Here is a 57,671-nt window from a genome sequence, read left to right on the forward strand (position 1 = left end):
GGTCGCGGCAAGCCGCGGCGAGGACGAGGCGGGCTTCGGCGTCGATCTGCTGGCGGGGGCGAGCGACGCCGATGCCAGCGATGTGCTGCACGTCGCCGGCCTGACACTGACCGGCGGCGACGCTTCCGGCGTCACCGTCGGCGGCGACAGCCTGGCGGTCGACCCGGGCGCCTACGATCATCTCGCCGTCGGCGAGACCGCCGTCATCACCTACAGCTACGACATCGTCGACGGCCACGGCGGCGCCGTCGCCCAGACCGCCACCATCACCATCACCGGCGCCAACGACGCCCCGGCCGTGTCGGCGGCGGTCGCGGCAAGCCGCGGCGAGGACGAGGCGGGCTTCGCCGTCGATCTGCTGGCGGGGGCGAGCGACGCCGATGCCAGCGACGTGCTGCACGTCGCCGGCCTGACGCTGACCGGCGGCGACGCTTCCGGCGTCACCGTCGACGGCGACAGCCTGTCGGTCGACCCGGGCGCCTATGATTATCTCGCCGTCGGCGAGACCGCCGTCATCACCTACAGCTACGACATCGTCGACGGCCACGGCGGCGCCGTCGCCCAGACCGCCACCATCACCATCACCGGCGCCAACGACGCCCCGGCCGTGTCGGCGGCGGTCGCGGCAAGCCGCGGCGAGGACGAGGCGGGCTTCGCCGTCGATCTGCTGGCGGGGGCGAGCGACGCCGATGCCAGCGACGTGCTGCACGTCGCCGGCCTGACGCTGACCGGCGGCGACGCTTCCGGCGTCACCGTCGGCGGCGGCCTGTCGGTCGACCCGGGCGCCTACGATTATCTCGCCGTCGGCGAGACCGCCGTCGTCACCTACAGCTACGACATCGTCGACGGCCACGGCGGCGCCGTCGCCCAGACCGCCACCATCACCATCACCGGCGCCAACGACCATCCGATGAACACGGTTCCAGGGGCGCAGACGGTCGGTTCCAACACCGCGACCGCAATCACCGGTATCGCCGTGGCCGATGTGGACAGCACGAATGTGACCACGACCCTCTCCGTGTCCAGTGGCAAACTGACGGTCGGAACGGGAAGCGGTCTCACGGTCAACAACAACGGTACGAACACCGTGACGATCAGCGGGACGCTCGCGCAGGTCAATGCCGCGCTGGCTACGCTGAGTTATCTCAGCAACACGAACTACAGCGGCGCCGATGTATTGACCGTAGTAACGTCGGACGGCTTGGCAAGCGATACGGATATGGTGGCGATCACGGCCAATCCGCCTGCCAATGTAGCACCGGCGGCATCCAATGATGTCATCGTCATATCAACAGGAACGTCCGTTTTCCTCTCAGCCGCTTGGTTGCTCAACAACGACACGGACACCGACGGAGACGCACTTTCGATTTCAGCGTCGAGCATCATCGGCTCGCTGCCGAGCGGTTGGACGATCACGCCGGTGACTGCCGGCGGGGTTATCACCGGGTTCAATGTCAGCACGGGCAATGTCAACCAAGCTGCTATTCTGTCGTATACGGTAGACGATGGACAGGGACACTTGTCGACCGCTCAGTTCACGATCCGGACACCCTCCACGCCGTCCAACAACGTGGAAAACGAAATCGACCTAGCCTCCCTGAACTACAACTACTCGTACATCGATGGAAAGGCTCAGGGTGATGAACTCAAGGCTAACCTGACACTTACCGGGACGCAGGGAAACGACGTATTCGTCGGCGGTAGCGGCGAAGACTTCCTTGATGCCGGCGCCGGCAACAACATTCTCACCGGGGGAGGCGGCTTCGACACGTTTGTCTTCCGGAATTTCGCAGGAACAACAAATCACGTCACCGACTTCAATTCCGGCGGGAACTCGACGTTTGTTGATAGGTTGCAATTCGAAATCGGGACTGGGGCCAACGAGTTCTCGGTGGGCGACAACGATTCGGCCATCATCTTTAAGATGGGGGGTGACGCCGCAATCAACGTCGCCGGCACGGAAATTGCTGTGAAGACGGATGCCAGCGTCACCAACGCGACGGTCCAGAGCACGATCGACAGCTACACCAACATTACGACCGGTGCCCTGTTCGTATTTCACAATACGACCCTGGGCCACGCCGCGGTTTACTACGACTCTAAGCCGAGCGCGGCCGGCGGCGCAGTGCTGGTCGCAGAACTTGACAGCATAGGCACCCTCGGCAACTTCAACGCCAGTGATTTTCTATTGATCTGACTTGGTCGAATGAAGATGGGTTGCTGACCTAATCCGCTCCAGGCGGCAATCGCCGAACTTCGGCGCCTGGCCTCTTCAGCTTTTCGAGGGAGCCTCGCCCCCGCGCTGTTTCACGGTCGCGGCATAATCGGCGAACGCCTGAACGAACCCGCGCAGCCGCTCGCGGGTTTCTTCGTCGGCCAATTGGCCCTCGCTGTCGAAAAGCGCGCGTGCCTTCGGCACCATCAGCCGCTTGCCCGACCAAAGCTCGGCGCCGAGCGTTCGTAGCACGGCGAGCCAGGCGTTCTGGCTGAGAATGGTCCCGAAGCTCCCCGGCGTTGCGCCGGCGAGCGCGAACGGCCGGCCGCCGAACACTTTGCGAATGTCGGCAGGGGGGCGGCTCAGCCAGTCGATGGCATTCTTGAAAACGCCGGGCACGGAGTTGTTGTATTCCGGCGTGAAGAGAATGACGCCGTCCGCCGCGATGATCTGCTGTTTCAGTGCCTCCGCCGGAGCCGGCACGCCGCTTTCGGCCTCCACGTCGCCGTCATAGAGCGGAATTCCATGCAGGGTCGCGGTCTCGAACTCGACCCCCTCGGGCGCTACCGCTTTCGCCGCGGTAAGCAGTCCGGTGTTAAAGGACGCCTTGCGCAGGCTCCCCGATATGCCGAGAAGTTTCGTCATCGATAAAGGACATCCTCCGGTTCGCGTGGGCCGCGGAACTTCCAGTAGTGAAACTAGGGGAATGAAAACGAAAGGAAAGCCAAGACGTAGCTGCTTCCGGCTCATGCATGGCGACGAGAAAAAAACGACCGCCAGTACCTATTCCAGCGGCTTCAGCCTCGCCTCGATCTGCGCCCGCTTCGGCTCCAGGAAGGGCGGCAGCGACAGGGTTTCGCCGAGCGACTCCAACGGCTCGTCGACGGCAAAGCCCGGTCCGTCCGTGGCGATCTCGAACAGGATGCCGTTCGGCTCGCGGAAATAGAGCGAGCGGAAGTAGAAACGCTCCACCTCGCCGCTCGACGGCAGATGAAAGGCCTTCAGCCTCTCCGTCCACTGGTGCAGCCTGTCGATGTCCGGCGCGCGGAAGGCGACGTGGTGGACGGCGCCTGCTCCCTGCCGGGCGATCGGCAGCCCCGGCTGGACCGCGACATGCAGTTCCGCCGCCGGCCCGCCCTCGCCCATCGAGAAGACATGCACCTCGCCGTTCCCGTCCGGCGAAGCATAGTGACGCACCTCGCGCATATTCATGACATGGGTGAGCACCAGCGCCGTATTGGTGATATCCGGCACGCTGATCGTGATCGGCGCAAGACCCCTGATCTGGTGCTCGGCCGGGACCGGGCTCCTTTCCCAGGGATGCGACGGTGCAAGCCCACCATCGTCCACGAGACGGAAGCGCTGCCCCTCGCCGTCCTCGAAATCGAGAGAGGTGCGGCCGTCGATTTCGCTGATCTCGCCCGAGGCCACATTCAGTTCGTCAAAGCGCCGCTTCCACCATTCCACGCTTTCGGCACCGGCGACGCGAAGCCCGGTCCGCGAGATGCTGTGCGTTCCGCGCCCCTCCGGCCCGACCGGCCAGTCGAAGAAGGTCAGGTCCGTGCCGGGCGTCGCCTTCCCGTCGGCATAGAACAGATGATAGGCAGTCGTGTCGTCCTGGTTGACGGTCTTCTTGACGAGCCGCAGCCCCAGCGTCTTGGTATAGAAGCGCAGGTTCTCCGGCGCATTCGCGGTAATAGCCGTTAGATGGTGGATTCCGGTCAGTTGCAAGCTCATGATTGCCTCCTGGGGCTTTCGGTTGAGCTGGATATCGGTCTGGCCAAGCGTAACACAAGGGAGATGGCGCGAACGGATTGTCCCCTGACAGCGAACGATCGAAATCAGACTCGTCTGAGGTCCTTGAGGTACGTATTCTCGCCGCGCGAAATGGCAAAGGCCGCAGGATCGATTTCGGCGAAAATCAGCGTTTCATCGGAGGAATTGGCTTTAGCCATGACCTGTCCGTCCGGAGACGCGACACAGGAAAGACCGGCGAAGGAGAACATGGCGTCCGAGCCGCAATGATTGACATAGGCGACGAACACCTGGTTCTCGAAGGCTCGTGTCCGGATCATGTGGTCGGTGATGAACGTACCAGACCAGCCGGCCGGGAGCGCCGTCGGCACCAGCACGGCATCGGCGCCGGCGGATGCGAGCCGGCGGACATTTTCCGGAAACTCGACATCGTAGCAGATCAGCATGCCGCAGGTGACGCCCCGATGCTCGAAAAGGCGCGTCGACGGTTCCGCCGGCGTGAACAGCGAGCGTTCGTAGTCGCCATAGAGATGCGATTTCCGATAGATCGTCGGCTCGACATCGGCGACCACATGGACAGCGCTGTTGTAGACGGCTGCGCCTTCGCGTTCTGCAAAGCCGGCGATGATGGCGATGCCGGCGTCGCGCGAGATCCGCTGCAATGCTTGCAGGGTTCCCCCCTTGGCCGGCTCAGCCAGTGCCAGGATGTCTTCGCCCGCGCCGTAGCCGGTGATCCCGAGTTCCGGCGTCACCAGCAATGTCGCCCCCTTGGCCGCAGCCTCGGCGGCCGCGCCTTCGACACGGGCGAGGTTGGCGGCGATGTCGCCGCCGACGCTCTTCATCTGCAGGGCCGCGAGCTTCATCATTTTTGATCGGATGCCATGGCGCCGAGCAGCTTCGGCAGGTCGCCGAAGCGGGCGACGAGACCGAAGATGACCGCCGCCGTCGAAACGAAGAGAACCGTCACCGAGGCCATGGTCGGCGTGTAGCCATAGCGGAGCGCGTTGAAGATCTTGATCGGCAGCGTCTCCATCGTGAAGCCGACGGTCATGTAGGCGACGATATATTCGTTGAGCGACAGCACGAAGGCGAAGGCGTAGCCCGAGACGATATAGGGCAGGATCAGCGGCAGCACGACGGTGCGGAAGATGGTGCGCTCGTCGGCGCCCATCGTCGCGGCGGCCTCCACCAGCGAGCGATCGATCGAGGTGAAGCCGAGCGACAGCGTCACCAGCGGCAGGGTCACGAAGAAGATCGCGTGGCTGACGACCGCCGTCCAGGGCTGGCCGTAAAAGCCGGCGGTTGCCCAGAAGGTCAAAAGGCCGAGCGCCGTAATCACCGGCGGCAGCGTGAAGGGGGCGACGCCGAGGAGCTGGAAGATATTCGCCCAGGGCGCCACCCGCCGCCACAGGAACCAGGCGAGCGGCAGCGCGATCGCCACGGCGAGCGCTGCCGAGAGCAGCGCAAGCGTCACGGAGGCGAAAAGCGCGTTTCTCCATTCGGGATTGAGGAAGATTTCGCCGTACCAGGAGGTCGAAAAACCTTCCGGCGGAAAGGCGAGCGTCTGCTTCTGATTGACCGAGACGCCGGCGACCACGATCAGCGGGAGCGCGAGGAAAAGGCCGATCAGGAAGAAGTAGAGTTTCTGGTAAACGGAGGTCATGCAGCCTCTCCCTTGCGTCCGGCGATCACGGTGAGCGCCACCAGTCCGAGCGTCACCAGCACCAGAAAAACAGCCATCGCGGCGGCGAACGGCATGTTGGACTGGTAGATCGCCTGGTCGGTAATCAGCACCGAAAGCGTCCAGTGCTGCGGCCGGCCGAGAAGCTGCGGCAGCAGATAGGAGCCGAGCGCGAAGATGAACACCATGATCAGCGTAGCCACGATGGTGTTCCTAAGCGCCGGCACGACGACGGTGAAGAACGCCTTGGGCGGTGATGCGCCAAGCGTGCGTGCCGCCTCGGTGAGCGTCGGGTCAAGCCGGACGAGCGCCGGGAACAGGACCAGCACGGTATAGGGGAAGGCCTGGTAGACCATGCCGGTCAGCACCGCCGCGAAACTCGGCGTCAGGGCCTTCGCCTCGCTCATCAAGCCAAGCGCGACAAGGATGTTGGTAATGCCGGCGGTGCGCGAGAAGAGCGTCGACCAGGCAAAGCCGATGATCACCTCGGAGAGCGAGAGGATCGAGAGCAGCGCCACCAGCCAGACAATCTGCACGCGGCGTGCCATGCGCGTCAGCAGATAGGTGAACGGCAGCGCCAGCACCACGCAGCAGATGGCGACGGCGATCGCCATCATGAGCGAGAAGCCGAGCACGCCACCGAAGAAGGCCGAGAGGAAGCGCTCGTAGTTGTCGAACACGAAGGCCGGCGTATAGAAGCCGCCCTGCTGGCGCTGGAAGAAACTGACGGCGATCATCGTGCCGAAGGGCACGACGAAGAAGATGGTGAGCATCGCCGCGGGGAAGAGGAGCGGCGAGTAGTCGCCGAAGGTCTGGGGCGGTTCGCGTCTCATTTCCTGAGCACCACGCAGACATCTGGGGTGAGGGCGATGCCGACCTGCTGGCCGACGCTGACCTCCGGCCGCTCCCGAGGCGTCGAAACGGCGACGATCTGGCGGTCTCCAGCCTCGACGAAGGTCTCGATCGTGCCGCCGAGGTCGCGCACGAAGGTAACGGTGCCGGTCAGCGCGCCGGCGCCGGGCGCGGTCAGGTGAACGTCTTCCGGCCGGATCGAGATCGTCGCCTTGGCCGCCCCGGGCGGCAGTTGCAGGCCCGGAACCGGCTGGCCGAGCACGGTGACATGGTTGCGGGTATCCGATTCCACCTCGATCAGATTGGTCTGGCCGATAAAGTCGGCCACGAAGCTGTCGGCGGGGCGCCGGTAGATCTCGATAGGCGAGGCCGCCTGGCGGATTTCGCCGCCGCTCATGACGACGACCGTATCGGCCATGGTCATCGCCTCGCGCTGGTCATGGGTCACGACGATCGTGGTGATGCCGAGCTTCTGCTGCAATTGCCGGAGTTCCACCTGCATGGCCTCGCGCAGCTTGGCGTCGAGTGCGGAAAGCGGTTCATCGAGCAGGAAGAGCTTCGGCGAGATCGCCAGCGCCCGGGCGATCGCAACGCGCTGACGCTGGCCGCCGGAAAGCTTGGAGACCGGCCGGTCCGCATAGCCGGAAAGATGGATCATCGACAGCAGTTCCTCGACCCGCTTCTTCTGGTCCTCCTTCGGTGCGCCGCGAATGCGCAGGGAATAGGCGATGTTCTCGCCGACCGTCAGATGTGGAAAGAGCGCCAGCGACTGGAACACCATGCCGAGATTGCGCTTGTGCGTCGGCACCCGCGTAATGTCCTCTCCGTCGAGCCGGATGGCCCCGGAAGTCGGCAGGTCGAGGCCGGCGATCATCCGCAGGAGGGTTGTCTTGCCGCAGCCCGACGGACCGAGCATGCAGACGAAGGTGCCGTGCGGCACCGTGAGGTCGACGTCGTTGACGGCCTTGAAGGCTCCGAATTCCTTGACGACGTTCTGAAGGGCAAGTCCCGACATATGTTCCCCGCTTTGGCGCCTCATGCGCAAATGCTGCAATGCCAGCACCTATCGAGGCGCGACGGTGGCGGCAGCATTCGAGTTTGGACATAGGTTATCCCTAAACCGCCCGCGGTTTAAGGGATTATGCACTGAGCCATGCCGCCGTTGTGAGTGCGACAGCGGCCTTGACCCAGTTGTAGGCGCACGGCGCTGCAGTCCGCCCCGTTGACCGGGGCGGACTGCACGCGACCGTCAACCGACGATAAGCTCCGTCCACTTCTGGTTCAGCCAATCCGACTTCGTCTGGTAGAGGTCGTAGCGCGGGACGATTGGCTCGATATCGGACGACACTGCGGCAAACTCCTTTTCCGTCAGATCGGTCGACTCGCGCTTGACCGTTGGCGAGGTGCCGACCTTGCGCGACAGCGTCGCCTGGATCGCCGGCTGGCACATGTAGTCGATGAAGATATGTGCTTCCTCGGACTTCTGCGAGGCGCGCGACAGCGCCCAGCAACCGGAATCCTGGATGCCGCCCTCCTTCGGGAAGGTCGAGCGAACCGGATGACCGTCGGCGGCGGCAAGCCCGGTGACGTCGTGGTAGTACTGGCCCATCGGAATTTCGCCCGACTTCAGCGCCTGCTCGAACTGCGCCTCGTCGCGGTACCAGAGGCGAACATTCGGCTTCACTTCGGCGAGCTTCTCGAAGGCCTTCAGGATCCCCTCCTCCGTGTCGAGCGCATTGGTGCCGCCCATGTGGGTCTTGGCGGTCACTTCGAGCAGGAAGGAGTTGGAGACCAGCGCCAGCAAGCCGAGCTTGTCGGCGTTCGCCGGATCCCAGAGGGCCGTCCAGGAGGTCGGGGCTTCCTTATAGACGTTGGTGTTGGTGACGAGCGTGATGTACCAGGATACGGCACCGACACCGGCGACGCGGCCGTCCGGATATTTGTTGACGAAGCGGTCGAGAAGGTCAGACGCATGCTTGATCTTCGCCATGTCGATCGGCGTCCAGAGCTCGGTCGCCTGACCCTTGAGCATCGCAACCTGCGACATCATCGAAACGTCAGCCGGCGCCTGTCCGGCACGGGCCGCCTGCTCGAGCTGGACCAGCCAGGCCTCGCCGGTCGGCTCGGCGACCGACTCGACCGCAATCCCCGTCGCCTTGGTGAATTCCGGGAAGATGTTCTTGTCGAAGGAGTCCTTGAAGTAGCCGCCATAGACGCCGACCTTCAGCGACTTGTCCTGGGCTCTCAGCACCGCGGGCATCGCCAGCATCGATGCACCGGCAAGCCCCGCTCCCAGCAGCGTGCGGCGCTTGATGGAATTAATGTTCATTGCATGTCTCCTTTGTTTTGGCGGCTACGCCGCGTTCCCTGTTGTCGTTAATTCCCTGGATCTTCTAAGTCTCAATGTGCTGGCGCTCGTCGCTCGAGCAGCCGCGCGTATTGCGTCAAGGGATAGCAGAGCACGAAGAAAATCGCGGCGACCAGCCCATAGACGGTGAACGGTTCGAAGGTTGCATTATTGATCGCATTGGCTGTCCTGAGAAGCTCCTCGAAGCCGATGATCGAGGTCAGCGCCGTGCTCTTGATGAGCTGCACCAGGAACCCGACCACCGGCGGACGCGTGATCGCAAAGGCCTGCGGCAGAATGACGAGACGCAACTCCTGGAGATAGTGCAGGCCAAGGCTGGCGCCGGCATCCCATTGCCCCCGCGGCAGCGCTTCCACGCCTCCCCGCCAGATTTCCGCCAGGTAGGCGCTGGCATAGAACGTGAGCCCAAGTGCTGCCGCCGTCCACGGTTCAATGCGGAATCCGAGCATCGGCAGGCCGAAGAACATCAGGAAGAGCTGCATCAGCAGCGGCGTCCCCTGGAAAAGCGCGATATAGCCCGCACCGAAGCGGCGCAACCACGGGCGCTTCGCTATGCGCGCAAAGAGGATCAACAGGCCGACCGCAGCGCCGCCGGCGAAGGCGACCATCGAAAGAAGAAGCGTCCAGCGCGTTGCGAAAAGCAGATTGCGCAAAATATCCCAGAAGGTGAATTCGATCACGACACGCCCGCCCCCAAGACACGCCGGCCGCCGGCGACGAAGAACCGCCTGATCGCCATCGACAGGCCGAGATAGATCATGGTGACGACGAGATAGGTCTCGAAGGACCGGAACGTCCGTGCCTGCAGCAGGTCGGCCTCATGCGCGAGCTCGCGCACCGCGATCTGCGAAACGACTGCCGATTCCAGCATCATGATGACGACCTGGCTGGTCAGTGCCGGGAAGATTACCTTGAGTGCCTGGGGCAGGATGACCTTGATGAAAACCTGCGGCGCCCTCAAGCCGAGTGCGAGAGCCGCCTCGCTCTGCCCCTTCGGCACGGCATCGAGACCCGCGCCGACGATTTCGGTCGTGTAGGCGGCCATGTTCAGGGTCATTGCAAGGATCGCCGCGACGATCGGGTCGAGGCGGATGCCTATCGTGGGCAGGCCGAAGAAAATGAAGAAGAGTTGGACCAGAAACGGGGTGTTGCGGACCACCTCTACATAAACCGCAACTGCTTTGCTCAGCAGGTCATAGCGGCTGCGGCGTGCGGCCGCCAAGAGAATGCTGATCAGAATGCCGAGCACCGTCGTGCAGGCAATCAGCAGCAAGGTCATGGCAGCACCGTGAGCGATCGCGCCCGCGGCGTCGTGAAGCCATCTAAAGTCGAGGCTGTAGCCCATCGTCGCAACCCTTCCAGGACAGCCTGCGGAAAAGGCTTTCCGCAGGCTGCACGTGCCCATTGAGCCGCTTAGTCCTTGAGGTTGTCGGGGTTGAGCGGCGTCTTCAACCATGCCTGCGAGCTTTCGTTCAGCTTGCCGTCCGCCACCATCTTGGCGACGGTGTCGTTGACCGATTGCTTCAGGCGTTCCTCGTTCTTGTTGAGACCGATATGCGACGGTGACGTCAGCAGCTGGAATTTCTGTTCCGGCTTCAGCGCCTCCTGGCGTGCCAGCACCTGTGCGCCGACGTCGTTGCCGACCACCATCAGCTGCGTCTGGCCGGAGATGAAAGCCTGGATCACGGCATTGTAGTTGTCGAAGCGCTGAATGCTGGCAGAGGCCGGTGCTGCTTCGGTGAGCGACGTATCCTCGAGCGTGCCGCGATTGACGGCGATCGTCTTGTCGGCGAGATCGTCCTTGCCGGCGACCTTGAGTTCGGCCGGACCAATGACGGCGATGTAATAGGGTGCATAGGCGGCCGCGAAGTCGATAACTTCCGCACGCTCCTTCGAATAGCCGACGCTCATCAGAATATCGACGCGCTTGTCGTTGAGATAGGGAATGCGGTTCTGGCCGGTAACGCTGACGAGATTTAGCTTCACTCCGAGCCCTTCGGCGATCTGCTGCGCGACGTCGATATCATAGCCCTTGATGCTCATGTCGGCGCTGGCCGATGAGAAAGGCGGGAAATCCGAGAAGATGCCGACATTGATCTGGCCGGCAGCCTTGATGTCGTCGACCGCGTCGGCGCGAGCGATTCCTGTCGCCGCGCCAATCATCAATGCGGCGGTAAACATTGCTTTCAGCTTCGCATGGATAGTCATTGTCGTTCCCCTGTTCGTTTTTGGCTGTGTCAGCATCGCCCGGCGGCCACCTCCAGTCCGGCAGCCGGGCTATCTTTCAAGGCGTCATGTTCCGGTAATCGCCGGACTGAAGACCATGAGACTCAGAATCTCGAAGAGCACCTGGGCGCCGGCATGGGCCGTATTGGTCGTCGCATCATATTGCGGGGCAACCTCCACCACGTCGCCGCCGACGAGATTGATGCCCTTCAGACCGCGGATCAGCTCCAGCACCTCGCGAGTCGTCAGTCCGCCGACTTCCGGGGTTCCGGTGCCCGGCGCGAAGCTCGGGTCGAGGCTGTCGATGTCGAAGGAAAGATAGGTCGGACCGTCGCCGACGATCTCCTTCGCCTTCTCGATGATCGCGGGAATGCCGAGGCCGCTGACCTCTTCCGCATGGATCACCGTCATGCCGGACTCGTAGGAGAATTCCCACAGATATTCGGCCGAACCGCGAATGCCGATCTGGACGACGCGGGTCGGGTCGAGCACGCCGTCGAGCACGGCGTTGCGGAAGGGGCCGCCGTGATGGAATTTGGTGAGATCAAACGCGCCGCCGGTGTCGCAATGGGCATCGATATGGATCATGCCGACCGGCCGCTTCTTGCCGACTGCCTTGAGGATCGGATAGGTCATCGAGTGGTCGCCGCCGACCGAGAGCGGCACGACGCCGGCGTCGACGATCTGGTTGAGGCGCTTCTCGATGTCCTCGTGGCAGAGTTCCAGCCGGTAACGGCTGCTGAAGGGAACGTCGCCGATATCGGCAACCCGGAGATCGTGTACCGGCGCGCAGCCGAGCACATGGTTATAGGGCCCGATCCGCTCGATGGCGCGCAGCGCGCGCGGTCCGAAACGGGAGCCCGGACGGTTGGTGACGCCGAGATCCATCGGGATGCCGACGATCGCCACCTGCAGGTTGCCGAAGTCCGGTTGGTCGGCATCGACCGGCATGTAGGGCGCGGTCAGGAAGGTGGGAATGCCGGAATAGGGCGCGAGCCGCGTGCCGCTTTTCGTGAAGATCTTGTCCGCGACCTTGCGGAAAGTCGGGTCGAAGAGTTCTCCGCCATGGCTTTCGCCATATTTCGCCTTCAACTCGCCGAGCTTCTTCTCGTCCCAGGCCATGTGCCGGAGCCTCCATGTCTGTTGCCGGGGAATGAAGGGTCGCGAAGCGGATCGCAACCGAAGGTATCGCCGGCAAGACCGGCTCGATCATGTTCCCCAGGCATTTTGCCCTTGTTGAACCTATTAGGTAACAAAACCTCTGGAAAATCAATTGACATTGTTATAGCGTTTCGTGTGAGAAAAACTCACACTATTGAAGTCCTCCGGAGCCCCGCGTGTCGAGCCGCCTGCCCCCGTTGAATCCGTTGCGCGCCTTTGAGGCGACTGCCCGGCGCGGCTCCGTTTCCGCGGCAGCGCGCGAGCTCAACGTCACCCACGGGGCGATCAGCCATCAGATCCGCGCGCTCGAACTTTCCTTCAACGCGGCCCTTTTCGAGCGCGGCGGCAAGCGGCTGAGGCTGACCCCGCAAGGGGCGCTGCTGCTGCCGGCCGTCACCCATGCCTTCGCGGAGATCGCCGCCGCCACGGCGGCGATGACCCGGCCCGCCACGAGCGGCGAGCTCAGGATCACCTGCGTGCCGGCGCTGCTCTCCTTCTGGATGATCCCGCGCCTGCATCAGTTCACCGAGCAGTTCCCCGACGTGCAACTGACGCTGGTCGCCTCCAATGACGAGGCGCATCTCCACTCGCCCGACGTCGATGTCTGCCTTCTCTATGGCGACGGCAACTGGGGAGACTGCTGGGCGAGGCTCTGGAGCCGGCTGGAGCTGTTTCCGGTGGTCAGCCCGACGCTCCTCAACATGCGGCCGCTGCGTTCGATCCGGGATCTGCGCGACCATGTGATGCTGCACGGCGACGACGGCCGCGAATGGAACACCTGGCTCGCCGCCGCCGACGCGGCGGACCTCCAGCGCGGCCGGCAGCACTTCATGAGCGACGCGCGGCTGTCGACGGAGGGCGCTCTTCACAACCAGGGCGTGGCGCTCGGCGATACGATCACCGCCGGCAGCCTGATCGCCCGCGGCGAGTTGATCGCGCCCTTCGATCTGACGGTGCCGGCCAACGACGCCTTTTTCGTCGCCTGCCGCAACGAGGTGCGTGCCGCACCGATCGTCCGCGTCTTCATCGACTGGCTGTTTGCGGCACTCGAGAGCGACCCGATGCCGGAGCTTCAGACGTCCGCGCGCACGATCATCCGGTCCCGCATGTCCAAGCAGGAAGATCCCAAATCGGCAGCGGAGGGCTTCCGGCCGGTTTCGTCACCCGGCAGCCGGCGCGTGGAAAGCCCGCAAAAACGCAAGATCAAGTCATAGAGCGGGCGCCGCCAGCTCCGCTCGTCAAATACAGGACACGCTCGATGCCTCATTTCAACCCGCTCGTCGCAAAGCTCTCGCCGCCGCCGGTCCCCTCGGTGCTTGCCTGGGCACAGGCCTATGACGGGGCAAAGGGCCCGCTGATCGACCTCTCGCAGGCGGTCCCCGGCTATCCGGCGCATCCGGACATGCTCAGATGGCTTGGCGAGGCGGCGGCGGCGCCCGTCTATACCGGCTACGGCCCGATCGAGGGCGAGCCTGAACTGCGCAGCGCCTATGCCGACCAGGTGGCTACACTCTACGGCGCCCCGATTGCCGCCGGCAACGTCCACATCACCTCCGGCTGCAACCAGGCCTTCATCTGTGCCGCCATGGCCATCGCAAGCGCAGGCGATACGGTGCTGATGACCAATCCCTATTATTTCAACCAGGAAACGACCCTGGCGATGCTCGGCATCAATGTCGAGCTCGCCCCATGCGATGCCGGCGCCGGCTTCCTGCCCGAGGTCGATACCATCGCCTCGGCGCTCCGGCCTGGCGTTCGCGCGCTCGCCCTCGTCTCGCCGAACAATCCGACCGGCGCCGTCTACCCGGCGGACCTGCTCCAGCGCATCTACGAAGTCTGCCGGGCCAACGGCGCCTGGCTCATCCTCGACGAGACCTACCGCGACTTCCTGCCCGATGCCGCGGTCGCCCCGCATCGCCTGCTCCAGACCGAGGGCTGGCAGGACGGCTTCATCGGCCTCTACAGCTTCTCCAAGTCCTTCTGCATCCCCGGGCACCGGCTCGGCGCGATCACCGCCGGTCCGGCAGTCGTCGAGCAGATGACCAAGATCATGGACAACCTGCAGATCTGCGCGCCGCGCTCGGCCCAGGCCGCTGTCGCCAAGGCGATCCCGGCACTCGCCGACTGGCGGCTCGCCAATCGCGCCGAGATCGCCGCCCGCGCCAACGCGCTGAAGGACGTCATGAGCCGCCTGCCGCAATGGAAGCTGCAGGCCATCGGCGCCTATTTCGCCTATGTCCGCCACCCCTTCCGCGACATCGACTCGCAATTCGTCGCCGAGAAGCTGGCAAAGCTTGCCGGCATCGTCTGCCTGCCGGGCGATTATTTCGGCGAGGGCCAGGAAAGCTATCTGCGCTTTGCCTTCGCCAATGCAGATGTGCCGACGATTATGAAACTGGAAGAGCGGCTCTCGGGATTCGCACTGCCGGGTATCTGAGTAGTGCCAGCTTTAACGGTGGAAATCGGAAAACGGGTGTCGATGCCCCCTCTGTCCTGCCGGGCAGAGGGGTGTTCCCCGTTGGCACCGTCGCTCAGGCCGCGTCCGGCAGATGCACCGTCTTCACCTCGAGAAAGTCCTCGAGGCCGAAAGTACCACCCTCGCGGCCGTTGCCCGACTGCTTGTAGCCGCCGAACGGGCTCCCGTAGCGATGCGGTCCCCCATTGATATGCACCATGCCGGCGCGGAGCCGTGCGGCGACCCGTTCGGCCCGCTCCGGATCGCCCGTCTGCACATAGGCGGCGAGGCCGTAACTCGTGTCGTTGGCGATCGCGATCGCTTCCTCCTCCGTATCGAAGGGAATGATCGAAAGCACCGGCCCGAAGACTTCTTCGCGCGCAATCCGCATCGAATTGTCGACGTCGGCGAAGATCGTCGGCTTGACGAAATACCCGGTCTCGAAGCCTTCCGGCTTGCCGGGACCGCCGACGACGAGGCGCGCGCCCTCGCCGACACCCGCCTCGATCAGCGCCTGCACCCGCTCGTACTGGATGTGGCTGACCAGCGGGCCGATATGCGAACCTTCCTTGGCGGGATCGCCAACTTCCGCCTCCCTGCCGATGCGCCGGGCGATCGCCACCACGTCGTTGTAGGCGCTGCGCTCGACCAGCATCCGCGTCGGCGCGTCGCAGGACTGGCCGGAATTGTTGAAGCATTCGAGGACGCCGGCGGTCACCCGCGCCTCGAGATCGGCATCGGCGAAGACGATGTTCGGCGACTTGCCGCCGAGTTCCAGCGTGACGCGCTTCACCGTATCTGCAGCGTCCTTGCTGACGGCGATGCCGGCGCGTGTCGAACCGGTGAAGGACATCATGTCGATGTCCTTGTGCTTGGAAAGTGCGGCACCGGCGTGAAGGCCGTCGCCATTGACGAGGTTGAAGACGCCCGCCGGGAAGCCCGCCTCGTCGATCATCTCCGCATAGAGCAAGGCGTTGAGCGGCGTGAACTCGCTCGGCTTCAACACGCAGGTGCAACCGGTCGCCAATGCCGGCACCACCTTGAGTGCAATCTGGTTGATCGGCCAGTTCCACGGCGTGATCAGCCCGCACACCCCGATCGGCTCGCGCATCAGCGTGTCGCCGTTCGGAAGTTTTTCACGCAATTTCAGGCGTTTCAGGGCATCGATATAGCCCTGCAGATGCCCGACGCCGACATCGGCCTGCTGCTCACGGCTCATCGTTTTCGGCGCACCAAGCTCCGCGGTGATCGTATCGGCCATCTCGTCGTAGCGGCGCTTATAGATCGCCAGCAGCTTTTCGAGAAGCGCCAGCCGCTCCTCCAGGCCGGTCCGGCTATAGCTTTGGAAGGCCTTTTTGGCGGCCGCGACGGCCCGGTCGATGTCGACTGCGGTGCCGAGGGAGATGACCGCGATCGGCTTTTCGGTGGCAGGATTGAGCACATAGAGATCGTTCTGTGCTGCTGGTTCGACCCATTCGCCGTTGATGTAGAACTTGCGTTTGTCGAGCATGCGCTGCCTCCTTCCCGTCAAAGTCTCTTGTTTCCCGCAGACCGGCATCGGATCGTCACCCAGCGCGGTCAGCGCGCGATAAGCGCGGAGCGACTTCCAATGCCTTGGCGACGACGTTTACCGGACAGGAGTCCGAGTCGTTCGCGGCATCGATTTGCGTAGCGAGGCACGCTACGACGCAAACAATGCACCTCGCAAGGTCTACGATGTCGCGGGCTTGCCCCGAACGATGAGACGGAAGACGACGGCCAGTTCACGCACTGCCGACGACAAGAAGTTCCGGAAAAAGTGCGTCGATGGAGCTCAGATGGCGCCGATGACGACGGCCGAGAGGAAGCTGAAAGCTGCCACGATGGCGATCGAGTGCGGAATAAGGTTGACCGGCAGACGCCTGGTCGGCTGCGCCACATGGAGTGCATAGCGGGAGTGGGTCATCGCCTTTGTCGCGTTCATTCTTCTCTCCGCTGTTGGTGTTCGCCTATATTCCTGTTCTCCTATATTCTCGATTAAGTTTGTAGATATTATTTTCTGCGGATCGCTCAAGGTGTGAATAATCCGTTTCCCGTCTTGGCGATCAGTGCCGCTCGCGGTCGCGTTCCTGCAGATGGCGCGACCAGGTCTCGCTGAACCACGGGGTCAGCAGCGAAACGTCGGCGGCGTGATGAGAACGACTGAGCCGGCTGTCGACCTCGACGGAGGTCCAGACGGTGAAGTGGGTCAGCTGATGCTTGCCGAAGGTCTGCATCAGCGGGATGTCCGCGGCATCCCGGCCGCGAGCCACCGGAATGCGGCCAGCCCGTCGCGCATTGTTCTTGGCATCGAACGTGTACCAGCGGTCGCCGAGATATACCTCGAACCAGGCGTTGAAATCCATCGGCGCCGGACTGTCGGGGACGCCGATGTCGGCCATGTAACCATGAACGTATCGGGCCGGCATGTTCATGCAACGGCAGAGGGCAACGGCCAGATGCGCGTAGTCGCGGCTGACCCCCAGCCGGTCCTCGTGTGCTTCGAGCGCCGTGCGCATCGCCTGCGCATAGCCGTAGCTGAATACCAGCCGGTCATGCACATAGTCCGAGATCGCCTGCACCCGTTGCCAGCCTGCCGGAACGTCGCCGAAGAGCCGCCAGGCAAGCCCGCTCAGCCGATCGGTCTCGCAATAGCGGCTGGCGCAAAGATAGGGCAGCAGAGAGGGAGGCAGCTTTTCCACCGGCACCGCCTCGGCCAGAGGATCCGAGGCGTCCAGCCGCCCGTCGTCGCTGATGACCGCGTCGTAGCCGAGCCTGGTTTCACCCTCAGGCAGAACCATGCGCAGGCAAATGTTGTGGTGGGGGTCGGTGATTTCCTCCATCGGAATGAGCGGCGAAGCGACCGGACCACGCTCCGTTACGACGGCGTTCCGCCGTTCCTTCGCGACGGACAGAAACGTCATCATCGGCGTCGCATTCGGGCAATCGATGCCAATCTCATAACCGAAGCGGATGAACATGCTCGACCCTCCCCCACTGCGATATTCCTGACACTTGCGCTCCGCGCCTGGAGCGCTGGCGGCGGCCAGGTTAGAACCCGTTCGACGCTCGATGCCGATGCCTGTTGTTATGAAAAAACTCTGCACTCCTCCGGCGCACATGTCGGCAGGCGGCCTACCCGGGGCCGAGATACTAACGCATCATCGCAGTGAGCGGAATCGACGTGGGATGGAACCCTGCACCCACCGCAACCGACTCCGCAGAACTACCAGCCAACCATGTCCTTGAAGGAATACCACCAGGAGCCAATCGTCGAATATTGCGCCCGGAACATCCGCCCGCCGGGGAAAGGATACCAGGGCAGCTTCTCGAACATGTCGAAGCGCGACTGATCGCCGTCGATCGCCTCCGCCAGCGTTCGGCCGAAGAGATGCGAGCCGGTGACCCCGTGACCGCTATAGCCGTGGGCGAAATAGGTGTTGGAGCCGATGCGGCCCATCTGCGGCACCCGCGTGAAGGAAAGCGCGAAATTGCCGCTCCAGGCATAGTCGATCGTCACGCCCTTCAAACGCGGGAAGACCTTCTCCAGATTGGGCCGAAGCTTCGCCACCACATCGGCCGGATCGGTGCCGCCATAGACGGTGCCGCCGCCAAAGATCATCCGCTTGTCGGCCGACAGCCGGAAATAATCGAGAATGTAGCGCACGTCCTCCACGCACATATCGCTCGGGATCAGCATATCGGCGAGTTCCTCGCCGAGCGGGGCCGTGGTGATCATCTGGGTCGAGACCGGCATGACGCGCGAGACGAGCTCAGGCACCGCGTCGCCGAGGTAGGCATTGCCGCAGAGCACGACGATGCGGGCGGAGACTTCCCCCTCGCGGGTGTAGACGGTCGGCCGCGCCGCTCTGTGGTCGACGCGGGTCACCGGCGACATCTCGTAGATTACGCCGCCGAGGCTCTCGAAGGCGCGTGCCTCGCCAAGCACCAGATTGAGCGGATGCATATGGCCGCCGCTGATGTCGAGCATGCCGCCGCAATAGGCTTCGGAATTGACGAGCTTGCGCAGCGCCTCCCGGTCGAGCAGCAGGTGGTCGTCCATGCCGTATCTGCGCCAGAGCGCCTGCTTGGCTTCCAGCTCCTTCATATGCGCGCCGGTGTAGGCGGCATAGATGTTGCCGGATTTCAGGTCGCAATCGATCCGATATTGGCTGACGAGCCGACGGATGATGCGCCCGCCCTCCTGGACAAGGCCGCCGATGAAGCGCGCCGCATCTTCGCCGTAGCGATTCTGGATCGTCGACAGGCTGGCGTTGAGGCCATTGACGATCTGGCCGCCATTGCGTCCCGAAGCGCCCCAACCCACCTGAGCGCCCTCCACCACCGCAACTTTGTAGCCTTTCTCGGCGAGATGAATGGCCGTCGACAAACCCGTGTAACCAGCGCCGACGACGCAGATGTCGGTTTCAACGTGCCCCTCGAGCTTGACCGGCGTGCGGAGAATGTTGCGGGAGGCAGCGTAATAGCTCGTCGGATAGCGCCCGTCGCCGGCATAGGAGTTCGTGACGCCTGCCATCATTCTTCCCCAGCTATGGCCCTGATGACGGGAAGGCATATCGCAAATCTCGCCCCTTGACCATGCGATCCACCCTCTGCATATTGCTCAGATGTCAGACCAATTTTGGGAATGCGGATGCCCGAGCCGGAGAAAGCGACGCTTCTGCCCCTGCCCCCGGTGGATCGGGTGCAGCAGGTGATTTCCGCTCTTGCCGACTATGTCCAACGCTCCGGATTGAAGCCCGGCGACCGGCTTCCGGCCGAACGGGAACTGATGGCGGCGCTCGCCGTCGGCCGATCCACGGTTCGCGAGGTCATCAGCCATTTCCAGGCGCTCGGCGTCGTCGAGGCGCGCAAGGGCAGCGGCACCTATCTGTTGCGTGCCATTTCCGGCGCCACCATCCACATGCCGCTCACCCTCGATACCCGTCACCTTCGCGACGCGCTCCTCCAGACGCTGGAAGTTCGTCGCGGCATCGAGGTCGAGGCAGGCATGGTCGCCGCCCGCCGCCGCACCGATGCCGATCTCATCAACATCGAAACGAAGCTCGACGAAATGGAGCGCGTTCATCTTGCCAAGGGCACTTCCGGCCCGGAGGACCTCGCCTTCCACCTGGCGATCTACGATGCGACCCACAACCCGCTCTTCCGGCAATTGCTCGAGCAGATGCGCGAGGCCTTCGAGCGCTTCTGGGAAAAGCCTTTCGACCGACCCGATTTCGCGCGACGGTCCTTTCCCTTTCACCGCACGCTCTTCGACGCGATCGCGTCGCAGGATCCGGAGGCCGCCCGGGAAGAAACACTGAAAATCCTCGCGATCGTCGAGGAAGACATCAAGGAAATGTCCAAATGAATGACGGCTTCGATCCGTTCGACAGAGCCTCGCTGATTGCCGCCCATGACGAGGCCCATGCCTTCGACGCCGTCGTTCCGCCGATCGTCCAGACCTCACTCTTCACCTTCAAGGACTATGACGAGATGATCGCCTCCTACCGGGGCGAACGCGTCCGGCCGATCTACACCCGCGGCCTCAATCCGACCGTCCGGCTGTTCGAGGAGATGCTGGCGAAACTGGAAGGCGCCGAGGACGCGATCGGCTTTGCCAGCGGCATGTCGGCGATCTCCTCCACCGTGCTTACCTTCGTCGAGCCGGGCGACCGCATCGTGGCGGTGAAGCATGTATATCCCGATGCTTTCCGGCTCTTCGGCACCCATCTGAAGCGCATGCGCATCGAGGTCACCTATGTCGACGGACGCGACGAGGAGGCGGTTGCCAAGGCACTTCCCGGCGCCAAGCTCTTCTACATGGAAAGCCCGACCAGCTGGGTCATGGATACCCATGACGTGGCAGCGCTGGCCGCGGTTGCCAAGGCGCAAGGGATCGTCACCGTCATCGACAACAGCTGGGCGAGCCCGGTGTTCCAGCAGCCGATTTCGCTCGGCGTCGATCTGGTCATCCACTCGGCCTCGAAATATTTGAGCGGCCACAGCGACGTCGTCGCCGGTGTCGTCGCCGGCTCCAGTGATCTGGTCGGCCGCATCCGCTCCGAAGCCTATCCCTACCTCGGCGGCAAGCTCTCCCCCTTCGATGCCTGGCTGCTGATCCGGGGCCTGCGCACCCTGCCGATCCGGATGAAGGCGCATGAGCGCTCGGCGCTCGCCGTCGCCCGGCGCCTGCAGGAGCATCCGCTGGTCGAAACCGTCTGCCATCCGGGCCTCGGCAATCACCTGCCGCCGGGCCTTTTCGGGACGTCCGGCCTCTTCTCCTTCATCTTTCGCGAGGGCGTCGACGTGCGCCGCTTCGCCGATCACCTGCAGCTCTTCAAGCTCGGCGTCTCCTGGGGTGGCCACGAAAGCCTTATCGTCCCGGGCGAGGTCGTGCTGGCGCAGAAAGCCCAACCCAATTCCGCGGCCGCCTTCGGCATTTCTCCGCGGTCGGTACGGCTCCATGTCGGCCTGGAGGGAACGGAGGCCCTCTGGAGCGATCTCGAAGCGGCGCTCGACGCCGCTTCGTCAGGCTGACGACGAGCGGGATGGGAAAGCGTGAGCGGTTTCCCACTCCCGCCCTTAGGAAACTCAATCAACGCCAACAAAAAAGGGAACAAAAATGAGGAAACTGATCACAGCCACCCTGCTCGCCACGCTGATGGCCGGCAGCGCGCTTGCCGATACCAAGTTGAAGCTGGTCGAGGTCATCACCAGCCCCGAGCGCACCGAAACGCTGAAATCGATCGTCGCCAAGTTCGAGGCGGCGAATCCCGGCACCACCGTCGAGATCATCTCGTTGCCCTGGGGCGAGGCCTTCCAGAAATTCGCCACCATGGTCTCGGCCGGCGAAATCCCGGACGTGATGGAAATGCCCGATACCTGGCTGTCGCTCTACGCCAATAACGGTATGCTCGAGAGCCTGGAACCCTACCTCGCCAAGTGGGAGCACACGCCCGGCCTCACCGAGCGCGCCCTGGAACTCGGCCGCGACGTCAACGACACCGCCTATATGCTGCCCTACGGCTTTTATCTCCGGGCGATGTTCTACAACAAGAAACTGCTCTCGGAGGCAGGTGTCGCCGAACCGCCGAAGACGATGGACGATTTCGTGAAGGCGTCCGAGGCGGTCGCGAAGCTGCCGGGCAAATCCGGCTACTGCCTGCGCGGCGGTCCGGGCGGGCTCAATGGCTGGGTGATGTTCGGCGCCACCATGGCCGGCGACAACACGTTCTTCAAGGAGGACGGTACCTCGACGATGAACAGCGAAGGCTGGGTCAAGGGTCTCACCTGGGTCATCGACCTCTACAAGAAGGGTCTGGCGCCGAAGGACAGCGTCAACTGGGGCTTCAACGAAATCGTCGCCGGCTTCTATAGCGGCACCTGCGCCTTTCTCGACCAGGATCCGGACGCGCTGATCGCCATTGCGCAGCGCATGAAGCCCGAGGATTTTGGCGTCACCACCATGCCGAAGGGACCGAGCGGCAAGGCCTTCGCCACGATCGGCTTCGCCGGCTGGTCGATGCTTTCGGCAAGCCAGAACAAGGACCTTTCCTGGAAGCTGATCGAAACGCTCGAAGGCCCGGAAGGCAATATCGAGTGGAACAAGCGCACCGGCGCGCTGCCGGTCCACAAGTCGGCTGAGAAGGACCCCTTCTATGCGAGCCCGCAGTTCAAGGGCTGGTTCGACGAACTGGCCGACAAAGACGTCGTCCTGACCGTCATGCCGACCTACCTCGAGGAATTCGCCTTCTTCAAGGATTCGCTCGCGATCAAGACGAGCCAGGAAGCACTGCTCGGCGACATCACGCCGGAGGAACTCGCCAATCAATGGGCGGACTACCTGACCAAGGCGCAGCAGAAGTACCTGGCGAACAAGAAGTAAGTCGGCAGAAGGGCGGCAGGTGATCTGCCGCCCTTTGTCACGATGAGAGAGGCCCGACCCACGGGGCGGCCAGGAGGAACTCGGATCGATGGATTATGCCGTACGCCAGCAGGGCCTCTCCGCAGACCGCCGGCCGCTGACGAAGCGCATCGCGGACGCATCGGCGCCCTATCTCTATAGCGCGCCGGCGCTGATCCTGATCGTCACGGTGATGCTGGTGCCGCTGGTGCTCGGCGTCTCCTATGCGTTCCGCGACGTCCAGCTCCTCAACCCCTTCTCCGGTGCCTTCATCGGTCTCGACCATTTCCGGGCCCTGTCTCAGGACGAGGCCTTCTTTCGCTCGTTGCGCAACACGCTCTGGTGGACCGGCGCATCGGTTCTTCTTCAGTTTGCCTTCGGCCTGATCCTGGCGCTCTTGCTCGACAAGCCGTTTCGCGGCCGCGCCATCGCCCAGGCGCTCGTCTTCCTGCCCTGGGCGGTCCCGAGCTTCCTTGCCGGCCTCAACTGGGCCTGGCTCTTCAACCCCGTCGTCGGGCCGCTGCCGCACTGGCTCTACGCGCTCGGGATCATGAGCCAGCCGGCCAACATCCTCTCCGATCCTGAGCTTGCCATGTGGGGACCGATCGTCGCCAATATCTGGTGGGGCATTCCCTTCTTCGCGATCACCCTGCTTGCCGCGCTGCAGGCGATCCCGCGCGACCTCTACGAGGCGGCGAGCATCGACGGCGCCGGCGCCTTCCAGCGCTTCCTGTCGATCACGTTGCCGTTCCTCGCGCCGACGATCGCCATCACCATCCTGCTTCGCACCGTCTGGATCTCGAATTTCGCCGATCTCATCATCGTCATGACCAATGGCGGCCCGGCCGATCGCACCCAGATCGTCGCCAGCTACATCTTCACCCAGGCCTTCAAGCGGCTCGATTTCGGCTATGCCTCGGCGATCGCGCTAGTGCTGCTCGCCCTGCTCCTCGCCTATTCGCTGCTGATCGTCATCCTCAGACAGTGGCTCCTGAGCAAGGATTGAACCGATGCGCGCCAAATCAGCCTTCCTCACCGTCGCGCACCGCCTGGCGATCCTCGCCTATATCGCCTTCGCGCTCTTTCCGCTGTTCTGGCTGCTGAAGGTGGCGGTGACGCCCAACGACCTGCTCTATTCCGAAGGCATCCGCCTCTGGCCGTCGCGCGCCAGCCTCGAGCATTTCGATTTCGTGCTGAGGCACAGCGCCTTCCCGGTGTTCTTCCGCAACAGCCTGATCGTCTCAGGCTCGACGGCCGTGGTCGTGACGATCCTCGCCTCGCTTTCCGGCTATGCACTGTCGCGCTTCCGCTTCCGCGGCAAATACTGGCTGGTGACGCTGATGCTGCTGACGCAGATGTTTCCGCTGGTCATGCTCGTCGCGCCGATCTTCAAGATCCTCTCGCCGCTGGGGCTGACCAACAGCCTGACCGGGCTTGTCATCGTCTACAGCGCCTTCAACGTTCCCTTCGCCACCTTCCTGATGCAGTCCTTCTTCGACGGCATTCCGAAGGATCTGGAGGAGGCGGCGATGATCGACGGCGCCACGCAATTCGTCGCCTTTCGCCAGATCATCCTGCCGCTGACGCTGCCCGGCATCGCCGCCACGCTCGGCTTCGTCTTCACCGCCGCCTGGAGCGAACTGCTCTTCTCGCTGATGCTGATCTCCGGCAACGAGCAGGCGACGTTCCCGGTCGGGCTTCTTTCCTTCGTCTCGAAATTCTCGGTCGACTTCGGTCAGATGATGGCCGCCGGCGTGCTGGCGCTGATCCCGGCCTGCCTCTTCTTCCTGCTCATTCAACGCTATCTCGTCCAGGGCCTCACGGCCGGCGCGGTCAAAGGCTGAGGGTTAGACTAGTCATGGCTTCCATCGATATCGCCAATATCCAGAAATCCTACGGCCCCCATCCGGTGCTGCACGACGTCGATCTCAAGATCCGTGATGGCGAGTTCGTCGTGCTCGTCGGCCCCTCCGGCTGCGGCAAGTCGACCCTGCTGCGGATGATCGCCGGACTGGAAAGCGTGACCGCCGGCGAGATCCGTATCGCCGGCAGGCGGGTCAACGAGCTCGCACCAAAGGACCGCGACATCGCCATGGTGTTCCAGTCCTACGCGCTCTACCCGCACATGTCGGTCGCCAGGAACATGAGCTACAGCCTGAGGCTTCGCAAGACGCCGAAGGAGCGGATCGCGACCGTCGTGGCGGGGGCCGCCGCCAAGCTCGGCCTCGACCCGCTGCTCGAGCGCCGGCCGAGAGCTTTGTCCGGCGGCCAGCGCCAGCGCGTCGCCATGGGCCGTGCCATCGTTCGCCAACCAAAGGCCTTCCTCTTCGACGAGCCGCTCTCCAACCTCGACGCGCGGCTCCGCGAGCAGATGCGCGCCGAGATCAAGAAGCTGCACAAGGACCTTGGCGCCACGTCGATCTACGTGACGCATGACCAGATCGAGGCGATGACGCTCGCCGACCGCATCGTCGCCATGAATGCCGGCGTGGTCCAGCAGGTCGGCAGCCCGCTCGACCTTTATGATCGCCCCGCCAATCTCTTCGTCGCCGGTTTCATCGGGTCGCCCGGCATGAACTTTTTCGAGGGCACCTATCACGCCGGCGACAGGCCGCTGTTCGAAACCGCGGGAAACATTGGAATTCCCCTCGACTCGTCTGCCCCGCTTGCGAACAACGCCAGGGCGACGCTCGGCATTCGCCCGGAGCACATCGTGCTTGCCGGCCACGGGCCGGAGACGCTGCTTGCCACTGTCGACCTCGTCGAGCCGACCGGCTTCGGCATCATCCTGCACCTCTCGCTTGGGCGATCGGGCTTCAAGGCCTTCACCAACGACCGCTCGTTCCTGACGGTCTCCGGCACCATACCCGTCCACTTCCCGGCGCACAGCCTGCATTTCTTCGATGGCGAGGGTAACCGCGTTTGACGGGAGGTGCTTTTCCTCGGCCGGCTACCCTGAAGGAGCAATTGACTTCTCCCGGGCGAGGACTAGCTTCCTTTCTGTCGCAAGTATCAACCGCTCCGGCGCGCATTCTTAGAGAGCAAGCACCGCCAAAGCCAGATCTGACGATACTCTTCTTTGCCCGCGCCGGGCGAAATTGGGGAAGTATCATGCGAATTGCTGTTGTTGCCTTGTCTTCTTCGGCACTCTTTCTCTGTCCGGTGGCCGGCCACGCCCAGGAGGGCGACGCCGAGGCCGGAGCGACGGTGTTCAAGAAATGCTCCGCCTGCCACGTCGTGGACAAGGATCAGAACAAGGTCGGTCCATCGCTTCTGGGCGTCATTGGCCGAACCGCCGGCACCCATGCGGATTTCAAATATTCGAAGGCCATGGTCGATGCGGGCAAGAGCGGGCTCGTCTGGGACGAGGCGACGCTGCATGAATATCTCCGTGATCCCAAAGCCAAGGTGAAAGGCACCAAGATGGTCTTCCCGGGCCTCAAGAAGGACGAAGAGATCGTCAATGTGATCGCCTATCTCAAGCAACACCCCAAATAGGAGCATCCCGAGGGAAGGCAAAATTCTGCGCCTTCCCGACGATTTGCCAGTATTATCCGTTCGTGCAATAATTGTGATCGGAACGCTGCGGATTGCGTATTCGCCTCACGGCCAATCGCGGCGGGGAGGGACTGGAAATGGCGGTTGTATTCGCTCTGGTTCTGTTGGCCGCCGGATCAGTGTTGTTCCATTTGCTCAGTCCCTGGTGGTGGACGCCGATCGCCTCCAACTGGAATTACATAGACAATACCATCATCATAACCTTCTGGATCACCGGCATTGCCTTTACCGCCGTGGTCCTGTTCATGGCCTATTGCGTTCTGCGTTTCCGCCACCGCCCCGGTAACACCGCCGCCTATGAACCGGAAAACAGGAAACTGGAAGGCTGGCTGGCAACGAGCACTACCCTTGGCGTCGCCGCGATGCTGGCGCCCGGCCTGTTCGTCTGGAACCAGTTCATCACCGTCCCTGAGGGTGCGACCGAGGTGGAGGTGGTCGGGCAGCAATGGCTCTGGAGCTACAGGCTTCCCGGCGCCGACGGCCGGCTTGGCACCAGTGAAACGCGCGACATCACCCCGGAAAACACGCTCGGGCTCAACCGAAACGACGCAGCCAGCCTCGACGACCTGATCATCGAGGGCGGTGAACTTCACCTTCCCATCGGCAAGCCGGTCAAGATGCTGCTCCGCTCCGTCGATGTCCTGCACGACTTCTACGTGCCGGAATTCCGCGCCAAGATGGACATGGTGCCGGGGATGGTGACGTATTTCTGGCTCACCCCGACGCGCACCGGAACCTTCGAAATTCTCTGCGCCGAGCTTTGCGGCGTCGGCCATCCGCAGATGCGCGGCACCGTCGTGGTCGACACCGAGGAAGACTATCAGGCCTGGCTCGCCGAGCAGCAGAGTTTTTCGCAACTCTCCGCCTCGTCCGAAACGAAACCGGCGGCAACGATTGCCGCCGCAGCGGCGCGGTAGGAGGCGCCGTGGAATAGCAACCTGGGAGGACACATTGATGGTCGACGTCCGGTCCGGTATTGGCGAGCCGCTGCCGCCTCCCGAAGTCGAGGATGTTGAACTCTATCATCCGCATAGCTGGTGGACGCGCTACGTCTTCAGCCAGGATGCGAAGATCATCGCCATCCAATATGCGACGACCGCCATCGCCATCGGCATGGTGGCGCTGGTGCTCTCCTGGCTGATGCGCCTGCAGCTCGGCTTTCCCGGCACATTCGACTTCATCGATGCCGATGCCTATTACCAGTTCATCACCATGCACGGCATGATCATGGTGATCTACCTGCTCACGGCGCTCTTCCTCGGCGGCTTCGGCAACTATCTCATTCCGCTGATGGTCGGCGCCCGCGACATGGTGTTCCCCTACGCCAACATGCTGAGCTACTGGATCTATCTGCTCGCCGTGCTGGTGCTGGTCGCGAGCTTCTTCGCCCCCGGCGGACCGACCGGGGCAGGCTGGACGCTCTACCCGCCGCAGGCGGTTCTCTCGGGCACGCCGGGCGGCAAGGATTGGGGCATCATCCTGATGCTCGCGTCGCTGATCATCTTCATCATCGGCTTCACCATGGGCGGCCTCAACTACGTCGTCACAGTGCTCCAGGGCCGCGCCCGCGGCATGACGCTGATGCGCCTGCCGCTGACGGTCTGGGGTATCTTCACGGCGACCGTAATGGCGCTGCTCGCCTTCCCCGCCCTTTTTGTCGCCTGCGTCATGATGCTGTTCGACCGGCTGCTCGGCACCAGCTTCTTCATGCCGGCGATCGTCGAAATGGGCGAGCAGCTCCAGCATGGCGGCGGCAGTCCGATCCTGTTCCAGCATCTCTTCTGGTTCTTCGGTCACCCGGAGGTCTATATCGTCGCGCTGCCCGCCTTCGGCATCGTTTCCGATCTGATCAGCACCCATGCGCGCAAGAACATCTTCGGCTATCGCATGATGGTCTGGGCGATCGTCATCATCGGCGGCCTCTCCTTCATCGTCTGGGCCCACCACATGTATGTGAGCGGAATGAACCCCTATTTCGGTTTCTTCTTCGCCACCACCACGCTGATCATCGCGGTGCCGACGGCGATCAAGGTCTACAACTGGGTGCTCACTCTCTGGCGCGGCAACATCCACCTGACCTTGCCGATGCTTTTCGCGCTCGGCTTCATCGTCACCTTCGTCAATGGCGGGCTGACGGGACTCTTCCTCGGCAATGTCGTCGTCGACGTACCGCTCTCCGACACCATGTTCGTCGTTGCGCATTTCCATATGGTCATGGGCGTCGCTCCGATCATGGTCATCTTCGGCGCGATCTACCACTGGTACCCGAAGATCACCGGACGCATGCTCAACGAAGCGCTTGGCCAGATCCATTTCTGGGTCACCTTCCTCGGCGCCTATTTGATCTTTTTCCCGATGCACTATGTCGGCCTTGTCGGCGTGCCGCGCCGCTACTACGAACTCGGCGAGATGGCATTCGTGCAGGAGTCGGTCCATACCCTCAATGCCTTCATCAGCGTCATGGCGCTGATCGTCGGCGCCGCGCAGATCGTCTTCCTCTTCAACCTCGCCTGGAGCCTGCGGCACGGCCGCGAAGCCGGCGGCAACCCCTGGCGGGCGACGACCCTCGAGTGGCAGACGCCCGAAACGCCGCCGCCGCACGGCAACTGGGGAAGGGAACTTCCCGTCGTCTATCGCTGGGCCTACGATTACAGCGTCCCGGGTGCAGCGGAGGATTTCATTCCGCAGAACCAGCCGACGCCCGGGCGCATGAGCCATGAGGCGGTCTCATGAGTGTCGCTGTAATCTTCCTCACGCTAGTCGCCGCAGTCATGGTCTGGTGGCTTGCCCAGCAGCGGCTGGCGTCACGCCCCTGGCTCGAAGTCGGTCACGCCCACGATCGCCGAAGCGGCGCACCGCCGCCGGCGGCAAAAATCGGGCTCGGCGTCTTCCTCGGCGTCGTCGGCGCGCTCTTCTCGCTTGCCATCAGCGCCTACTTCATGCGCATGGCCTCGTCCGACTGGGGCGCCCTGCCGCTGCCCGCCCTGCTCTGGGCCAATACCGGCATTCTTGCCGTCGGCAGCATCACCCTGCACCGGGCGAAGCTGGAGGCGGAGCGACGCAATGACGAAGCGACCCGAACCGCCCTGCTCGCTGCCCTGGCCGCCGGCCTCGCCTTCCTCGTCGGGCAGCTTTTCGCCTGGCGGGAGCTGACGACTGCCGGCTATCTCCTGGCCGGAAATCCCGCCAACAGTTTCTTCTACCTGCTGACCGGCATGCACGGCTTGCACATCCTCGGCGGGCTTGTCGCGCTCGGCCGCCTCAGCGTCCGCGCCTGGGACGGACCATTCGACCGGAAAATGCGCCTCTCCGTCGAGCTGTGCGCCATTTACTGGCATTTTATGCTGGTCGTCTGGCTAGTGCTCTTCGCCCTCTTTTCCGGCTGGGCCAGCGACGTCGTCGATTTCTGCCGCCAACTGCTGACATAGGAACCGCTGACAATGTCTGCCCCGATCAAGACCCCCGCAGCAGATACGCTTCCCCGCCCGGCCGGCTTGGCCGGGTTGGCGTCGGACTGGGCCTCGGACCAGCGTACGTTCAAGAACGTCTCCTGGGGAAAGGCCATGATGTGGATCTTTCTCCTGAGCGACACCTTCGTCTTCGGCTGCTTCCTGCTCGCCTACATGTCGGCGCGCATGTCGACGACGGTCCCGTGGCCGAACCCCAGCGAAGTCTTCGCGCTCGAGATCGCCGGGGCGCACGTGCCGCTGATCCTGATCGCCATCATGACCTTCGTCCTCATCTCTTCGAGCGGCACGATGGCGATGGCGGTCAACTGCGGTTATCGCCGCGACCGAAGGAAGACCGCTCTGCTGATGCTGGTCACCGCCCTTTTTGGCGCCACCTTCGTCGGCATGCAGGCGTTCGAGTGGTCGAAGCTGATCGCCGAGGGCGTGCGGCCCTGGGGCAATCCCTGGGGAGCGGCGCAGTTCGGCTCCTCATTCTTCATGATCACCGGTTTCCACGGCACCCATGTCACATTCGGCGTGATCTTCCTACTGATCATCGCACGCAAGGTCTGGCGCGGCGATTTCGACACGGAGCGCCCCGGCTTCTTCACCAGCCGCAAGGGTCGCTACGAGATCGTCGAGATCACCGGTCTATACTGGCACTTCGTCGACCTGGTCTGGGTCTTCATCTTCGCATTCTTCTATCTCTGGTGAGGAGAGCACCATGGCTCATGTCGAGGCTCATGCCGCACAACACGTGGCACATGCGGAACAGCAACAGCACCCGATCAAGCTCTACCTCCTGGTCTGGGGGCTGCTCTTCGTGCTCAGCGCCTTTTCCTACCTGGTCGATTATTTCGGCTTGCAGGGATTTCTTCGCTGGTCGCTGATCCTGATCTTCATGATGCTGAAGGCCGGCCTCATCGTCGCCGTCTTCATGCATATGGCCTGGGAGCGCCTGGCGCTGACCTACGCGATCCTGCTGCCGCCACTGCTCGTCCTCGTATTCGTGGCGCTGATGGTATCGGAGTCGAATTACGTGCTTTTCACACGCGTCGCCTTCTTCGGCACGGGGCCTTGACCTTGAAAACATAAGCTGGCGCCCCTTCTGCCTCTGGCCTTTCAAACGGAGAACGAGAAGAGGATACCAGGACGTTTCCCGGCCGTCGCAGACGGCTGGACTGCTCGAAGGCGGGTCAAATCAATGATTCTTACGTGAGTGACGCAAAATTCATCGCCGAGGAGTAGCGGTCTCAGTGAAACTCCCTTGCAGATTAATTCCCCAAAAACTATTTACTAAGTAAGAAATAATACACGTCCCTGCACGCGCATTCGGCACGTGCATGATCGACACCATTCCCGAGTGCCACAATGCTTACGAAAAAAGGCAAGTACGGATTGAAGGCGCTTGTTGATCTGGCGCGCCTTGGTCCTGGAGAAACCGCGTTCGTGACGGAGATTGCGACGCGCAACAACATTCCGAAGAAGTTCCTCGACACCATCCTCCTGGAACTGCGCAACACCGGTATCCTGCGTTCGAAGAAGGGTCCGAACGGCGGCTATTCGCTGTCGAAGCCAGCCACCGAGATTATGATCGGCCAGGTCATCCGCGCGCTTGACGGTCCGCTTGCTCCCATCCGCTGTGCGAGCCGAACGGCCTTCGAAGCCTGCGACGATTGCAACGATCCGGTCGGCTGTCAGGTTCGCCTGTCAATGACGGAGGTTCGTGACGCAATCGCCACCATCCTCGACAACATGACACTCGCGCAGTTCGTCTCGAAGGATCGGACGAAGACGGTCGAGGAAGCGCTGATCGCCGGCGAGTAGGTTATGTTCAGTCGGTGAACAGCATGCGGCCGAGTTCTGCGAGCAGGTGCCCGGTGCCGCGAGTGCCTTCCAGGGGAAAGGCGATCTCGATCGTGGTGGCGAGCCTGCCCACCTCGGTGACGCCGATGGGCGTCGCGTTGACCTGCGCGAGGTCGAGGGCCGTCGAAGCCCGGTCGATCAGCGCCGCCAATGTTTCGATCTCGACCTGGAATCGCCCGATCCGCTCGTCCCAGGGGCGATCGCCGGACGGACGGCCGTCGCGCCACAACGCCAGATTTCCCGCCAGTTGTCGGCGCTTCTCGCCGAGGACGGATGCGGCCTGCAAGATGATTCCGAGCGATCGGGAGAGCAGCAGCGCATCGCGATTGAGGGCAAGCACCGAGTCGGCCGGCACATGTGCTTGCGCGAAACGATAGAGTGTCGGCTCTCCGGCCCGCACGACTTCGGCCTCCGCGCTGCCTCGCTGGACGAGCAACAGGCTCGACGCCTCGGACTCGTTCAGCGCCAGAATGCCGAACCAATCCGGCTCGCAAAGGAACGCAGCCTCAAGGATTCCTGCCAACTGGAAACCGATGCCATCGGGCACGAAGTGTTGCGTCGCGCTCTGATCGCCCGCGGCCGCCGCCGACAGCCTCTCACCTGACGCCACATGCGCATAGATACTGCGCCGCTGTTCCTCGCTGCCGGCGTTGCGGACCAATTCGAGGGCGCGGAAATGGGCGACGAGGGCACCGGCGGCAGACGGCTGCACTTCGGCGATCCGCGATACGGCCTGCGCTATCAAGCTGTTCGAGACATCGGCGCCGTCGAAATCGGAGGGAATAGAAACGGCCAGCAAGCCGGACCGTACCAGCGCATCAGCCAAGGTCGCCCCGGGAGCATCCGTGCCGAGGGCGATCACCTCGCCAGCCGCGGCCAATACCTCCTCGTCCGAGGCAATTCGAAGCGGCACCGGTCGAAGACGCTCATGCAGATGTGTAATGGATCCCATCTCATGCATCCTTACTGATGCTGGCTCAGCCAGACCGGCAGTTGAATTTCCACAACGAGCTTGAACGGTGCGCGGCTGGACCGATCGGATCGGGTAGTCGAGGTGCGAATGGGAGCCGTGCACACCCTGCTCGGCATTCCAATTATAGAACCGGTAGCAATCCCCAGAACAGGGCCTGCTGGCGCGCCTGCTCCTCTTCGCTTCGGTCGACCGTGTCGGTGCCTATCTCGTCGGCTGCCTTCCTGGGTGCGCTCTGGGAGCGGTTACCGGAGAGCCGAAGCTGCTCGCGCCAAGGCGCGAGAAGATCGAAGGAAAAGTTCACAATACCAAGCGGCATTTGGCATTCCTCCCGTTGGACCCTTCATGAGCCGGCGCATAGTGTCGCCGCATTCTACTCGCTCGTCAATAATTTCGATATAAACTGTGCAATACAGCTATGCGAGCGCATCAGCTCGATCGACCCTGCCGTCAGGCGAAGTAAGAGCCAATGCGACCGTTGTGGCGTCAACGTCTAGCCGGAGAGGGCAAAGTACCGGCCTCCCCGATACAGGAGGGATCCACCCCCGCGGATACGAATTCCGACCACCCGCCCGAGCACAATCGCGTGGCTATGCCGTTCGAAAGCTTCCTCCACCTCGCAGTCGATGGCCGCCACCGCGTCCTGGAGGACCGGTGCGCCGCTGGCCAGGCGGATCCATTCACCGCCACGATAGCGATTCGGCCCCTTGAGTCCGCCGCGGCCGGCAAATTGATTGGCAAGCACTTCGTGTTGTGCGCCGACAATATTGACGCAGAAATGGGCGAACCGCTCGACGACGGGCCAGGTCGAGGACGTACGATTGAGGGACACGAGCATGCGCGGCGGCTCGACGGAGAGAGCGGTGGCCGATGTGACGGTGGCCCCGGTCCGCGCCTCACCCTCTCCCGCGGTTATGATGCTGACGCCGCCGCCCAGTGAACGCAAAGCCGCCTTCAAACTGTCGGCATCGGCCGGCCGGTCCATGCCCCGGCTGACGATCCCTTCGACGTCGAAGGTCCCTATTGAAGTCTGAACCGACATCCCGTCGCTCCTCTGCAGATCACCTTTTCTCGATTGGTAACAGCGCTGGAACCGATCCCACAGACAACGCGTTTCTTAGTATATACATTTGATAGAATATATGCCTAATATCCTGCAAGAGGCAATTCGAAGCCGCCGAACCGAAGGGAGATCGGAATGCTGAGAATAACGCTGCCGTCCCAAAAGCAAGTGTCGCCGGTATCGGCGATCAGCCGAGTGGCCATTATCGGCGGGGGTTTCACCGGAGCGACGCTTGCCCGCCTGCTCGCGCTGCACGGACGTTACCGGCCTCACGAAATCGTCGTCTTCGAGGCCCGGGATCACCTCGGCGGCGGGTTGGCCTATGACACCGATGACCCGTCGCTTCGCCTCAATGTCGCGGCCCACCGGATGCGCGCCGTCCCGGGAGATCCGCAAGCCTTTGTCCGCTGGCTGTCCGACTCGGGTCGTCTTGAGCAGGATCCCGGCGCCGTAGTGAGCGGCGCTATCTATGCGCGCAGAGGCGATTTCGCCGCTTTCATGGCCGCGCAGGTCCAGCCCTTTCTCGACGATGGAATTGTCAGGCACGTGCGCGAGCACGTCGAGCGCATTCACCGTCATCGCGGCCGCTGGCAGATCGAGGGAGATGCCGGCGCAATGGTGCAGGCGGATGTCGTCGTGCTTGCGACGGGCCATCCGGCGCCGACGCCGCCAGACGTCCTTGCCGGCCTGAGCGGCGATCCTCGCTTCGTGAGGAATCTCTCGCGACCGGACGCTCTCCACGCGATCCGCCCGGACGACAAGGTCTTCGTCGTCGGCGCCGGCCTGACTGCTCTCGACGCTGTGGCGGCGTTGCGCAATCGCGGTCACTGCGGGGATCTCACGCTCTTTTCGCGTACGGGACACCTGCCGCAGCCCCAGGCCGCAGGCGACTTCGCACCGCATGGCGACTTCCTCATCGGCGTTCCGAACACGGCGCTTTCCCTTCTCAAGCAGGTGCGCTTCGCCATGCAAGAGGTGACGCAAGCCGGCCTGCCCTGGCAAAGCGTGTTCGACGCCTTGCGCCACCAGGGTCAAACAATCTGGCGGAATTTGCCGCTCGTCGAACAGCGCCGCGTCCTGCGCCATCTTCGCCGGCGCTTTGAAGCGCACCGTTTTCGTATGCCGCCGCAGATCGCCGAACTCGTCGCCTGCGAAAGAGCGGCGGGCCGCTTGCGCGCCTGCGCGGGACAAATCATTGCGGTCCAGCCAGGCCGCGATCAGATCGCGATCGACATTGCGACGAAACCGCGTGGGGTTATCGAGCGCCACATCGTGCAGCGGATCATGGTGGCGACCGGACCTAACCATGGGAACGTGATCGACAGCCAGGGCTGTCTTGCCGAGCTGGAACACCTCGGCCTGCTGACGAAGGACCCGCGCGGTCTCGGCATCGCCTGCGATGCCGACAGCCGGGCCGTGGCACGCGACGGTTATCCGGTCGAGGATCTGTTCATCGCCGGACCTCTGGCGCGCGGGACCTTCGGCGAACTCACCGGCGTGCCGGAGATCGCCGCCCAGGCCGAAAGGATCGTTCAGCAGATCGTGGCGATGAGTTTCGCCACTACGCGGACGATTACGATCCGGCCCATGTAATCCGACGTAACCCAGTCAGGCTCAGCGCGTTCAATCCGCACCGAGAATCGCGTTCAGCAGACGGCGCTCGAAGACAGCGAGATCCGGATCCCCGTGGTGACGCGGGTGCTCGGCCGCAATATCGAGGTCGAGCGCTACCTTGCCGCCGTCGAGCACGATCACCCGGTCGGCCAGATGCACGGCCTCGCTGACATCATGGGTGACGAGGATCGCCGTGAAGCCGAGCTCCCGCCAGACGCGGCTGACGAGTTGCTGCATGGTGATGCGCTTCAATGCGTCGAGCGCCCCGAGCGGTTCGTCGAAGACCAGGAGGCCGGGCCGGCTGACGAGCGCGCGAGCGAGCGCCACCCGCTGCCGCTGGCCGCCGGAAAGGCGCGCCGGCCATTGGTCCGCCTTGTCGAGCAACTGAACCTCGTCGAGCACCATCAGCGCTTTCACGTGCGCCGTATTCTCATCGACATCCTGGCCGAGGCCGACCGCCACATTGTCGACCACCCTTGCCCAGGGCAACAGCCGAGGCTCCTGAAAGACGATGCGCGCATTGGCCTCTACCGTGTCTCCCGATCGGTCGGCGAAGCGGAGCGAGCCGGAGGTCGGGCGGTCCAGCCCGACCAGCAAGCGCAAAAGGGTACTCTTGCCGCAGCCGCTTTTGCCAACGATCGCCAGGAACTGACCGGCGGGAACGTCGAGGTCGATGCCGCGAAGGACGCGATTCGGGCCGAAGGTCTGGTCGATCCGCCTAAGCTCGATCGAGACCGCTTCGGTCGCTCCGGCGGAGACCGTTTGTCGCTGTCCTCCCAAGGGCTCGATAGTGCCTGGCCGTGGGGCATACCTGCTGACATAGCCGCTCATTGTGGCCTCCTACCTCTGATAGACCGGGTTCCAGGACAAGGCATGCCGCTCCATGGTTTTCGCAATCACATCGGCCAACTTGCCGAGCGCCGCGTAGATGAGCAGCGACAGGACCACCACGTCCGTCATCATGAACTCGCGTGCCTGGTTCGCCATATGGCCGATCCCGGAGGATGCCGCGATCGACTCCGAGACGATGAGCGTCAGCCACATGATGCCGAGCGCATAGCGCAGCCCCACGAATATCGAAGGCAGGGCGCCGGGCAGGATGACCTTCCTGAACAGCGTCCAGCCGTTCATGCCGTAGATTCGGCCCATCTCGATGAGCTCGCGATCGACGTTTCGCACGCCGTGAAAGGTGTTGAGATAGATCGGAAACAGCACGCCCAGCGACGTGAGGAAGAGCTTCGATTCCTCGCCGATTCCAAACCAGAGGATCACCAGCGGGATCATCGCCAGATGCGGAATGGTCCGAAGCATCTGCAACGAGGTGTCCGTCAGTTGCTCGGAAAGCTTGGAGATGCCGTTCGCAATGCCGAGCGCAAGGCCGATCGTTCCGCCGACGATAAGGCCAGCCAGGGCGCGAGCCCCGGAAACCGCCACATTATGGACGAGCGCGCCGGACAGCAGTTGGTCCACGAAAGCGCCTGCCACATCCGTCGGCGCCGGCATGACCCGCGTTGAAATCCAGCCGGCCGACGACAATATTTGCCAGATCAGAACCACGAGGATCGGAACCGCGTAGGGCAAGAACTCCTTCAGGAGGATCCGCCGAGCCGATGGAGCCGGCAAAACCCAGCTTCGTCTTTGCGGCGAGCGATCGCTTGCGACGTCGTATGCGGTCATGTCCTTCTCCTTCTCGATTGGCGGGACGCGTAGCGAGCGCCCGAAAGAGTTCGCCGCTCGCATCAGGAGCCCGCGACGACCCGCAGATTGCCTCCATGGCCGCCGCCAGCGAAAAGCGGCTGCTCTCCGAAGGAAGAACGGATCTGATTGCGCGGGGCACCGAGACCGAGTTCCGGGAACAGCAGTTCGGAAACGCGATAAGCCTCCTCGAGATGCGGATAGCCGGAGGCGATCACCGTATCGATGCCGAGATCCTGGTATTCCCTGAGGCGTGCGGCCACCGTCGTCGGCGAGCCGACGAGCGCGGTCCCGGCCCCCGAGCGGACGAGACCGATGCCGGCCCAAAGGTTAGGCGATACCTCCAGCCTGTCGCGGCGGCCGCCGTGCAGCGCCGCCATGCGGGCCTGCCCGACGGAGTCGGAATTCTTCGCGAATCCTTCCTGGGCGGCGGCAATCGTCTCGTCGGAGAGCTTGGAGATCAGCCGGTCGGCGGCCGCCCAGGCCTCCTCGTCGGTTTCGCGCACGATGAAGTGCAGGCGAATGCCGAAGGTCACTTGACGGCCCTTGTCGGCCGCAGCCTTGCGGACCGTGGCGATCTTGTCGGCGACCTGGGCCGGCGTCTCGCCCCAGGTCAGATATTTGTCGACGACGCCCGTCGAAAACTCTATTGCGGCATCCGATGATCCGCCGAAATAGAGCGGCGGACGCGGCTCCTGCACCGGCGGGAAGCCGAGCTGTGCGTCGTGCGCCTTTATGTATTTCCCGTCGAGATGCGACTTGCCCGTCTCGAGCAGCCTGTTGAAGACGTGGAAGAACTCCTCCGCGTGGGCGTAACGCTCGTCATGCGGCAGGAAGACGCCGTCGCCGCCAAGCTCCTTGGCACTTCCGCCGACGACGATATTGAGGAGCAGACGCCCCTTCGAGACGCGGTCGAGGGTCGCGGCGAGACGGGCGTAATAGGCGGGTGACGCGATGCCGGGGCGAATGGCGACGAGGAACTTCAGGTTCTCCGTGAAGGCCGCCAGATGAGCTGCAAGGATGAAGGATTCCTCGCAGGCCACCCCGGTCGGGAGGAGCACACCGGAATAGCCCAGCCGGTCCGCCGCCGTGGCGATCTCGCGAAAATAGCCAGTGTCTGCCGGGCGGCTCAGATCGTCGGAGCCGAGATAGGCGCCATCGCCGGAGGTCGGAATGAACCAGAAGAAATCAAGCGGTTTGTCTATCTTTGTCATGGTCTGATCCTTTCAGCGCTCCGCGCTTTAGCTTGCCTTCGGCCGCCAAGCGACGTCGGCGATCGTCAGCGTCTTCGGCAGGATGCCGAGGCCATGGAATTCGTCCGCCAGCGCCTGCTGGTAGGCGAGCGCGTCATCCGACAGGGTCGCCACCTTGCTGAGGTCTGCTCCCTTCCGCGTCAGGATCGTTCGGGTCACCTCGACGGGAATGCCGGTGATCTCTGACAGCGCCGGAACGGTCTCATCGAGATTGGCCTGCGCCCAGGCTCCGACCTTGGCCAATTCGTCGATGACATCGGTGATGACCTCCGGCTGGGAGGAGGTGAAGTCTCCATTGCCGAAGAAGAAGCTCCAGCTGTCGACGATGCCCTCAGCGGTCGTCAGGACCCGGGTCTGCGGATCCGCCTCGGCGACGGCAAAATAAGGGTCCCATATCGCCCAGGCGTCGATGCCTCCGGTCTTGAAGGCGGCCGCCGCATCGGGCGGGGCGAGGTCGGCAGCTTCGATGTCGCCGGTTGTCAGGCCAGCCTTGCGCAGAGCCTTGACGGTGAAGTTATGAGCGCTGGAGCCGCGCTTGAAGGCGACCTTCTTCCCCTTCAGGTCCTCGAGCGCGGCGATCGGCGAGTCCTTCGGCACGAGGATGGCGGAACCCGATGCCGTACCCTTATAGCTTCCGACGTAGAGGAGATTGGCCCCGGCGGCTTGCGCGAAAAGCGGCGGAACATCCCCGGTCGGGCCGAAGTCGAGCGAGCCGGCGCCGAGTGCCTCGAGGAGCGGCGGACCCGAGGTGAACTCGGCCCAGCTCACCGTTAGACCGCGTTCCGCAAGCCGCTTCTCGAGCGCGCCGGTGCGCTTCGCCAATGCAAGCACGCCGTTCTTCTGCCAGCCGATACGGAATTCGGTGGCCGCCCTTGCCGGCCGTATGTTCGGCGCGCTCAAGGCCGCGGCCGTGGCGCCGATAAATGCGAGGGTCTGTCTGCGAGTTATCATTTTCCACCCCTGGTTGGTTGCTCAAGGTCGATGCAGTTGGGAGAATGATAAGATAGTCTATAAATTTACTAAGGAATATTTTTCCAAAGAGTTCCCCGCCGGCGAAGATTATCGTTACGCTCCGACAGAGGATGCGAATGGCTTCCTGCCACACGAGAAGCAAACGGCGGCCTGCCTGAGCCTCAGTCGACCCCTGCAGCGGCATCAGACCCCTAGTCACCGGTGTTGCCATCCGCTACGGCATGGCGCTGGTCGTGCAGCACGATGATTATGTCGTAGACAGGCTCAAGTCGCGTCGCTGCAAACTCTAATATCCCGCTTCAAAATACCAACTAGGGTCGCAATCAATGGCAGAGTTTCCACAAAAAGCGAAAGTCGTAATCGTTGGACTGGGTGGCATCGTCGGTGCATCGATCGCACATCACCTGATCGAGCGTGGCTGGGACGATATCGTCGGCATCGACAAGTCCGGCATCCCGACCGATATCGGCTCGACGGCGCATGCGTCGGACTTCTGCTACACGACCAGCCACGACTATCTGTCGGTCTGGACGACCCAATATTCGATCGACTTCTTCGAGAAGATGGGCCATTACGCCCGCATCGGCGGCCTGGAAGTCGCACGCACCGGCGATGAGACCTGGATGGAGGAGATCAAGCGCAAGCTTTCTTCGGCCAAGGCCTTCGGCACCCGCGCACACTATGTCTCGCCGGCCGAAATCAAGAAGATGTTCCCGCTGATCGAGGAAGATCAGGTCATGGGCGGGATGTTCGATCCGGATGCCGGCCTCGTCATCCCGCGCTCGCAGACGGTTGCCGGCAAGCTGGTCGATGCGGCGGAGAAGTCCGGCAAGCTGCAGGTCTTCGGCAATACGCCGGCAACTTCGCTTCTCGTCGAGAACGGCCGCATCAAGGGCGTCGTCACGCATCGCGGCACGATCATGGCCGACCATGTCGTCGTCTGCGCCGGCATCTGGGGCCGCCTGATCGCTGAAATGGTCGGCGAAGACCTGCCGGTCATGCCGGTCGACCATCCGCTCACCTTCTTCGGCCCGTACAACGAATTCGAAGGCACCGGCAAGGAAATCGGCTTCCCGCTGCTGCGCGACCAGGGCAACTCCGCCTATATGCGCGACACCGGCGACCCGAAGACCACCGAAGGCGGCCAGATCGAGTGGGGCTATTACGAGGCCACCAATCCGCGCCTCTGCCATCCGCGCGACATTCTCGAAAAGCATGAGGCACGCCTGTCGCCCTCGCAGCGCGACCTTGAGATGGAGCAGATCATCGAGCCGCTCGAGCGCGCCATGGAACTGACGCCGATCCTCGGGGAGCTTGGCTATAACGAGGGTCACTCCTTCAACGGCCTGTTGCAGGTGTCGGCCGCCGGCGGCCCCTCCTGCGGCGAGAGCCAGAAGGTGCGAGGCCTCTGGTACTGCGTCGCCATCTGGGTGAAGGACGGCCCAGGCTACGGCAAGCTGATCGCCGACTGGATGACGGATGGGCGCACCCATACCGACCATGCCTCGATCGACTACGCCCGCTTCTATCCGCACCAGCTCGAAGAGAAGTTCATCGAGAACCGCTGCTTCGAGTCGGCGCAGAAGATCTACTTCCCGGCCGTGCATACGCGCGAGCCCTATGCGAGCAGCCGCAACGTCAAGCGCTCGCCCTTCTACGAGCGCGAGAAGGAGCTCGGCGGCTACTTCATGGAACTCGGCGGCTGGGAGCGCGCGCACGGCTATGCCGCCAACGAGCACCTGCTCGAGAAATACGGCAACCGCGTTCCGGTGCGCGAAAACGAGTGGGACAACCGCCATTTCTGGCGCGTTTCCAATGCCGAGCATCTGGCGATGAGCGAGGATTGCGGCATCGTCAACCTCTCGCACTTCCACATGGTCGACATCTCAGGTCCGGACCATGTCGAGCTTCTCGAGTGGCTTTGCGCTGCCAAGATCGGCGGAGACGGCAATATCGGCAAGGGCATCTACACCCACTTCCTCGATGACGAGGGCATGGTGCGGGCAGACTTCACCGTCTTCCGCATGGCCGACCGCTGCCGTCTCGTGAACGGCGCCGATGCCGGCCCGCGCGACTTCCACTACATGCGCCGCGTCGCGGAAGACCGGGGCCTCGACGTCACCATCACGGACGTTTCGGAGAAGTTCATCACCATCGGCATCTGGGGCCCCAATGCCCGCGAAACGCTGAAGAAGGTGGTTGCCGATCCGGCCGGCCTCGATCCTGAGAACTTCCCCTTCGCCGCGATCAAGCAGATCGAGATCGCCGGCAAGCCGGTCTCCGCCTTCCGCATCTCCTATGTCGGCGAGCAGGGCTGGGAACTGCACATGAAGTACGAGGACGGCCTGGCGGTCTGGGATGCGCTGCGCGCCACGGGCGTCATGGCCTTCGGCGTCGAGACCTATGCGAATTCGCGCCGCATGGAAAAGAGCCTGCGCCTGCAGAACGCCGACCTTCTCACCCATTACAACCTCATCGAGGCCGACCTTGCCCGTCCGAAGGTCAAGGAAGCCGACTTCCGCGGCAAGGCGAAGCATCTGGAGTACAAGGCGCGCGAGCACCAGCCCGCCATGCTCTGCACGCTGGTCATGACCGAGAACACCGACAGGAGCGGCGTGAAGCGCTATCCCGTCGGCAACCTGCCGGTCATGGACCCGGAGACCGGCGAGGTGCTGGTCGACGAACTCGGCCGCCGCTCCTACACCACCTCCATCGCTTATGGTCCGACGATCGGCAAGAACATCGCGCTCGCCTATCTGCCGTGGGCCTACTGCCAGGAAGGTCGCAAGCTGAACATTGAGTATTTCGCCGAGACCTATCCGGTAGAGGTCGCTGGCGTCGGCTACAAGCCGCTCTACGACCCGGAAAACCTCAAGCCGCGCAGCTGACGGGCCCGAAGGACACTTTCAAGCGATGACGACAAGCGAGCCTCTCCAATCGGAAAGGCTCGCTTTTCCGTGTGTCGTTTCCGCCGCCTGGCCGAGGCCGCGCAATCGACGAGAAAGGCCGCGCCTACCGGGTTTCGGCACCGATCAGCACGAAGGCGACGGTCGCCGGCTCGCTGTTCGGGTTGCGCCAGGCGTTGGCGCGCGCCGTGCTGAACCACGCTGTCGCCGGCGCTGAGAGGCCACCTTAACGCCGTCGATCGCCTTCGCCGTCTCACCGACTATCGTCAGATGCTCGACCGCAACAGCGCCCGCGAGCGCTGCCGCGAGCATATCGAACTGCTCGACCTCATCCTCGCGGGCAAGAACGTAGAAGCGTCCCGCTACATGGCGCGGCACCTCGAAGATCTCGGTCGCTTGAAAACGGTGGCGCGGGAATTGCGCGGCTGACCAGCCATCCCGCTTCCTGGCAGATTGAACCAGGAAAAGCTCTAATTTACCCCCGCGAATTCATGCCTGGATTGCGGAACCTGCTCCAACGTCTGCGGCGCCTGGGCGTACCCGGCAGTGATGGCTTGAGAGGCACCGTCGACAGAAGCTAGAAGGTCGGGGGTGTGCAGGCGCTGATGACGTCGCAGGGGACGGGTCCGACACACCGGAACCTGTGAGGTCGCCGGCTGTCGAAATAATATGCGTCGCCGGGCCCGAGTATCCGCCGGTCATTGTCGACCGTCACTTCCAGGCGGCCCGAGAGCACAATGCCGCCTTCCTCGCCCTCATGGACGAGCGGAATCTTGCCCGTGTCCGCTCCCGGTTGGTAGCACTCCTTGAGGATCTGCAGATTTCGACCGAAGAGGCTCTCTCCCACCTGCCGGTAGGAAATCGCGCCCTTGCCGATCTCCACGAGCTCCTCTGCGGCATAGAAGGCCTTGCGCGGCGTTTCGGGTTCGAACGCAAAGAATTCGGCGAGCCCGATGGGTATGCCATCGAGGATGCGCTTGAGCGCTCCGACAGAAGGATTCGAGGCATTGGACTCGATCAGCGAGATAGTCGAGTTGGTCACCCCTGCCCGTCTCGCGAGTTCCCGTTGGGACAGATTGTGGGCGATCCGTATGTGACGGAGACGGTTACCGATATCGACAGACATCTTGCACCTTGTGTTTCGGATGTTCGAATTATGGAAAACAGCATCGTCTCTATCTCACAATTTCAATGACTTAAAAATACAAAGAAAAGGACTTGTTCGCCGATAAAAAATCACCGAATCCAGGGCAACCCCAAAGGAGGCCGTCATGGGAAGTAGCAGCAACACCAACACCCCTGTTCTCGACAATTTCTGGATGCCCTTTACCGCCAACCGGCAGTTCAAGGCGGCGCCGCGCCTGCTGGCAAGCGCTGAGGGCATGTACTACACCGACGTCGATGGCAATAAGGTGCTTGACGGTACGGCCGGGCTCTGGTGCGTCAATGCCGGTCACGGGCGCAGGCGGATCGCCGAAGCGGTCGAACGGCAGCTCCGGACAATGGATTATGCGCCGACGTTCCAAATGGGTCATCCGATCGCATTCGATTTCGCCGCAAAGCTTGCCGCGATTGCACCTGGCGGCGCGGGTGCGAAACTGGACCGTGTCTTCTTCACGGGATCGGGTTCCGAATCCGTCGATACGGCGCTGAAGATCGCCATCGCCTATCAGCGTGCCATCGGTCAGGGAACGCGCACCCGCATCATCGGCCGCGAGAAGGGCTATCACGGCGTTGGCTTCGGCGGCATTTCCGTTGGCGGCCTCGTCAATAACCGCCGCGTCTTCCCGCAGATTCCGGCCGACCATCTGCGTCACACCCTCGACATCGAGCGCAACGGCTTTTCAAAGGGCCTGCCGACGCACGGCGTCGAGCTCGCCGAGGATCTCGAACGCTTGGTCGCGCTACACGGTGCCGAGACGATCGCGGCCGTGATCGTCGAACCCATGGCCGGGTCGGCTGGCGTAATCCTGCCCCCGAAGGGCTATCTCGATCGCCTCCGCGCAATTGCCGACAAATACGGTATCCTGCTGATCTTCGACGAGGTCATCACCGGCTTCGGTCGCCTCGGCACGCCCTTCGCCACCGAATATTTCGGCGTAGTCCCCGACCTCGTGACGACCGCCAAGGGCCTGACGAATGGTGCAATTCCGATGGGCGCGGTGTTCGCCAGCCGCAAGATTCATGACGGCCTGATGACAGGCCCCGAGAACCAGATCGAACTCTTCCACGGCTATACCTATTCCGGCCATCCCGTGGCCAGCGCCGCCGGTATCGCGACGTTGGAAATCTACGAGGAAGAAGGATTGCTGACGCGTGCCGCCGAACTGGCGGCTCATTGGCAGGAATCTCTGCATTCGTTGAAGGGCTTGCCGCATGTCGTCGACATCCGCAATCTCGGCCTCGTCGGAGCCATCGAGCTCGCTCCACGCGGCGGCGCTCCCGGCACACGAGCCTATGACGTTTTCGTGGATTGCTTCCAGAAGGGTCTGCTGATCCGTGTGACCGGGGACATCATTGCCCTCTCGCCGCCATTGATCATCGAGAAGGACGAAATCGGCCAGATCGTTTCAATCCTTGGCGAGGCCCTCAAGCGAGCCGCTTGACCACTATGACGGCCGGCCGGGGATCCAAGCCAGGGCCGGCTGACGGTCGTGTGTTCCGGGAAGTCGTCCGCGAGGGATCGAAGAGAGGAAAGCGCACGGCATGCACCTCTTCAGCGGCATGTTCGGCAGCGAGGCATAGCAGGAGGGCGCCGCTGGGCGGCCCGTTGCCATCAGATGTCCTTGAGAAGGCGAAGCGCGTCGTATATCGCCGCGTGCGTGTTGCGCGCCGCCACCGCATCGCCGATGCGGAAGAGCTGGAACTTGCCATCGGCGTTGCGCCAGGCGGTTTGCGGCCTGCCGGCGATCAGCTGGTCGTGCGACACCTCGCCAAGGTTGCTCGAGGCGGGCTTCAGCTCGAAATACAGATCGTCGAGCGGGATGGTGCCATGATTGATGACGATCTGGTCGAACGTCCGCTGCTTTTCGACACCGCCGTAATCGCTGCCGACGTGAGCGACGAGTTCATTGCCGCTCTTCTCGACCGCTTCCAGGCGGTAGGTGACCGTGAAGGTCACATCCAGTTTCTGCAGGGAACGCATATAGGGGACGAGGTTCATTGCCATGACTTCCGGCGCGAAGGACCGGTCCGGCGTCATGATCTCGACCTTGCCGCCTGCCTTGGCAATGAACTCCGCCGCCTGAAGGCCGGCGTGGTCGCCGGCATCGTCGAAGATCAGCACGTTGGTGCCCGGTTTGACGTCGCCCGAGATGATGTCCCAGGCGGAGACGACGAGGTCGTTACCCTTGGCAAGCACTTCCGTATGGGGAAGCCCACCCGTCGCGATGATGACGACGTCGGGATTTTCCGCCGTGATGGTTTCCGCTTCCGCCCAGCTGTTGAAATGGAAGGTGACGCCCAGCTTCTCGCACTGGCCCATCCGCCAGTCGATGATGCTGATCATCTCCCGGCGGCGTTCGCTCTGCGCCGTCAGACGGATCTGGCCGCCCGGGTCGTTAGCGGCCTCGAAGACCACGACCTCGTGGCCGCGCTCACCGGCCACTCGCGCGGCTTCAAGACCGGCGGGGCCGGCGCCGACGATCACGACCTTCTTGCAGCGATCGGCCTTGGCGATCGTGTGCGGCATCGTCAGCTCGCGTCCGGTCGCGGCATTGTGGATGCAATAGGCGGCGCCGCCTTGGTAAATGCGGTCGAGACAGTAGTTCGCGCCGACGCATGGACGAATGTCCTCTTCCCGCTTCTCGATGATCTTCCGGACGATATGCGGGTCGGTCATATGGGCGCGGGTCATCCCGACCATGTCGACCTTGCCGGACGCAATGGCGTGGCGGGCCGTAGCGACATCCGGGATTTTCGCGGCGTGGAAGGTCGGGAAGTTGGTGGCGGCGCGAATCTCGCCGGCGAAATCGAGATGCGGCGAATTGGCCATGCCCTGGATCGGGATGACGTCCGTCAGGCCCGCGTCTGTATCGATATGGCCGCGGATGACGTTCAGGTAATCGATTAGCCCGCTGTCCTTGAGGCGCTTGGAGATTTCAAGCCCTTCCTCCCTGCCGGTCCCGCCGGGAAGACATTCGTCGGCCGTGTAGCGCACACCGAGGATGAAATCCTCTCCGACGCGCGTGCGGATCGCCTTCAGGACGTCGAAACAGAAGCGCATGCGATTGTCGAGCGAGCCGCCGAAGGGACCGCCGAGCTCGTTCGTGAGCGGGGACGCAAACTGATCGATGAGGTGGCCATAGGCTTCCAGTTCAACGCCATCCATGCCGCCGGCCTTCATGCGCTCGGCCGCATCGGCGAAGTCCTTGACGATCCTCTCGATGTCCCAGTCTTCGATTTTCTTGGGAAAGGCGCGGTGCGACGCTTCGCGGTGATGCGAGGGGGCGACGACCGGCAGCCAGTCTCCCTTGTCCCAGCGCGTGCGCCGGCCGAGATGGGTGAGCTGGATCATGATCGCCGCGCCCTCTTCGTGTACGGCATCCGTCATCTCCCTGATCCAGGGGACGATCTCGTCCTTGTAGGCGAGCAGATTGTTGAACACCGGCGGGCTGTCTTTCGAGACCGCCGCGGAGCCGGCGGTCATCGTCATCGCAACTCCCCCCTTTGCTCGTTCCACGGTGTAGGCGCGATAACGCTCCTTCGGCATGCCGTCTTCCGGATAAGCGGGCTCGTGCGCCGTCACGATGATGCGGTTGCGCAGCGTCAGGTGCTTGAGTTGATAGGGCTGAAGGAGGGGGTCGTTCGACATCTGCCGGCTCCGATTTAGAGATCTCCGGGAGCGTAATTGAGAATGTACACATGTGTCAACAAAGAGATCACAGAAGTCTTGGCAATGGACAATGATGTACATTTCTCTTGCGCGACTCCTCTCGATTTGTTAGGAAAACGTCATGGAGCAGACCTTGAACGATAGCGGCTGGCGTGGTTCCCCGGATGTCTGGCTGGGCGCGGCTTACGAGTCCCTGTTGGAGGCAGGTGTCGATGCGGTGAAGATCCAGCCGCTGGCGAAGAAGCTGAACCTGTCGCGGACGAGCTTCTACTGGTTCTTCAAGGATCGCGAGGAGCTGCTTGATGCATTGGTCTGGCGCTGGCGCGAGAAGAACACGGGCAACCTCGTCAAGCAGGCCGGGGCCTATGCCGAGACGGTTGCCGAGGCGATGCTGAACGTCTTTGACTGCTGGCTGGACAGCAAGCTTTTCGACTCGCAATTCGAGTTTGCAGTGCGGAGCTGGGCCCTTCAGTCGCCCGAAATCTTGAAAGAGGTCCAGAGCGCTGACCAGCAGCGTCTCGATGCTCTGTCGCGCATGTTCCTGCGGTTTGGATACGACGTGGCCCATGCCGATGTGCGGGCACGCACCATCTACCTGGTGCAGATCGGGTATATTTCGATGCAGACGAGGGAAGAGATCTCCGTCCGCATGAAGCGCATCCCCGAATATGTGGAGATTTTCACCGGGCAGGTACCGGAGCAAAGAGAGCTTGATCGCTTCTTCGCACGGCATGGCTATACCGGATAGCGGCGAAGATGGGCGACACGTTGATGGTCGGCGTGATTGGGGCCAACGGATGGTTGGGAAGAGCCATCACCCAGTCGATTCTCGATGCAAGGCTCGCTTCTTCCGAAGACCTCACGCTTTCCTATCGAACCGCGCGCCCGACGCGTTTTCCGGATGCCCACTGGACAAAGGACAACCAGGAACTCGCCGATCGGTCGGATGTGATCATCGTTTCGGTGCGCCCGGATGATTGGCCTTCGCTCACCGTCACCGCCAGCGGAAAGCTGGTCATATCCGTCATGGCCGGCATACGGCTCAGCCAACTGGCCGAGCGGCTGCAAACCGGGCGCGCCGTTCGCGCACTGCCGAATGCGGCCGCCGAGGTCGGGAGATCCTACACGCCATGGGTCGCCGCGGCAGACGTGGATGATCGCGATCGCTCCATCGTGCGCGGCATTTTCGAGGCCTGCGGCAGCACGGATGAAATCTCGAGCGAAGCCGACATCGACTATCTGACCGGGCTGTCCGGCTCCGGCCCCGCATTTCCGGCCCTTTTGGCGAACGCGATGATGAAGGACGCGATGGAGCGGGGGATCCCGTCGGCAATCGCGCGGCGTGCCGTCGCGGCCATGCTGATCGGGAGCGGACGCCTTCTCGAACTGCGCGAGGAATGTCCCGCCGGAACGGTCGAAACATTTCTCAACTATCGCGGCACCACTGCGGCGGCGATTGAGGCGATGCGCGCTGCGGGCTTCGACGCCGCCGTCGCCAGCGGACTAGCCGCTGCCCTCACGAAAGCGGTGCGTATGGGACAGAGCTCCTGACTTCGTCGCAAACGCGGCACCCTGCTCGTCCTTTCAAGCGCCGCAAAGGCCTACCGTAGAAAGCTCACGGTCGACGACCCGTTCGACGTCGAAGGACGAGTCGTCGCGCCGAACACGCCAGGCAACTACAGTTGTCGAAGAGCCTGCGGAAAGCGGAAAATCGACGCCGTAGCAATTTCTTATCTGCCCGCGCAGAATTCCTATGAAACCGGTGTGAACGGCCGCATTTTCCTTCTCTGACCCGGTGGTCGGACCACGCTTAGGCCGGGCTAACACTTTTGTTCGAATCGCCGTTCAAATCTTTTCATGAGAAAATTTGCTTTTGGTCAGCCGATCAGCCGAGGTGCTCGAAGCCGATAAAGCAGTCATGTGACTGCTGAATGCGCGGGCATGTCCTCCCGAGAGGTCCTGTCATGAAAATCTTGCTGAAATCAGCCCTTCTTTGGGCACTTGTAGTCGGCTGCGGCCAAGGCAGCCGATACGAGTACTTGCCTGGGTACGCCTATAAGACCGACCCGAGCTGCCGCCGTACGGAGTTACCCTCCAAGTTCGATGTTCGCTGCGATTATCCCAAGCTGGGCTTTCCCGACTTCACACCCCCGCCAACCTTCGGCACCGGGGGGATTTAGCCGGAGAGCCAGATGCGAGCACTCGAGACAGCCAGCGGTGCGCTCCTCGCTGGATGGGAATTCTATCGTCTCGCGAGTAGACTGAGCGCCGTTCGCCGGAGGGACACTTCCTTAAATTTGTAGACAAGGAGGAAAGAGAATATCCATAAGACTGCATTAGACCACTATCCTGACTGAATCGGGAGCCGGAAACATGCAGTGGGAAGGATCATCCGTGGCGCAGAAGGACTGGCGGGTGGCACGCTATGCTATCGGCGGCATTTTCGGGTTCGTTGTCCTTTCCGAGTTGCTCACCTACGCTACCCTCGTCGTTCTTGCCGACCGCCCCTATGTTGCGGCCATCGTTGCAACAGCGCTGGTTTCATTGTTGCTCGGTATCCCACTCATCGTGATCGCCGCTGCACAGTTTAGGCGCGCCGACAGGCTGCGAAGCCAGCTCAATCATATGGTCGTCCACGATAGCACGACGGGCTGCGTGACGGGCCGCGGGCTTGTACATCACGCGAACGGGCTAGAGCGCCGGCGGCAACGTTCCGGCGATAAGCTCCAGGGTGCACTCATCCATGTGCGCATCAACAACCTCGACGACATCGGCGGGAGCTTTGGTCCGCAATGGAATGACGAGCTCTTGCAGTTCGTCGCCTCTACCATCAGCACTTCCGTCCGCCGCGACGACGTCGTAGCGCGGACGGGGCCGGCGAGCTTCGACGTACTGCTCACCGGCGCCAGCGAGACGGATGCCGACCAGGTCTGCGCGCGCCTGACGAAAGCCTTGGCGTCTTCACACTTCGCGGCAGACGGAAAAGCAGTCGATCTCACTCTGAGCCTGGGCGGCGTGTTGTTCAATGGCAGCATCGACCTGGAGCGCCTGCATCGTGCCGCAGCTTCTAAAACAGTCGAAGTGACGGGAACGCCTGCCACGACCATCGAATTCGCGCGCTTGCCATCCGCTTGATTCATTGCCGCTTCTGGGCAGACTGATCGTTTGTTCTATATTTGCAACATGATTGAGAAACTTTGGAAAGCCCGCCTGCTGCCGTAGATTCGGGAGCCCGCTTTTATTATCAAGACATTATTTTAAATACGTTTGAGAGCAATTTTTCGCTAGCTGATTTTGGCGGACATTAAGTTGCGAGGGGGTTTAATTGAAGAACAGCAAAATAAGGGCCGGCCTGTTTGCCGCCCTGCTCGCATCGACGGTCCTGGTGGGCGGCGCGGCCGAGGCGATGACGTTGCGGGAAGCACTTCAGATCGCAATGGAATCCAATCCCGAGATCGGGCAATCCGTGGAAAACCGCGAGGCGATCGAATTCGAGCTGCGTCAGGCGCGTGGACTTTACCTGCCGAGTGTCGACCTGGAAGCATCCACCGGCGCCCGTCATTTGGAAGACGACAGCCGCCGATTGGCGTCCATCGAAAATGACCCCCTTTACCCATCGGAAGTCGGCCTCACCGTCACTCAAAAGCTTTTCGACGGCGGTGGCCGCCGGGCTGAACTGGAACGGCAGGCAGCGCGCGTCGACAGCGCCTCGTTTCGGGTCCTGGAGCGATCCGAGACAATCGGGCTGCAAATCGTTCGCGAGTATTTCGAGTATATTCTTCAGCAGCAGATAGTCGAAGAAGCGCGCCGGAATGTCAGCGCGCATCAGGCGATCCGCTCGGACATCAGTTCGCTCATATCGGGTGGGAGACTGACCGAGGCCGACCGTCAGCAGGTGGACGAGCGGTTGCTTGCCGCGAAGGCGCGCCTGCTGGAAGCGCAGGAGGCGCTGGATACCGTAAAGATCAGCTTCAATCGCCTTGTCGGCCAGCCGCTGACGAAACCGTCCATGCCAAAGTCCGTGTCTGCCCGGCTGCCGAACACGCTGGACACGGCGATCGGCATTGCGCGCGCCAACAATCCGCGCATCAAGGCGGCCGACGCCGACATCAATGTGGCCGATTCGCAGGTAAAGGCGGCGCGATCCGACATGTTGCCTGAAATTGTCGCCGAAGGACGCATCCGCTCCGGCGTTGACGTCGACGGCTCCACGGGTGACACTTGGGATGCCCAGGCACGCATCGTGGCGAGGTGGAACCTCTATCGTGGCGGAATCGACATCGCGAATGAACAGGAACAGATGCGTCGCGCGAGTGAGCAGCGGCTCGTCTTCCACCAGGCGCATCGCGAAGTCGAGGAGGCGGTGCGCATCTCCTGGGAGCGCCGTGCCAGCCAGTATGACCTGTCGCGAACGCTGAAGGCTCAGGCGCAGGCAAACGATCAGCTGGTGTCATCTTATCGCGAGCAACTTGCTGTCGGCCAGCGATCACTGCTCGATGTTCTCGGGGCGCAGAACGCGCGCTTCAACGCGAACGTTCTGGCGAAGACGGCTCAGTATGCTGCACTATTTGCCGAATATCGCCTTCTCGCAGCCACGGGCCAGCTCCTTTCGACAATGCAGATCAAGGCGCCGGCTCAAGCCGAAGCCTATGCAAGGCAGGAGTTCAATGTTTCTGAAGCGCCAGCCACGGAGACTTACCGACGAATGCCTTCCCGCCAGACAAATGACCTGCCGCTCGACCTGCTCGCCCCGATCCGGCAGAAATGACGGTTTTTCTGAAGGCAGATGATCGGTCCTCACCATGCAGGCCGTTGAATCGCAACCCGGCCCTTCTCTGACCGGCTTCACGACGGCGTTCAAGGAGATATGCATCTTCTTGAACCGGCCGTCCTCCGATACCGTTCTTTATTCCGATGTGCCGTTCGATGCTCGATCGCCGAGTTTCGAGGAGGTGTCGCGTATCGCCTCCCGCGTCGGCCTCGAGGCGGAAATTGTCTCGCCGCGCGCGCTCGCAAACAGGGATTTCCTGTTCCCGCTGCTGCTCGTTTTTCGAGATGGTCGCGCGCTGCCAATCTTGGAGGAAGGCCTGGACGGTGCCCTTGGCCTTTCAAATTCGACGGCGTCCGGCGCCGGAGCTGTCCGGTTCTCGGACTTGCACCTCGCGCACGTGGCCTACGCCGTTTCCTTCTCTGCGACGTATTTGAACGTAGCAACGGGGCCGGGTGTTGGCGAAGCGCGCAGTATCGACCGTAAGCATTGGCTGACCTCGACGATCAGGCCCTTTTGGCAAGCTTACGCACAGGTCGCGGTGGCCGCTTTTTTCATCAATGTCCTTGCACTGGCAGCGCCGCTGTTCACGATGAACGTCTATGATCGCATTTTGCCCAACAAGGCGGTTGCGACGCTCTGGGTGCTGGCGCTTGGCATCGGCGCAGTGATCCTTTTCGACTTCCTGCTGAAAACAGTGCGTGCCGCGCTCATCGACTATGCCGGGCGCAAGGCGGATCTGAAGTTATCCTACATGCTGTTTGAGAAAATTCTGCATGCGACCCTCGCATCCAGGCCCCTCTCGACAGGCGAATACGCCAATCGGGCAATGCAGTACGAATTTGTGCGCGAGTTCTTCACTTCAACCACCATCAGCACACTCATCGACAGCCTTTTTGTCTTCGTTTTCATCGCTGCGGTCTACGCGGTAGCTGGATGGATTGCAGTTGTTCCGGCTATTGCCTTCGTTCTCAGCCTCAGCATCGGTTATGTCGCACAGCACAAGATCGGCAGTCGGGTCGCAGCCGCATCGAATGAATCCGCCCAGCGTCAGTCCCTGCTCGTCGAAACCATCAGCGCCATCGAAACGGTGAAAACGTTGCATTCGGAGAAGCAACTCCTGCGCCGATGGAACGAACTTGCCAAACACTCGTCGAATACCTCCGAGCAGATAAAGCAAGTTTCCTCCTGGGCCTCGCACGCGACGCAATTCGTGCAGCAGCTCGTCACCGTATGCATCGTTGTCGCCGGGGCTTACGAATTTACGGAGGGCAATATCTCTTCCGGCGCCATTATCGCCGCCAGCATGCTGGCGGGGCGTGCTGTCGCTCCCCTCGGACAGATCTCCATGACCCTCGCGCGTCTTCGCCAGGCGCTATTGTCGTTGAGAATCCTCAACTCCATAATGGAGCAACCCGAGGACCGTCCCAACACGATCGGCTTCGTCAACCGGGACATCCGCGAGGGGAGTGTCGCCTTCGCCAATATGGAATTCGCCTATCCCGGAACGGACCACAAGGTCCTGAATGGAGTGAACCTCACCATCGCAGCCGGCGAGCGCGTCGGCATCATCGGCCGTATCGGCTCCGGAAAAACCACAATCGGGCGCCTTTTGTCCGGACTCTATCCTCCAAGCTCGGGTCGAATTCTCCTTGACGGCGTTGATATCCGGCAATTGCATCCCTCCGTGGTACGTTCGGCTGTATCGTTCGTTTCCCAGAACTCCGACCTGTTCTCAGGCACGGTGAAGGAAAACCTCCAGATGGCCAATCCGACGGCTACGGACGAGGAGATGGTCGCGGCGGCGAAGCTTGCCGGGGTCGACGACTTCGTCTCCAACCACCCCCGAGGCTATGACATGCCGGTCGGCGAACGCGGCTCGCAGCTTTCCGGGGGACAGCGGCAGGCGGTGGCGATCGCGCGGCTCCTGCTTCGCAAGCCGAAGATCGTCTTCCTCGACGAGCCGTCCGGCGCCATGGACATGGCCAGCGAGCGCGAACTGATCACCAGGCTATCCAAGGTATTTGGCCGGGATGTAACCCTGTTGATCTCGACCCACCGACACAGCATGCTGCATCTTGTCGATCGGCTGCTGGTTCTCGACCGAGGACGCATCGTCGCCGACGGCCCGAAGGCGCAAGTCATTGAACAACTGCAAAGGCGGCCCGGTTCGGCAGAGTCGGCGCGGGGGACAAGTCAATGATCTCCCCTTTGCCCGCAAGCGAGTGCATCGCAATTCATGCCGCGAGGATCCGGCATGCATGACACTCCACCCCTTGCAGCTCGCGCGGGACTGCTGGTCATCGGCCTCCTGATCAGCACTTTCGTGGCATGGGCCGCTATCGCGGAGGTCGACGAGATCGCCCGCGGCGAGGGCAAGGTCATTCCGGTATCGAAGACCCAGATCATCCAGTCGAGTGAGCCCGGCATCGTTCGTGAGATCGCAGTTCAAGTCGGCCAGGTGGTTCGCCGCGGCGATCTCATCTTGCGGCTCGACGACACGGCGAGCGGCTCCTCGCTCGGCGAGCTGGAAGCCAAGTCGCGCTCCCTGCGGGCGCAAATAGCCCGCCTCGAGTTGGAGGAAACCGGCGCTTACACATCAAAGTACGAGTGCCCCGCGGACATTGCGCAAGCCGCGCCCGGCGTATGCACGAACGAGGAACTGTTGCTCCAGGCAAAGGCCGGCAACTTCAACAACAAGCTCTCGGTCATGCAGGCGCGGCTCGGACAGCGTCAAAAGGAACTCGCCGAAGCCCAGGCCAATATCACGCGCCTGACCGAAAGCCTGGCTGTCACTGAGCGTGAGCAGGAACTGCTGGCGCCTATGGTGAAGCGCAAGCTGGTCGCGCAGACGGAGCTGTTGCGGGTCGAAAAGGAATTAACCGACACCCGCGGGCAACTGGCGCTTTCGAGGGAAAGCGTCGGAAAGCTCGATGCCGCCGTCAACGAAGCCACCTTGCAGGTGACGGAGCTGTCTCTACAGCTCCGTCAGGAGGCTCTGGCCGAGAAAACAGAGGCGCTTTCGCAACTCTCGGTCATCGAGGAAACCATTCGCGGCGCGAGCAGCCGAGTTGCCAACACCGACATTCGCTCCCCGGTCGACGGCATCATCAATACGCTGGACGTCAATACTGTGGGGGCGTACGTGACGCCCGGCGCGGTGATTGGCGGCGTCGTCCCGACATCCGAAACACTCCTCATAGAGGCGCGCCTTTCTCCGCGCGACGTTGCTTTCGTGCGTACCGGGCAACCGGCTCTCATCAAGATCTCGGCCTACGACTTCTCGATTTATGGGGGCCTTGATGGCGAAGTCGAAACGGTCAGCGCGGACAGCCTGGTCGATCAAAATACCGGCGAGACCTATTATCTGGTGCGAGTCAAAACCGACAGGGCGGCACTGATGAAGGATGGACGGGAGTATGCGATCATGCCCGGCATGATTGCATCGGTCGATATCATGACCGGTAAAAAGACAATCCTCACCTATTTGATGAAGCCCATTAACAAGGCACGCGAGGAAGCCCTGCGGGAGCGCTAGATCTAGCATGACGGAGCCTTCTGCAGCCTCGTCCGCAGAAAAACTGTGGGCACTTAAGTTCCGGGTCGTCACGGTCGCAGGACAGCGAAAGGGAATCAAGCTCGAGGAAATCTACTGGTCCAGTCTTTCCGAACTTGCCGCCCACAGAGGCTGCAGACTTGCCGATATCGTCGCCGAGGCCGAAACCGCCCTGACCGGCGAAGGCAATCTGACTGCCAGATTACGCCTTGTCGCAACAAGCTACCTGCGCGAACAGCTGTCGAGCGCCAGACAGCGCAGTGAACTCTCGGTCATCGCGGGCCAGGTGCGCGCTTGTCCATCGCCAGCCTTCGCGCTGAGTGGAGACAAGCGCATCATTGCTTACAATCCCGCGTTCCTGACCTTCGTTCAGTCGCGCTTTTTCAGGGTTCAGCCCTCCGCACCGGCACAGAGCCTGCGACTTTCTTTCGACATTCAGTTCTCCCAGCTCGTCGAGCGATTGAAAGCCGCTCCCGGTGAACCACAGCCGGCGGGTTTCACAATTGGAATCAACGAGCATGTCACTCGCGGACGGCTGAATGCTGCACTTGCCTCGTTATTCGATCACGACGTCGTAATCGGCTTCATCCTGGCGTGATTGCGCGGTATGCGGTCTATCAAAGGCCCCCTTCCCCTGGCATGACGTCAAGCGAAGGGGCGGCTGCGATCTTGCTCCCCGTGGCCTTGATGCCATGGATCCACGTACGTTCCGCGCTTACCGAATACAGAGGTTGGTAGTTGGGCAGGGCAATGTCCAGCTTCACGTCGTCGCTCAAGTTATCGAGAATGAAGTTGCCCTGACTCGTCGTCACCGAAAGCACTGCGTGGTAAAGATTGCGTCGCGTGTCGCGAAGCACGACTATGGACATGGCCTGCGGCGGCAGTCCGGCTTCCTTGAGGGTCGCCATCTTGAGAATTGCGTAATCTTCGCAGTCGCCCTTGCCGCGAACGAGAATCTCGCGCGGCAATGCCCAATGGTCCATCGAGCCATAATTCTCTGCGTCCGGCTGATAGCGCACAAGCGTGTTCACGGCGCGATTGACGCTGTTGAGCTTCTGCCGAAAACTGCCGGAGGTGGAACCATCGATCGCGGCGCGAAGACTTTTCTTCGCCATGCATTCGCCCAAGCCTTTGCAATCCTTCAAATTGGCGGTCGCTATTTCGGGAAATACCGCCTGCCACTTCCGCGCGGCGGGTATGGACGATACGCGGAACGCCACCGACTGGAACACGGCCGGACCGCTGGTGGGCGTCGCTTTTTGGCGGCGTGGTGTCGGGGGAACGATTGCTGCCATCCGTTGCGGCGGAGCCTTGACAGTTTTCACCGCCGGCAGACCATCGATTGCCCTGACTGCGGAATCCGCAGGCGCCACGGAACTGATCATGTGCTGCATTGGACCAAAGTAGGCGGCGCCGGCTTGAGCGGCCCAAGCAGCAGGCGCCGATAGCGTAGCTGCGGCAAGGATCAACGCCCTCGTCAGTACCTTGCCGCGTGCCCGAATTTTCTTGTCCATCGCATCATCCCACGGTTGAATGACGCGACCTTACGATCGAAAAGAAAAACTCACGTAAATTTGCAGGGATTACTTATCACTTCAGTGCGCAATACAATTTGCATAAAATTTTATTCATTTTTTTCCTAGCAACAGATCTCCGCGCCGACTATAACGGAGAGTTCATCTGATATCCCTGGGAGCGGGGCGTCGATAACGCGGTCCTTTTCCCCGGCGACTCCGGGATGACCTGTCCGCTTTATAGCACTTATGCATAACCTGATATGCACATTGGACGAACTGCCAAAGATTTTCTGCATATTGTACATATTATAATATGCCTTCACCCGGTTAGCTCCGCGCGCAAGAATTGATTCCAATGAAAGCCTGTGTTTACTTGCGCTGAATTCTTGGGGGATTTTCTCATGACAACCGAAGGTATTGTTCTTTCTGGCGCCACCAATACGACCGCGGCTGAAAACATCGTAGCCAGCGACGGGCGTGTCGCGGGGGACGAACTCTTGCTCAGCCAGGCGCAAACGAACCAACCTTCGGAGCCCCAGCTCCTTGACCCTGCCACCGGAGCACCCGTTACCGATCCAAGAAACGGGGGGCCTGCTCCAGCAATGCCTGAGACGGTCAGTGCCGATGCCGCCAATGTCGTTCGGCTTCCGGTGGGTGCATCGCTCGAAAATATAAAGGTCGTCGGTGGCGATATCGTGCTCGAACAGCCGGATGGCACGACGATCAAGATATTGAATGCGGCGCTGAATATTCCGACCTTCGTCATCGGAGATGCCGAGATTCCCAAAGAGACGCTGGTGGCCGTTCTCGAAGGAAACGGCATCAACGTTGCAGCGGGTCCGGATGGCACGATCAGTGTCGCGTCGAATCAGAGCAGTGGCGGCAATTTTTCCGATAACACGGGTGAGATCGGAGACGCCGGCCTTGTCATCGGATTGCTCGATGCGACCGAGCTTCAATTCGATACCGCGGCCGGCGAAGACCTGGTAAATGCACTGCTCGATTCCAACGAC

The 57,671-nt window shown here is 62.3% G+C and carries 53 protein-coding genes (1 of these 53 running past the window's edge); 28 read left to right on the forward strand and 25 right to left on the reverse strand.

Annotated elements, in window-relative coordinates; translation table 11 throughout:
• Positions 1–2,197 (forward strand): beta strand repeat-containing protein (locus tag AU381_RS02380; RefSeq protein ID WP_164476156.1); only part of this gene is annotated, 2,197 nt, incomplete at its 5' end.
• A gap of 75 nt (positions 2,198–2,272) precedes the next feature.
• Here AU381_RS02380 and AU381_RS02385 read toward each other — a convergent pair.
• The 11 genes from AU381_RS02385 to speB form a co-directional block, all read right to left on the reverse strand.
• Entirely contained in the window at positions 2,273–2,860 is a 588-nt protein-coding gene (locus AU381_RS02385; protein WP_064240227.1) for an NADPH-dependent FMN reductase, read from the reverse strand.
• A 138-nt stretch (positions 2,861–2,998) separates the two neighbouring features.
• On the reverse strand, positions 2,999–3,952 hold the full coding sequence (locus AU381_RS02390) for a ring-cleaving dioxygenase (RefSeq protein WP_064240228.1): 954 nt from the start codon (positions 3,950–3,952) through the stop codon (positions 2,999–3,001).
• A 104-nt stretch (positions 3,953–4,056) separates the two neighbouring features.
• A complete protein-coding gene (locus AU381_RS02395; protein WP_064240229.1) occupies positions 4,057–4,836 on the reverse strand; it encodes a carbon-nitrogen hydrolase family protein in 780 nt (259 codons plus the stop codon).
• Entirely contained in the window at positions 4,833–5,633 is an 801-nt protein-coding gene (locus tag AU381_RS02400) for an ABC transporter permease (RefSeq protein ID WP_064240230.1), read from the reverse strand. The genes AU381_RS02395 and AU381_RS02400 overlap by 4 nt, the downstream gene beginning before the upstream one ends.
• The gene (locus AU381_RS02405) at positions 5,630–6,484 is read right to left on the reverse strand and encodes an ABC transporter permease (protein WP_064240231.1); all 855 of its coding nucleotides are present in this window, start codon (positions 6,482–6,484) and stop codon (positions 5,630–5,632) included. Before AU381_RS02405 ends, AU381_RS02400 begins: the two co-directional genes overlap by 4 nt.
• A complete protein-coding gene (locus AU381_RS02410) occupies positions 6,481–7,518 on the reverse strand; it encodes an ABC transporter ATP-binding protein (RefSeq protein ID WP_064240232.1) in 1,038 nt (345 codons plus the stop codon). The genes AU381_RS02405 and AU381_RS02410 overlap by 4 nt, the downstream gene beginning before the upstream one ends.
• A gap of 234 nt (positions 7,519–7,752) precedes the next feature.
• A complete protein-coding gene (locus tag AU381_RS02415; protein WP_064240233.1) occupies positions 7,753–8,832 on the reverse strand; it encodes an ABC transporter substrate-binding protein in 1,080 nt (359 codons plus the stop codon).
• 71 nt (positions 8,833–8,903) lie between these two features.
• Positions 8,904–9,551: an amino acid ABC transporter permease gene (locus AU381_RS02420; RefSeq protein ID WP_064240234.1), complete on the reverse strand. Its 648-nt coding sequence runs from the start codon at positions 9,549–9,551 to the stop codon at positions 8,904–8,906.
• A complete protein-coding gene (locus AU381_RS02425; RefSeq protein ID WP_064240235.1) occupies positions 9,548–10,216 on the reverse strand; it encodes an amino acid ABC transporter permease in 669 nt (222 codons plus the stop codon). The genes AU381_RS02420 and AU381_RS02425 overlap by 4 nt, the downstream gene beginning before the upstream one ends.
• Before the next feature lie 68 nt (positions 10,217–10,284).
• Positions 10,285–11,079 (reverse strand): transporter substrate-binding domain-containing protein, encoded by a 795-nt coding sequence (locus tag AU381_RS02430; protein WP_064240236.1) that lies wholly within the window; start codon positions 11,077–11,079, stop codon positions 10,285–10,287.
• An 84-nt stretch (positions 11,080–11,163) separates the two neighbouring features.
• Positions 11,164–12,219 carry an agmatinase gene (speB, locus tag AU381_RS02435; protein WP_064240237.1) on the reverse strand — a complete coding sequence of 352 codons (1,056 nt, stop codon included), beginning with the start codon at positions 12,217–12,219 and terminating at the stop codon, positions 11,164–11,166.
• Between the two features lie 215 nt (positions 12,220–12,434).
• Between speB and AU381_RS02440 the strand changes: the two genes are divergently transcribed.
• Complete coding sequence (locus AU381_RS02440) at positions 12,435–13,472, forward strand: LysR substrate-binding domain-containing protein (RefSeq protein WP_064240238.1); 1,038 nt, start codon at positions 12,435–12,437, stop codon at positions 13,470–13,472.
• A gap of 44 nt (positions 13,473–13,516) precedes the next feature.
• Positions 13,517–14,695 (forward strand): aminotransferase, encoded by a 1,179-nt coding sequence (locus AU381_RS02445; protein ID WP_064240239.1) that lies wholly within the window; start codon positions 13,517–13,519, stop codon positions 14,693–14,695.
• Between the two features lie 94 nt (positions 14,696–14,789).
• On the opposite strand, the gene AU381_RS02450 is transcribed toward AU381_RS02445, so the two are convergent.
• From AU381_RS02450 to AU381_RS02460, 4 genes are all read right to left on the reverse strand, one after another.
• On the reverse strand, positions 14,790–16,223 hold the full coding sequence (locus tag AU381_RS02450) for an aldehyde dehydrogenase family protein (RefSeq protein ID WP_064240240.1): 1,434 nt from the start codon (positions 16,221–16,223) through the stop codon (positions 14,790–14,792).
• Between the two features lie 303 nt (positions 16,224–16,526).
• A complete protein-coding gene (locus tag AU381_RS30190) occupies positions 16,527–16,676 on the reverse strand; it encodes a hypothetical protein (RefSeq protein WP_082909608.1) in 150 nt (49 codons plus the stop codon).
• A gap of 121 nt (positions 16,677–16,797) precedes the next feature.
• Complete coding sequence (locus tag AU381_RS02455) at positions 16,798–17,712, reverse strand: transglutaminase-like domain-containing protein (protein WP_064240241.1); 915 nt, start codon at positions 17,710–17,712, stop codon at positions 16,798–16,800.
• A 245-nt stretch (positions 17,713–17,957) separates the two neighbouring features.
• Complete coding sequence (locus tag AU381_RS02460; RefSeq protein WP_064240242.1) at positions 17,958–19,271, reverse strand: NAD(P)/FAD-dependent oxidoreductase; 1,314 nt, start codon at positions 19,269–19,271, stop codon at positions 17,958–17,960.
• A gap of 114 nt (positions 19,272–19,385) precedes the next feature.
• On the opposite strand from AU381_RS02460, the gene AU381_RS02465 reads away from it, so the two are divergent.
• The 13 genes from AU381_RS02465 (at position 19,386) to AU381_RS02525 (ending at position 31,471) form a co-directional block, all read left to right on the forward strand.
• A complete protein-coding gene (locus tag AU381_RS02465) occupies positions 19,386–20,102 on the forward strand; it encodes a FadR/GntR family transcriptional regulator (protein WP_064240243.1) in 717 nt (238 codons plus the stop codon).
• The gene (locus tag AU381_RS02470) at positions 20,099–21,271 is read left to right on the forward strand and encodes a PLP-dependent transferase (RefSeq protein ID WP_064240244.1); all 1,173 of its coding nucleotides are present in this window, start codon (positions 20,099–20,101) and stop codon (positions 21,269–21,271) included. Before AU381_RS02465 ends, AU381_RS02470 begins: the two co-directional genes overlap by 4 nt.
• 85 nt (positions 21,272–21,356) lie before the next feature.
• On the forward strand, positions 21,357–22,619 hold the full coding sequence (locus AU381_RS02475) for an ABC transporter substrate-binding protein (protein ID WP_064240245.1): 1,263 nt from the start codon (positions 21,357–21,359) through the stop codon (positions 22,617–22,619).
• Positions 22,620–22,707: 88 nt separating this feature from the next.
• On the forward strand, positions 22,708–23,643 hold the full coding sequence (locus AU381_RS02480) for a carbohydrate ABC transporter permease (RefSeq protein WP_064240246.1): 936 nt from the start codon (positions 22,708–22,710) through the stop codon (positions 23,641–23,643).
• A gap of 4 nt (positions 23,644–23,647) precedes the next feature.
• Positions 23,648–24,481: a carbohydrate ABC transporter permease gene (locus tag AU381_RS02485; protein ID WP_064240247.1), complete on the forward strand. Its 834-nt coding sequence runs from the start codon at positions 23,648–23,650 to the stop codon at positions 24,479–24,481.
• A gap of 14 nt (positions 24,482–24,495) precedes the next feature.
• Entirely contained in the window at positions 24,496–25,563 is a 1,068-nt protein-coding gene (locus tag AU381_RS02490) for an ABC transporter ATP-binding protein (protein WP_064240248.1), read from the forward strand.
• Positions 25,564–25,748: 185 nt separating this feature from the next.
• Positions 25,749–26,135, forward strand: coding sequence for a c-type cytochrome (locus AU381_RS02495; protein WP_064240249.1), 387 nt, complete (start codon positions 25,749–25,751; stop codon positions 26,133–26,135).
• Positions 26,136–26,272: 137 nt separating this feature from the next.
• Positions 26,273–27,112 carry a cytochrome c oxidase subunit II gene (locus AU381_RS02500; RefSeq protein WP_064240250.1) on the forward strand — a complete coding sequence of 280 codons (840 nt, stop codon included), beginning with the start codon at positions 26,273–26,275 and terminating at the stop codon, positions 27,110–27,112.
• Between the two features lie 37 nt (positions 27,113–27,149).
• Positions 27,150–28,928 carry a cytochrome c oxidase subunit I gene (ctaD, locus tag AU381_RS02505; RefSeq protein WP_064240251.1) on the forward strand — a complete coding sequence of 593 codons (1,779 nt, stop codon included), beginning with the start codon at positions 27,150–27,152 and terminating at the stop codon, positions 28,926–28,928.
• The gene (locus tag AU381_RS02510; RefSeq protein WP_064240252.1) at positions 28,925–29,623 is read left to right on the forward strand and encodes a cytochrome c oxidase subunit 3; all 699 of its coding nucleotides are present in this window, start codon (positions 28,925–28,927) and stop codon (positions 29,621–29,623) included. Before ctaD ends, AU381_RS02510 begins: the two co-directional genes overlap by 4 nt.
• Positions 29,624–29,635: 12 nt before the next feature.
• Positions 29,636–30,358 carry a heme-copper oxidase subunit III family protein gene (locus AU381_RS02515; protein ID WP_064240253.1) on the forward strand — a complete coding sequence of 241 codons (723 nt, stop codon included), beginning with the start codon at positions 29,636–29,638 and terminating at the stop codon, positions 30,356–30,358.
• Between the two features lie 10 nt (positions 30,359–30,368).
• Complete coding sequence (locus AU381_RS02520) at positions 30,369–30,725, forward strand: cytochrome C oxidase subunit IV family protein (RefSeq protein ID WP_064240254.1); 357 nt, start codon at positions 30,369–30,371, stop codon at positions 30,723–30,725.
• A 290-nt stretch (positions 30,726–31,015) separates the two neighbouring features.
• Positions 31,016–31,471: an RrF2 family transcriptional regulator gene (locus tag AU381_RS02525; RefSeq protein WP_037387763.1), complete on the forward strand. Its 456-nt coding sequence runs from the start codon at positions 31,016–31,018 to the stop codon at positions 31,469–31,471.
• Positions 31,472–31,478: 7 nt separating this feature from the next.
• Here the strand turns inward: AU381_RS02525 and AU381_RS02530 are convergent, their stop codons facing one another.
• The 3 genes from AU381_RS02530 to AU381_RS02540 form a co-directional block, all read right to left on the reverse strand.
• Positions 31,479–32,471, reverse strand: a complete 993-nt coding sequence (locus AU381_RS02530) for an acyl-CoA dehydrogenase family protein (protein WP_342028716.1) — start codon at positions 32,469–32,471, stop codon at positions 31,479–31,481.
• Between the two features lie 133 nt (positions 32,472–32,604).
• Positions 32,605–32,799, reverse strand: a complete 195-nt coding sequence (locus tag AU381_RS02535) for a hypothetical protein (RefSeq protein ID WP_064240256.1) — start codon at positions 32,797–32,799, stop codon at positions 32,605–32,607.
• Positions 32,800–32,973: 174 nt separating this feature from the next.
• Entirely contained in the window at positions 32,974–33,465 is a 492-nt protein-coding gene (locus AU381_RS02540; protein ID WP_064240272.1) for a flavin reductase family protein, read from the reverse strand.
• A gap of 213 nt (positions 33,466–33,678) precedes the next feature.
• Between AU381_RS02540 and AU381_RS02545 the strand changes: the two genes are divergently transcribed.
• A complete protein-coding gene (locus AU381_RS02545; RefSeq protein ID WP_064240257.1) occupies positions 33,679–35,136 on the forward strand; it encodes an FAD/NAD(P)-binding protein in 1,458 nt (485 codons plus the stop codon).
• Between the two features lie 30 nt (positions 35,137–35,166).
• On the opposite strand, the gene AU381_RS02550 is transcribed toward AU381_RS02545, so the two are convergent.
• From AU381_RS02550 to AU381_RS02565, 4 genes are all read right to left on the reverse strand, one after another.
• Positions 35,167–35,988 (reverse strand): ATP-binding cassette domain-containing protein, encoded by an 822-nt coding sequence (locus AU381_RS02550; protein WP_064240258.1) that lies wholly within the window; start codon positions 35,986–35,988, stop codon positions 35,167–35,169.
• A 9-nt stretch (positions 35,989–35,997) separates the two neighbouring features.
• A complete protein-coding gene (locus AU381_RS02555) occupies positions 35,998–36,834 on the reverse strand; it encodes an ABC transporter permease subunit (protein ID WP_064240273.1) in 837 nt (278 codons plus the stop codon).
• A gap of 62 nt (positions 36,835–36,896) precedes the next feature.
• On the reverse strand, positions 36,897–38,066 hold the full coding sequence (gene ssuD, locus AU381_RS02560; RefSeq protein WP_064240259.1) for an FMNH2-dependent alkanesulfonate monooxygenase: 1,170 nt from the start codon (positions 38,064–38,066) through the stop codon (positions 36,897–36,899).
• A 27-nt stretch (positions 38,067–38,093) separates the two neighbouring features.
• Positions 38,094–39,056 carry an aliphatic sulfonate ABC transporter substrate-binding protein gene (locus AU381_RS02565; RefSeq protein ID WP_064240260.1) on the reverse strand — a complete coding sequence of 321 codons (963 nt, stop codon included), beginning with the start codon at positions 39,054–39,056 and terminating at the stop codon, positions 38,094–38,096.
• A gap of 347 nt (positions 39,057–39,403) precedes the next feature.
• On the opposite strand from AU381_RS02565, the gene AU381_RS02570 reads away from it, so the two are divergent.
• Both AU381_RS02570 and AU381_RS28150 read left to right on the forward strand, forming a co-directional pair.
• Positions 39,404–41,965: a GcvT family protein gene (locus tag AU381_RS02570; RefSeq protein WP_064240261.1), complete on the forward strand. Its 2,562-nt coding sequence runs from the start codon at positions 39,404–39,406 to the stop codon at positions 41,963–41,965.
• Positions 41,966–42,196: 231 nt separating this feature from the next.
• Positions 42,197–42,412, forward strand: coding sequence for an FCD domain-containing protein (locus tag AU381_RS28150; RefSeq protein WP_425288609.1), 216 nt, complete (start codon positions 42,197–42,199; stop codon positions 42,410–42,412).
• A gap of 148 nt (positions 42,413–42,560) precedes the next feature.
• On the opposite strand, the gene AU381_RS02575 is transcribed toward AU381_RS28150, so the two are convergent.
• Positions 42,561–43,109, reverse strand: a complete 549-nt coding sequence (locus AU381_RS02575; protein ID WP_064240262.1) for a cupin domain-containing protein — start codon at positions 43,107–43,109, stop codon at positions 42,561–42,563.
• Between the two features lie 145 nt (positions 43,110–43,254).
• On the opposite strand from AU381_RS02575, the gene aptA reads away from it, so the two are divergent.
• Entirely contained in the window at positions 43,255–44,589 is a 1,335-nt protein-coding gene (gene aptA / locus AU381_RS02580; protein ID WP_064240263.1) for an omega-aminotransferase AptA, read from the forward strand.
• Between the two features lie 170 nt (positions 44,590–44,759).
• Here aptA and AU381_RS02585 read toward each other — a convergent pair whose 3' ends face one another.
• Positions 44,760–46,796, reverse strand: coding sequence for an NADH:flavin oxidoreductase (locus AU381_RS02585; protein WP_064240264.1), 2,037 nt, complete (start codon positions 46,794–46,796; stop codon positions 44,760–44,762).
• A gap of 142 nt (positions 46,797–46,938) precedes the next feature.
• Between AU381_RS02585 and AU381_RS02590 the strand changes: the two genes are divergently transcribed.
• The 7 genes from AU381_RS02590 to AU381_RS02620 all read left to right on the forward strand — a co-directional run bounded on the left by AU381_RS02590 (position 46,939) and on the right by AU381_RS02620 (position 55,739).
• Positions 46,939–47,565 (forward strand): TetR/AcrR family transcriptional regulator, encoded by a 627-nt coding sequence (locus AU381_RS02590; RefSeq protein ID WP_064240265.1) that lies wholly within the window; start codon positions 46,939–46,941, stop codon positions 47,563–47,565.
• An 8-nt stretch (positions 47,566–47,573) separates the two neighbouring features.
• On the forward strand, positions 47,574–48,368 hold the full coding sequence (locus AU381_RS02595; RefSeq protein WP_064240266.1) for a pyrroline-5-carboxylate reductase family protein: 795 nt from the start codon (positions 47,574–47,576) through the stop codon (positions 48,366–48,368).
• 843 nt (positions 48,369–49,211) lie between these two features.
• On the forward strand, positions 49,212–49,952 hold the full coding sequence (locus tag AU381_RS02600; protein WP_162273398.1) for a GGDEF domain-containing protein: 741 nt from the start codon (positions 49,212–49,214) through the stop codon (positions 49,950–49,952).
• Positions 49,953–50,223: 271 nt separating this feature from the next.
• Entirely contained in the window at positions 50,224–51,585 is a 1,362-nt protein-coding gene (locus AU381_RS02605) for a TolC family outer membrane protein (RefSeq protein ID WP_082909613.1), read from the forward strand.
• A 34-nt stretch (positions 51,586–51,619) separates the two neighbouring features.
• On the forward strand, positions 51,620–53,788 hold the full coding sequence (locus AU381_RS02610) for a type I secretion system permease/ATPase (protein ID WP_064240269.1): 2,169 nt from the start codon (positions 51,620–51,622) through the stop codon (positions 53,786–53,788).
• Positions 53,789–53,842: 54 nt separating this feature from the next.
• Positions 53,843–55,123, forward strand: a complete 1,281-nt coding sequence (locus AU381_RS02615; protein ID WP_064240270.1) for an HlyD family type I secretion periplasmic adaptor subunit — start codon at positions 53,843–53,845, stop codon at positions 55,121–55,123.
• Positions 55,124–55,130: 7 nt separating this feature from the next.
• Positions 55,131–55,739, forward strand: a complete 609-nt coding sequence (locus AU381_RS02620) for a ribbon-helix-helix domain-containing protein (RefSeq protein ID WP_064240271.1) — start codon at positions 55,131–55,133, stop codon at positions 55,737–55,739.
• A 19-nt stretch (positions 55,740–55,758) separates the two neighbouring features.
• Here the strand turns inward: AU381_RS02620 and AU381_RS02625 are convergent, their stop codons facing one another.
• Positions 55,759–56,655 carry a transglutaminase-like cysteine peptidase gene (locus tag AU381_RS02625; RefSeq protein WP_244520013.1) on the reverse strand — a complete coding sequence of 299 codons (897 nt, stop codon included), beginning with the start codon at positions 56,653–56,655 and terminating at the stop codon, positions 55,759–55,761.
• Between the two features lie 605 nt (positions 56,656–57,260).
• Here AU381_RS02625 and AU381_RS02630 point away from each other — a divergent pair.
• On the forward strand, positions 57,261–57,671 hold part of the coding region annotated (locus AU381_RS02630; RefSeq protein WP_199275319.1) for a VCBS domain-containing protein (this coding region is incomplete at its 3' end). 784 nt of the annotated region lie beyond the right edge of the window; 411 of 1,195 annotated nt are visible.

The sequence above is a fragment of the Sinorhizobium glycinis genome (assembly GCF_001651865.1).
Lineage (GTDB): Bacteria > Pseudomonadota > Alphaproteobacteria > Rhizobiales > Rhizobiaceae > Sinorhizobium > Sinorhizobium glycinis.

Coding starts and splice junctions, on each gene's coding strand:
- AU381_RS02385 (WP_064240227.1), bottom strand. CDS start 2,860: ATGACGAAACTTCTCGGCATATCGGGGAGCCTGCGCAAGGCGTCCTTT.
- AU381_RS02390 (WP_064240228.1), bottom strand. CDS start 3,952: ATGAGCTTGCAACTGACCGGAATCCACCATCTAACGGCTATTACCGCG.
- AU381_RS02395 (WP_064240229.1), bottom strand. CDS start 4,836: ATGATGAAGCTCGCGGCCCTGCAGATGAAGAGCGTCGGCGGCGACATC.
- AU381_RS02400 (WP_064240230.1), bottom strand. CDS start 5,633: ATGACCTCCGTTTACCAGAAACTCTACTTCTTCCTGATCGGCCTTTTC.
- AU381_RS02405 (WP_064240231.1), bottom strand. CDS start 6,484: ATGAGACGCGAACCGCCCCAGACCTTCGGCGACTACTCGCCGCTCCTC.
- AU381_RS02410 (WP_064240232.1), bottom strand. CDS start 7,518: ATGTCGGGACTTGCCCTTCAGAACGTCGTCAAGGAATTCGGAGCCTTC.
- AU381_RS02415 (WP_064240233.1), bottom strand. CDS start 8,832: ATGAACATTAATTCCATCAAGCGCCGCACGCTGCTGGGAGCGGGGCTT.
- AU381_RS02425 (WP_064240235.1), bottom strand. CDS start 10,216: ATGGGCTACAGCCTCGACTTTAGATGGCTTCACGACGCCGCGGGCGCG.
- AU381_RS02430 (WP_064240236.1), bottom strand. CDS start 11,079: ATGACTATCCATGCGAAGCTGAAAGCAATGTTTACCGCCGCATTGATG.
- speB (WP_064240237.1), bottom strand. CDS start 12,219: ATGGCCTGGGACGAGAAGAAGCTCGGCGAGTTGAAGGCGAAATATGGC.
- AU381_RS02445 (WP_064240239.1), top strand. CDS start 13,517: ATGCCTCATTTCAACCCGCTCGTCGCAAAGCTCTCGCCGCCGCCGGTC.
- AU381_RS02450 (WP_064240240.1), bottom strand. CDS start 16,223: ATGCTCGACAAACGCAAGTTCTACATCAACGGCGAATGGGTCGAACCA.
- AU381_RS30190 (WP_082909608.1), bottom strand. CDS start 16,676: ATGAACGCGACAAAGGCGATGACCCACTCCCGCTATGCACTCCATGTG.
- AU381_RS02455 (WP_064240241.1), bottom strand. CDS start 17,712: ATGTTCATCCGCTTCGGTTATGAGATTGGCATCGATTGCCCGAATGCG.
- AU381_RS02460 (WP_064240242.1), bottom strand. CDS start 19,271: ATGATGGCAGGCGTCACGAACTCCTATGCCGGCGACGGGCGCTATCCG.
- AU381_RS02465 (WP_064240243.1), top strand. CDS start 19,386: ATGCCCGAGCCGGAGAAAGCGACGCTTCTGCCCCTGCCCCCGGTGGAT.
- AU381_RS02470 (WP_064240244.1), top strand. CDS start 20,099: ATGAATGACGGCTTCGATCCGTTCGACAGAGCCTCGCTGATTGCCGCC.
- AU381_RS02475 (WP_064240245.1), top strand. CDS start 21,357: ATGAGGAAACTGATCACAGCCACCCTGCTCGCCACGCTGATGGCCGGC.
- AU381_RS02480 (WP_064240246.1), top strand. CDS start 22,708: ATGGATTATGCCGTACGCCAGCAGGGCCTCTCCGCAGACCGCCGGCCG.
- AU381_RS02485 (WP_064240247.1), top strand. CDS start 23,648: ATGCGCGCCAAATCAGCCTTCCTCACCGTCGCGCACCGCCTGGCGATC.
- AU381_RS02490 (WP_064240248.1), top strand. CDS start 24,496: ATGGCTTCCATCGATATCGCCAATATCCAGAAATCCTACGGCCCCCAT.
- AU381_RS02495 (WP_064240249.1), top strand. CDS start 25,749: ATGCGAATTGCTGTTGTTGCCTTGTCTTCTTCGGCACTCTTTCTCTGT.
- AU381_RS02500 (WP_064240250.1), top strand. CDS start 26,273: ATGGCGGTTGTATTCGCTCTGGTTCTGTTGGCCGCCGGATCAGTGTTG.
- ctaD (WP_064240251.1), top strand. CDS start 27,150: ATGGTCGACGTCCGGTCCGGTATTGGCGAGCCGCTGCCGCCTCCCGAA.
- AU381_RS02510 (WP_064240252.1), top strand. CDS start 28,925: ATGAGTGTCGCTGTAATCTTCCTCACGCTAGTCGCCGCAGTCATGGTC.
- AU381_RS02515 (WP_064240253.1), top strand. CDS start 29,636: ATGTCTGCCCCGATCAAGACCCCCGCAGCAGATACGCTTCCCCGCCCG.
- AU381_RS02520 (WP_064240254.1), top strand. CDS start 30,369: ATGGCTCATGTCGAGGCTCATGCCGCACAACACGTGGCACATGCGGAA.
- AU381_RS02525 (WP_037387763.1), top strand. CDS start 31,016: ATGCTTACGAAAAAAGGCAAGTACGGATTGAAGGCGCTTGTTGATCTG.
- AU381_RS02530 (WP_342028716.1), bottom strand. CDS start 32,471: ATGCATGAGATGGGATCCATTACACATCTGCATGAGCGTCTTCGACCG.
- AU381_RS02535 (WP_064240256.1), bottom strand. CDS start 32,799: ATGCCGCTTGGTATTGTGAACTTTTCCTTCGATCTTCTCGCGCCTTGG.
- AU381_RS02540 (WP_064240272.1), bottom strand. CDS start 33,465: ATGGACCGGCCGGCCGATGCCGACAGTTTGAAGGCGGCTTTGCGTTCA.
- AU381_RS02545 (WP_064240257.1), top strand. CDS start 33,679: ATGCTGAGAATAACGCTGCCGTCCCAAAAGCAAGTGTCGCCGGTATCG.
- AU381_RS02550 (WP_064240258.1), bottom strand. CDS start 35,988: ATGAGCGGCTATGTCAGCAGGTATGCCCCACGGCCAGGCACTATCGAG.
- AU381_RS02555 (WP_064240273.1), bottom strand. CDS start 36,834: ATGACCGCATACGACGTCGCAAGCGATCGCTCGCCGCAAAGACGAAGC.
- ssuD (WP_064240259.1), bottom strand. CDS start 38,066: ATGACAAAGATAGACAAACCGCTTGATTTCTTCTGGTTCATTCCGACC.
- AU381_RS02565 (WP_064240260.1), bottom strand. CDS start 39,056: ATGATAACTCGCAGACAGACCCTCGCATTTATCGGCGCCACGGCCGCG.
- AU381_RS02570 (WP_064240261.1), top strand. CDS start 39,404: ATGGCAGAGTTTCCACAAAAAGCGAAAGTCGTAATCGTTGGACTGGGT.
- AU381_RS02575 (WP_064240262.1), bottom strand. CDS start 43,109: ATGTCTGTCGATATCGGTAACCGTCTCCGTCACATACGGATCGCCCAC.
- aptA (WP_064240263.1), top strand. CDS start 43,255: ATGGGAAGTAGCAGCAACACCAACACCCCTGTTCTCGACAATTTCTGG.
- AU381_RS02585 (WP_064240264.1), bottom strand. CDS start 46,796: ATGTCGAACGACCCCCTCCTTCAGCCCTATCAACTCAAGCACCTGACG.
- AU381_RS02590 (WP_064240265.1), top strand. CDS start 46,939: ATGGAGCAGACCTTGAACGATAGCGGCTGGCGTGGTTCCCCGGATGTC.
- AU381_RS02595 (WP_064240266.1), top strand. CDS start 47,574: ATGGGCGACACGTTGATGGTCGGCGTGATTGGGGCCAACGGATGGTTG.
- AU381_RS02605 (WP_082909613.1), top strand. CDS start 50,224: ATGACGTTGCGGGAAGCACTTCAGATCGCAATGGAATCCAATCCCGAG.
- AU381_RS02610 (WP_064240269.1), top strand. CDS start 51,620: ATGCAGGCCGTTGAATCGCAACCCGGCCCTTCTCTGACCGGCTTCACG.
- AU381_RS02615 (WP_064240270.1), top strand. CDS start 53,843: ATGCATGACACTCCACCCCTTGCAGCTCGCGCGGGACTGCTGGTCATC.
- AU381_RS02620 (WP_064240271.1), top strand. CDS start 55,131: ATGACGGAGCCTTCTGCAGCCTCGTCCGCAGAAAAACTGTGGGCACTT.
- AU381_RS02625 (WP_244520013.1), bottom strand. CDS start 56,655: ATGGACAAGAAAATTCGGGCACGCGGCAAGGTACTGACGAGGGCGTTG.